This window comes from Amycolatopsis sp. NPDC028719 (genome assembly GCF_055565395.1).
This window is the reverse complement of record NZ_JBVHUL010000016.1, coordinates 110,543-155,142: the sequence shown is the minus strand read 5'-3', so window position 1 is coordinate 155,142 and position 44,600 is coordinate 110,543. Positions and strand designations below refer to the sequence as shown.

Sequence of the window (44,600 nt, the reverse complement as noted above, 5' to 3'; positions counted from 1 at the left end):
CCTTAAAGACAAAACCACCAACGCTGCGTCCCCACCGCTGCACAAAAACGCGGAGGCGAAGGGCCGCGAGCCGGCACCCCCCCCCCCCCCCCCCCCCCCCGCGAAGATGTCCGAAAGACTCACCCGGTCATGATGGACCGCAGCCGCCCGACCTCCGCCATCCGCCGCTCCGCGAGCCGGTCGGCCGCCGTCGCCGGGGGCACGCCGTCGGTGTCCGCCAGCGCGAACACGGCCTTGGTCGTGTCGTAGATCGCCGTCGTCTTGCGCTTGGCGCGCTCGAAGGTGAAGCCGTGGCGCTCGTCGTCGACCTGGATCACGCCGCCGGCGTTGACCAGGTAGTCCGGCGCGTACAGGACGCCGCGGTCGGCGAGCTGCTTGTCGATGCCGGCGTGCGCGAGCTGGTTGTTCGCCGCGCCGCACACGATCCGGGCGCCCAGCACCGGCACGGTGTCGTCGTTCAGGACGCCACCCAGCGCGCAGGGCGCGAAGACGTCCAGCTCGGCGCGCAGCAGGGTGTCCACATCGGACACGGCCTTGACGGCCGGGTACAGCGAAAGCGTGCGCGAGATCGCCGGCTCGTAGACGTCGGTGATGGTCACCTGCGCGCCGGCGTCCACGAGGTGCCCGACGAGGATGTGCCCGACCTTGCCGACGCCGGCCACGCCGACGCGCTTGCCGGCCAGGTCCGGGCTGCCCCAGACGTGCTCGGCCGAGGCGCGCATGCCCTGGAACACGCCGAACGCCGTCAGCACGGAGGAGTCGCCGGCGCCGCCGTCCTCGGGCGAACGGCCGGTCACGAAGTCGGATTCGCGGGCCACGACGTCCATGTCCCGCACGTACGTGCCCACGTCGCACGCCGTGATGTAGCGACCGCCCAGGGACTGCACGAAGCGCCCGTACGCGCGCAGCAGCGCTTCGGACTTGAGCGTCTTCGGGTCGCCGATGATGACGGCCTTGCCGCCGCCGAGGTCGAGCCCGGCCAGCGCGTTCTTGTACGCCATGCCCTTGGACAGCGCGAGCACGTCGTCGAGCGCGTCCGCTTCGGTGGCGTAAGGGTGGAAGCGCGTCCCGCCCAGGGCGGGCCCGAGCGCGGTGGAGTAGATGCCGATGATGGCCTTCAGGCCACTGGCTTCGTCGTGGCAGTACACGACCTGTTCGTGCCCGGAGTTCCGGGCGAACACTCCTTCGGTCACGGTGGTGACTCCTTTGTCTCCCGCGCCGGCTCGTGGCCGGGACGCGCTCCAAGGGTGGCTGGGGGGCCGGGCGGAGGTCGTCCGCCCGAGTGCCTTCCCGGCACCAACCTAGATCCCTTCCGATCACCGGACCAGTGCAGGTCCCGGGATACGGACGGGTAATCAGCCGTCGACCACCTTGCCGAGCGCGTTCATCGCCGTCTCGAGCTGGGTGTCGGAGAGGTACGGCGCCGGCCCGAAGCGCAGGTATGGCCCCCGGCTGTCGGTGCGGACACCCTGGGCGGCGAGAGCCGCCTGCAGCGCGCCGGCGTCGGCACAGCGCAGCGAGAGGAACCCGCCGAGCCGGTCCAGCGGCACCGAACGATCCCGCGTGACGACGTCCCCGGGCAGGTCGAGCGAGTCGAACACCGACGCGAGCAGCCCCACCTGGTGCTGCGAGACCGCGCGCAGGAACTCCGGCGTGAGGCCCTGCTCGGCGAAGAACCGCTGGACCCGGGCGCCGCGATAGTGACTGGCCGGGTCGTAGGTGGCGCCGGCGAACCGGTCGCCGCCGGTGGCGTAGGCGACCCGGCCCGGGTGACGCTCGTCGGCGAGCGCACCGAACTCGGCGTACCAGCCGGTGATCACCGGCCGCAGCTCCTGGGCGTGCGCGGGCAGCCGCAGGAAGCAGTTGCCCTCGCCGAGCTGCAGGTACTTGTAGCCGCCGCCGAGCACCCAGGCGTTGGTGAGCCCGAGGTCGTGCAGCGCGAACGGCACGACGCCGAGCGCGTGGTAAGCGTCGACGACGAGCTCGATCGACCGGTCGCGGCACGAGTCGGCCAGGTGCGCGAGCCCCGGGACCAGCCGCGACGTCTCGAACAGCACGGCCGAGACGAGCACCGCCGCGGTGTTGTCGTCGACTTCGGCGGCGACGCGCTCGGCGAGCGTCGTCACCGGCTCCAGGGGCACCCGCACGACCTCGACGCCCTCCTCCTCGAGGCGGGCGAGCTGGCGGCGCAGCGTGTGGAACTCGCCGTCGGTGGTGACCAGGCGCGGTCTCCGCGGCAGTTCCATCGCCGACAGGAAGCGCAGCACCAGGTCGTGCGTGCTCGCGCCGAGCGCGTACTCGCCGTGCGGGTCGCCCAGCAGCAGGCGGAACCCCGCGCGCAGCTCGTCGGCCTTCGCGAAGGCCCGCTCCCACTTCTCGTCGACGTCGCGGGCGGCGTCGGCGAAGGACTCCCGCAAGCCCTCCTCGGCGACGTCCGGCCACGCCTGGTGCGAATGCCCGGACAGCAGCAGGCGGTCGGCCACCCCGAACCGGGAGTAGTGCGGGGCGAGCGCGTTGTGGTCGTCGCGCAGGTCGTCCAAAGTGGTCACAGTCGGCTCCGTACGGCCCAGAGATCCGGGAACATCGGCTGGAAGAGCGTGGTACGCAGGTAGGTCGCGCCGGATGATCCTCCCGTCCCGGTCTTGTCGCCGATGGTGCGTTCGACCATCTTCACGTGCCGGTAGCGCCACTCCTGCATCCCTTCATCGAGATCCACCAGACATTCCGCGACGACCGACGGACCGCCGTCGTCGCTGTACACGTCCAGCAATATCGCCTGCAGGGCCGCGGAGGGCTCCACCGGTCGAGTGACGTCTCGGTCACACCCGACCGCGTAGCCAGAAACCTTGAGGTACGCGAGAAAAGAGTCGAACAACGACGGCCGCGCCATCGCTTCGGCAATGCGTTTCCGCTGCTCGCCGCCTTCGGGGTAGTGCGCGAACACGCGCTCGTCACGCCGCCCGAGCACGGCTTCCAGCTCGCGGAACTGGGCCGACTGGAAGCCGCTCGAAGCGTCCAACCGGGTGCGGAAACTCGTGAACTGGCTGGGGGTCATGGTTTCCAGCACGTCGATCTGCGCGACGGCGACCTTGAGGATCGTCAGGATCCGCCGCAGCACCCGGATCGAGTGCGCGGTGTTCCCCTTTTCGAGGTTGCGCTGGAGGAACTCGGCTTCGTGCAAGATCTGCTTGAACCACAGCTCGTACACCTGGTGGATCACGATGAACAGCAGCTCGTCGTGCTCGTCCGAACGCGTCCGTTGCGCGTTCAGCACCTCGTCCAGCGCGAGGTACGAGGTGTAGCTCAAAGCCTCTTGGGTCTTGGCGTCGATGTCGGTCATCCTTGGGTCACCTCGTCGAAATGGCGCTGAGCGGCCGGAGCCAGCGCGGTGTACAGATCGTGGAACAACTCGACGGCGGCCGCCCGGCGATCCGGTGCGGGCACCAGGTCGGCGGGCAGTTCCGGGTCGAGTGACGGGAACGCCCGGAACGTGTGCACCAGCCGGGTCCGCACCTCGAACGCTTCGGCGTCCGGAATCTCCTTTCCCGGGTACCCGCCGAACTGCTCGACGAACGCGGTGTAGCGCGCGGCGAGGTCGTCGAGGTCCCAGGCCCGGCCGGCGAAGCGGCGGACGTCGAGCGCGGCCGACGGCCGGCCGAGCAGCAGCCCGGCGTGCTCGGTGACGTCCAGCTCGCCGAGCAGGGCGACGACCTCGGCCTCGCGGTCGTGCGGAGCGATCCAGGTACCGTCCTGGTAGGGCCCGAACCCGAGGAACCGCAGCCGCCTGACCAGGCGTTCCCGCGCCTGGCGGCGGCTCTCCGGGATGCTCTGCCAGAGCACCGTCCACTCGCCGGCGGGGCGCTCGCGGCGGCCGAGGGAGAAGATCCGGTGGTCGCCGTCGGCGAGCAGCGCGATGGTGCGGCGGGTCAGCGAGTAGTGCACGGTGCGGCCTTCGCGGTGGCGCTGGAGGAGGCCGCGGCGCACCACGCGGGTGAGCGCGATCCGGGCCGCGCCGTCGGAGAAACCCAGCTCGGCGAGCGCCGCGACCAGGCCGCCCGACCACACCCGGCGGGTTTCCCGCGGGTGCACGTAGCTGCCCAGCAACGTCACGACCAGCTCCTGGGGGCTGGCGTCGAAAGCGTCTCCGGGCATGCCGCAACTCTATACACCCCAGGCCGCTGCGGTGTAGCTTGAGCCGCGTGACGTACTTCGCGGACCTCAGCTCGCCGCAGGTCGCGGACCTCGTGAACGGCCCGCGCGTGCCGGTGCTGCTGCTCCCGCTGGGCGCGATCGAGCCGCACGGCCCGCACGCGCCCCTGGGCACCGACCCGCTGATCTCGCGCGGGATGTGCGAGCGCGCGGCCGAGCGGCTGGCGGCCGACGAGGACGTCCACGTGCTGGTGCTGCCCGAGGTGCCCTACGGCGTGACGCGGTTCGCGGCCGGGTTCGCCGGAGGTGTCCACATCGGCGAGGAGACGCTGCACTCGCTGCTCGTCGACATCGGGGCGGCGCTGATCGCTCAACGACTCGGGCGGATCCTGCTGGTCAACAACCACTTCGAGCCGGCGCACCTGGTCACGCTGCGACGAGCGGTGGAGACGCTCAACTTCGCCTACGACGGCCGCGTCGCGCTGCTGGACCTGGTCCGGCGGCGGCACGCGCAGCGGCTGACCGAGGAGTTCCGCTCCGGCGAGTGCCACGCCGGGCGCTACGAGACGTCCCTCGTGCTGGCCGACCGGCCGGAACTGGTCGACCAGCCGCTGATGCGGACGTTGCCGCACGTGCCGGTGAGTCTTGCTTCGGCTCCCGAGGATGGCGGCTTCCGCGAGATGGGGATGACCGAGGCGTACTGCGGTTCGCCCGCCGAAGCGACCGCGGAAGAGGGCACCGAGACGTTCTCGACCCTGACCGACCTGCTGGTGGAAGCGATCCGGGAGCTGGCCCGTGAGTGAGCCGTTCAACCTCGCCACGTACTTCCTCGACCGGCACGTGGCTTCGGGCCGGGGCGATCGGACCGCCCTGTTCGCCGGGGATCGATCGGTGAGCTACGCCGAGCTGGCGCGGCTGGCCAACCGCGTCGGCAACGTGCTGCGCGACATTGGTGTCCGAAGAGGACAGCGCGTGCTGCTGGCGGTGAGCGACGGCGACGAGTTCGTCGCGACCTGGTACGGCACGCAGAAGATCGGCGCGGTCACCGCCGAGGTCTACCCGTTCCTGCAGCCCAAGGACTACGCGTACTACCTCGGCTACACCGAGGCCGTCGCGGTGATCGCCGACGCCGTCACGCTGCCCGCTCTCCGTGAAGCGGGTGCTACCGGGCTGCTGGTCACCGGCGTCCCCGAAAGCGAGCTGCTGCCGGGCGAACGCCCGTTCCGGTCCCTTGTGGACGCCGCGCCGGACACCCTCGAAGCCGCACCGACCACAGTGGACGACATCGGGATCTGGAAGTTCACCACCGGCAGCACCGGCGCGCCCAAGGCGTGCGTGCACACGCTGCGCAGCCCGATCGAGAGCTTCGAGCGGTACGCCGTCCAGGTGCTGGGGCTGCGGCAGGACGACCGGATTCTCGCCGTGCCCAAGCTGTTCTTCGGCTACGCGCGTGACCTGGTGGCGCTGTTCCCGTTCGGGGTCGGCGCGGCCGGGATCGCGTTCCCCGAGCGCAGCACGGCGGACCTGATGTTCGAGCTGATCGCCCGCTACCGGCCGACCGTGCTGGTCAACGTGCCGACGATGATGAGCGCGATGGTCGCGCACCCGGACGCGGCCGCGCAGGACCTGAGCTGCCTGCGGATGACGACGTCCGCCGGCGAGGCGCTGCCGCCGGAGCTGCACCGGAAGTGGGACGCGGCCTTCGGGGTGCCGGTGGTGGACGGGATCGGCTCGTCCGAGGCGTACCACATCTACCTGTCGAACCGGCCCGGTTCGGCGCGGATCGGGACGCTCGGGACGCCCGTTCCCGGCTACACCGCCGAGGTCGTCGACGAGCTGGGAAACCCGCTGCCGGACGGGGAAATCGGGCCGCTGCGGGTCACCGGACCGACGATCGCGCTGGAGTACTTCGGCGATCCCGAGAAGTCCGCGAAGACGTTCGACGGCGACACGCTGACGTCCGGCGACCTCTTCAGCCGGTCCGAAGGCTTCTTCCGCCACCACGGCCGCGCCGACGCGCTGCTCAAGGTCGGCGGGGTGTTCGTCGCACCCGGCGAGATCGAGGACTGCCTGCTCGGGCACCCCGCGGTGGTGGACTGCGCGGTCGTCGGCCACGAGATCGACGGCCTGGTCGTGCCGCGCGCGTACGTCGTGGTGCGCGCCCCGGTGACCGCGGACGAGTTGAAGGACCACGCGAAAGCCCTGCTGGCCAAGCACAAATACCCCCGCGAAGTGGTGTTCATGACGGAACTTCCCCGGACGGCCAACGGAAAGCTCGACCGGCGCGCACTGGCGGGCCGGTCGTGAGCCGCTTGGTCGTCGTCACCGGCGGCACCCGCGGCATCGGCGCGGCGATCGCGGCGCGGTTCCGCTCTGCCGGTGACACCGTGCTGGCGCCGGGTCGCGCCGAGTGCGACGTCACCGACGAGGAGGCCGTCGCGGCGTACTTCGCTTCCGCCGGGCCGGTGGACGTGCTGGTGAACAACGCCGGAATCTCTTCGAGCGCGCCACTTCCGAAGACTTCGCTCGACGACTGGCGATCGCAGATCGAGGTCAACGCGACCGGCGCGTTCCTGTGCACCCGCGCGGTGCTGCCGGGGATGCGCTCGCGGGACAGCGGCCGGATCGTCACGGTGGCGTCGACGGCGTCGCACGTCGGCTACCGCTACACGGCCGGGTACACGGCGTCGAAGCACGCGGCGGCCGGGCTGATGCGGGCCGTCGCGGCGGAGCTGGCCGGCACCGGCGTCACGGCGAACGCGGTGTGCCCGGCGTTCGTGCGCACGGACATGACGGCTTCCTCGGTGGCGCGGATCCAGGAGCGCACCGGTCGCGATCTTCCGGAGGCGGAAGCGGCGTTGGCGGCGGCGTCCCCGCTCGGCAGGCTGCTGGAACCCGCGGAGGTGGCGTTCGCCGTCGCCTTCCTGGCGGCGCCCGAAGCCGCCGCGATCAACGGCCAGACCCTCGTACTCGACGGCGGAGGAATCCAGACATGAGCCCGTTCCGCGCGACCGCACCGCTGACGAAGGAGTGGGAACACTTCGGCTTCACGGTGGCCGACGGCGTCGCGACCGTGACGTTCACCCGGCCGGAGAAGCTGAACGCGCTGACGTTCGACGTCTACGCCGACCTGCGGGACCTCGTCCTCGAGCTGCCGCAGCACGAAGACGTGCGGGTGCTGGTGATCACCGGGCAGGGCCGCGGGTTCTGCTCCGGCGGCGACGTCGAAGAGATCATCGGCGAGCTGCAGAAGTTCGAGACGGCGCGGCTGCTGGAGTTCACGCGCATGACGGGCGCGGTGGTGAAGGCGCTGCGCGAGTGCCCGTTGCCGGTGATCGCGGCGGTCAACGGCGTGGCGGCGGGCGCGGGTTCGGTGATCGCCCTGGCGAGCGACTTCCGGCTGCTGGCGGAGTCGGCGAAGTTCGCGTTCCTGTTCACGAAGGTCGGGCTGGCCGGGGCGGACATGGGTTCGGCTTATCTGTTGCCGCGGCTGGTGGGCCTGGGCCGGGCGACGGAGCTGCTGATCTTGGGAGACAAGGTTTCCGCGGCGCGCGCGTCGGAGATCGGGTTGGCCACCCAGGTGGTGCCGGACGCGGATCTCCCGGCCACCGCATCGGCGTTGGCCCGGCGGTTGGCGGACGGCCCGGCGCTGGCGTACGCGACGACGAAGGTGCTGCTGACCCGCGAGCTGGACATGGACCTGGGCAGCGCGATCGAGCTGGAGGCGATGACCCAGGCGCTGCTGATGACGGCGAAGGACCACAAGGAGTTCTACGCGGCCTGGTCCGCCGGGCGCGAACCCCGGTGGACCGGCCGCTAGCGCACCACTTCGCCGAGGCCGATGAGGTTGCCTTCGCTGTCCCGGAACCAGGTGGCCCGCTCGCCGCGGCCCTTGCTGGGGTAGTTGCCGCGGATCTCGACGATGCCGGCGTCGTCGAAGACCACGCCCCGCTCCTTCAAGGTGGCCACGGTCGAGTCGAGGTCGTCGACGTAGAAGGCGACCTGCGTGAACGAACCGTCGGCCGCGCCGGCCGAGGCGTACAGGCAGAAGACTCCCGACGCGCCTTCGTACCGCAGGCCGCCTTCGCGCTCTTCGACCGGCTCGAGGCCCAGCTTCTCGCTGTACCAGCGACGGGCGCGGTCGAGATCCTGTGTGGGGAGGCGGGCTTCGAAGCGAAGGTTGGTCAGCACTGCGTCACCGCGATCGCGTCTTCCTCCAGCGAGCCGAAGTACAGCTTCCCCTGCCACTCCCGCACGCCCACCAGCATGTGGAAGCCGTCTATCTCCCCGCGCAGCTCGTGCCGCACCTTGCCGTCCGGCGACACGCCCAGGACGCCCACCTCACGTCCGGGCCGGGGCTGCAGCGACGTCGGGAGCGCCCGGACGCCGGCCCGCAGGAACGCCGGCAGGCGGCGCACCACGTCCAGCGCCGGCACGCGCGGGGACGCCTGCGTGATCCAGATCAGCCCGTCCGAGCCCGTCGAGATGTTGTCCGGAAAGCCCTGCAGATCGTCGATCAGCACGTCGCGGTGACCGTCGGAAAGCCGGACGCGGGACACGCTGAACGCGCCCGTCTCCGCCACCGCCACGAACGACTCGTCCGGTGCCAGCGCCACGCCGTTCGCGAACTGGAGGCCGTCGAGCAGCAGGTCGATCGAGCCGTCCGGGGAACGCCGGAGCAGCCGGCCGCCGGCGGTCTGCTCGATCAGGTCGTCGCGCCAGTTGTCGATGCCGAAGCGGCGCGAGGAGTCCGTGAAGTAGATCGTGCCGTCGGCGGCCACCGCCGCGTTGTTGCAGAACACGAAGTCCAGGCCCAGCGCCGACGTCGCCAGCACCGAAGGCGAGCCACCCGACAGCGGCACCACCAGCAGCCCGGCCCGCGCGTCGCAGATCAGCAGCTCGTCTTCGCCGTACAGCTCCAGCCCCAGCGGCCGGCCGCCCGTGTCGGCGATGACGTCGATGCGCCGGCCGTCCGGCGAAAGACGCAGGATGCGCCCGTCGTCGACGCCCGCGTAGATCCGGCCTTCGCCGTCGACCACCACGTCCTCCGGGGCGTGCCCGTTCACCGGGATGACCGTGACTTCGCCGAACCGCATCGGACGTCTCCTACCGGTAGGTGAGCAACGAAGCCGCGTCCGCTTCGAAGTGCGGGTGCTCGTTGAAGGACAGCATAGTGACGCCGCCGCGGCCGGACACCAGCTTCGTGATGCCGCCGTTGACCGTCACGCGGTTGAGCTTGAGCAGCCCGGCTTCGGGCGTTCCCAGCAGCGAGCCGCAGATCGTGGCGATGACCCCGCCGGAGGTGAACACGACCGCGTGCTCGCCCTTGCCCAGCGACGCCACCAGATCCGCCAAGGCGGAACGGCAGCGCCCGAGGAACGCGGGCCACGTCTCGGCGCACGGCCCGCCGGCGCCGGCCGTGGTCCACGCGGTCAGTGCGGCGTCCAGAACTCCCTGGTACGCGCGGGAATCCTCCTGCGGCGCACCTCCGGCGTGGTGCCGCGCGATGTCGACGTGGTCGTACTCGTTCCAGCGCGGGTCCTCGACGACCGGGACGTCGGTGCCGAGGACCTTCAGCGCCGTCGCCGCCGTGTCGCGCTGCCGTGCGAGCGTTCCCGACCGGATCTGGGTGAAGGAGACGGCGCGCCGCAGCAGTTCCGCACCGACCACAGTGGACTGCTCGAAGCCGCGCGGCGACAGCGCGTCGTAGTCGGACGCGCCGAAGGACGCCTGACCGTGCCGGACCAGGTAGATGGCGCCCACTCAGACCCTCCCCTTCGCGATGATCTCCCGGCAGCGCCAGTCCAGGTACCCGACGAACTGCCAGAAGTCCTCGAACGCCGGATTGCGGGTGGCGCCGTCGTGGTAGCGCCGGTACAGCTGCTGCAGCACCGCGGCGAGCCGGAACAGGCCGTAGACCTCGTAGAACCGCCAGTCTCCCACCGCAAGGCCGGTCTTCTCCGCGTACCGCGCGACGAACTCCTCGCGCGTGGACATCCCGGGCAGGTGCGTCGGCTGGCGGCGGCTCGCCTTCATGACGTCGTCGTCATCGGCCTGCACCCAGTAGGCGAGCATGCTGCCCAGCTCCATCAGCGGGTCGCCGAGCGTGGCCATCTCCCAGTCGAGGACGCCGGCGATGTTCAGGGTGCCCGGGCCGTCGAGGACCAGGTTGTCGAGGCGGTAGTCGTTGTGGATCAGGCAGATCTTGACCTCTTCGGGCCGGTTCGACGCCAGCCACGAGCGGACCTCGGCGAAGTCGCCGACGTTGTCCGTGCGCGCCGCGGCGTACCGGTCCGACCAGCCGCGGATCTGCCGTTCGACGTAGCCCGCGCCCTTGCCGAGGTCGGCCAGGCCGGCCTTCTCGACGTCGACGGCGTGCAGGTCCACCAGCCGGTCGACGACCTTGCCGGACAGCGCTCGCGCCTGCTCCGGCGTCAGCGTCATGCCCTCGGGGAGGTCGCCGCGCAGGATCAGGCCGTCCAGCTTCTCCATGACGTAGAAGTCGCCGCCGAGCACGGCCGGGTCGTCCCCGAACGCGAGCATCTTCGGCACGTACGGGAACACCGGCCGCAGCGCGTGCTGCACCCGGTACTCGCGCCGCATGTCGTGCGCGGACGCCGCCTTGTGCCCGGCCGGCGGACGGCGCAGGATCAGCTCGCGGTCCGGGTAGGTCAGCAGGTACGTCAGGTTCGACGCGCCGCCGGGGAACTGCCGGACGCGCGGCGGCTCGGCGCCGAGGCCCTCGACCCGCGCGGCCAGCCAGGCGTGCATCGCGGGCGCGTCGAACGCGTCTTCCTCGCGCACCTCGACGGTGGTCACGCGAACCTCCGCAGCACCGACGCCGGCACCACGCGCATCGCGAGGCTCAGCGGCACCCACGGCCACGCCGGGACGTAGGCCCGCGCCCGCTCGGCCTCGACCGCCTTGGCCAGCGCCCGCGCGCCGCTCTCGGCCTTGGCCAGCAACGGGTTCCGGCCGATCCGGTCGTTCATCTCCGACTCGATGTAGCCCGGCCGGATGTCGGTGACGGTGATGCCCTTGCGCTTGAGCTCCAGCCGGGTGCCGTCGACGAACGCCGAGATCCCGGCCTTCGACGCGGCGTACGCGGTGAGGTTGCCCGGCAGGCCGCGGATGGCGCTGAACGACGAGACGACGGCGAGGTGCCCGGCACCCTGCGCGCGGAAGATCCCGGCGGCGGCCTCGATCTGGGCGGCGGCCGCGACGAAGTTGACCTCGAGGGTCTGCCGGTTGGCGTCGAACCGGCCCTTCCCGACCGGCTGGCCCTTCCCGAGCCCGGCGTTCACGATCACCCGGTCGAGGGACCCCAGCTCGGCGCGGAACTCCTCGAAGACGGCGAAGACGCGGTCGTGGTCGGTGACGTCGAGCCGGCGCGTGACGACCTTGATCCCGGGGTGCTTTCCTTCGAGGTCCTCGGCGAGCTTTTCGAGCCGGTCGGTGCGCCGCGCACACAGCGCCAGGTTGCGCCCTCTCGCCGCGAACTGGCGGGCCATGCCTTCGCCCAACCCGCTGCTCGCGCCGGTGATCAGGATGTTCTTGCGGACGGCCATGACCAGAACTTACAGCGGCGCGAAGCGCCTCCGTTGAGGGTGGTGGTGGGGAGGAAGGCGGAGGCTACCCGGAAGTAATAAGACCGGTGGCCCGGCGCTGGGGGCGTCGCCGGGCCACCGGTCATCGCGCGGCCGCCCGGCCGGTCGCACAACGCGGCCGGGTGAGCCGGAGCCGTTGTCCACGGCTGTCGCCCGCATCCGGATGGGCCGTGAGGGGGGAGGCGGAGCCACCGGCGCGGGCAAGTCATACAAGCGCGTCCGCCCAGGCCGGGGCAATGGTTCACAGTTGCCAGTACTAGCCCGTTCGCCCGAGTGGACGCGTGCTACCGGCCATCGGCTGCCCTGGCGAGGAGAGCGGAAGATCCTGCTGCTGTGTCCATTGGTTACCAATCCAGCAGCAGCCACGGCGGAAACCGGCGCCTTGGGCAGATCGGTCGCGGACCGTATCCGCCTACTCGCCGCCGGATTGGTAACGTGCACCGTGTCGGGGATCGTCGGGGGACGTTACGGGGCGGGTCGGCCATGGCGGGCAGCACGGCGGGCGGTCAGCAGGGTGAGCGCACCGCGTTCGCCACCCACCTGCGCGCGGCCATCGCGACCAGCGGGCTCTCCCTCGACCGGATCCAGGCGCGGCTGCGCGCCCGCGGTGTCGTCGTCAGCGTCACCGCCCTCAGTTATTGGCAGTCCGGCAAGCGCCAGCCGGAACGGCAGAGCTCACTCTCGGCGGTCCACACGCTCGAAGAAATCCTCGACGTCCCCGCCGGCTCCCTGCTCGGGCTGCTGCCGCCGCCCCGGCCCCGCGGCGGTGCCGGGAAGCGCCACGCCGGCGGCGAACCCCTGACGTTCCCCCGCGAGACGCTCCAGCCGCTGCTGGACAAGGTCGGCGCGCCGGACGCGCTCGAGCGCCAGCACCCGCTGAAGCTGGTCGGGCTGCACGACCTGTGCGAGATCGCCGCGGACGGCGGGCAGCGCGCGGTCACCGCGCGGGCGGTGTTCCAGGCGGGCGCGGACGGCCAGGACCGCTGGCTGCTCGTCTACACCCAGGACGACCCGGCGGCCGGCGCGCCGGAGCTGCACGCGGTGCGCAACTGCCGGGTCGGCCGCGCCGAGACCGACGAAGCCCACGGCCTGGTCGTCGCCGAACTGATCTTCGACCAGCCGATCGACCGCGGCGAGACGCACCTGATCGAGTACACGCTGACCAACGGCGGACCGCCGTACCCGGAGTGCCGCAACACGTACTACCGCGAGTTCCGGCGCCCGGTGCGGGAGTACCTGCTGGAGGTCCGGTTCGCGCCGGGAACGGCGCCCGAGTGCTGCTGGCAGTACGCCCGCGGCGGCACCGGCTCCCCCACCCGGCGCCCCCTCAAGCTCGACGGCGGCGACGGCGTCCACGCGGTGGCCCTGGACTTCGGCCCCGGCGTCTTCGGCATCGACTGGGACTGACGTACCCGGCGTCAGGGCAGGTGCGCGGCCGCCGCGGTGGCCAGCTCGGTGCGGTTCGCGATGCCCAGCTTGGCGTAGACGTGCGCGAGGTGCGTCTTCACCGTGCCGCGGCTCATGAACAGGCGGGTGCCGATCTCCGGGTTCGTGCAGCCCTCGGCCGCGAGCTTCACGACCTCCAGCTCGGTCGGCGTCAGGCTGCCCCAGCCACTCGACGGGCGGCCGCGCGCACCCCGCGTCCGGCGGACGAACGCGACGACGTCGTCGAGGCTCATCGGCGCCTCGTCCGTCGCGAGCCCGAGCGCGTCCAGCTCCCGCTGCTCTCCCGGGCGACGGGGAAAACCCAGGTCTGCACGGGCACGGGAGGCGGAAACGAGCACCCGGGCGGCGTCGGCTTGGCGGCCGGTGCGGGCGAAGAGCGTGGTCAGCGCGTCCAGGCTGTCCAGGACGCCCAGGCGCAGGCCGTGGTCGACGCGCAGCGTCAGCGCCTCGTGGTGCAGCTCGGCGGCCTGCTCCGGCCCGGCCAGGTACCCCTGCTGGTCCAGGGCGTCGGCCAGGGCCGAGCGCAGGCCCCAGCGCCGGGTCAGGTCGACGGCGGTGGCGAGCACCTCCGCGGCCTCGCCGGTCCGGCCCAGCGCACGCAGCACGGCGCCGCGTTCGGCCAGCCCCTGCGACGCCAGGTACGTCCCGGGAACGGCTTCGCGCTCGAACCAGCGCGCGGCCTCCTCGAACTCGCCGCGACGCCGGTGCAGCTCGCCCATCACGCCGGCCATGCCGGGCACGAAGACGTCCCCCGCGGTTTCGAGGAGCCGCAGGAACGGCTCCATCACGCGGAACCCGGCGTCGACGTCACCCGCCAGGCTGTGCACCATCGCCAGCCGGCACAACGTCGTGTTGACCCGGTGGAAGTCCCCGAGCGGCGCGGCGACCTCGACGGCGTGCTCGGCGAGTGCGCGCGCCCGCGGCAGGTCCGCCGACGCGAGCGCGCTCGCCGACCGGGCACTGAGGACCGTGGACGCCAGCCCGCGGTCGCCCCGCCGAAGCAGCCCTTCGGCCGCTTCGGCGAGCAGAGGCTCGGCTTCGTCGTGCCGGTCGCGGGCGTGGAGGACGATTCCGCGCAGCATCAACGCACTGTCGCGGGCGAAGCCGTCGGTTTCCGCGGCCTTCTCCGCTTCGAGCGCGAGGTCCCAGGCAGCGTCGAAGTCCGTGTAGAGGTGCCCGAGCGCGGTCAGCGTCAGGCATCGCGCGCGCAGGCTCGCTTCGCCGAGTTCGGTGGCGAGCTCCAGGCCCAGTCGCGCGGCCTCGACGTCGAACGGCGCCGTCGTGTCCGCGACCAACCCCATCCCGGTCAGTAGGCGGGCCTGCAACGAAGAACGCTCGTCCGGGCAGCGGGCGACCGCGCGCTTCAGGTACGCCAGGCCTTCGTGGCCGCGGCCGCGCAGGTTCCACAGCCACGCGACGGCGGCGGCGAGCCGGCGGCCCCGCGTCGGATCTTCCTGGGCCAGCCCCCATTCCAGGGCCGCGCGGAAGTTGTCGCGCTCGGGTTCCACCCGGGCGCGCCAGGCGTCCTTGTCCCGGTCGAGGTCGGGTTCGGCGGCTTCGGCGAGGGCGAGGAAGTGGTCGAGGTGGCGATCGCGGACGGCGTCGGCCTCCCCAGCCTCGGCCAGCCGGGCCGCCGCGTATTCGCGCAGGGTCTCCAGGAGCCGGTAGCGGCCGTTTTCGGCCAGCACCAAGGACTTGTCGACCAGCCGGCCCAGCGCCGGCAGCACGGCCGGGCCGCCCGCCGCGTCGAGGGTGAACCCGCCGGCGAAGACCGAAAGCCGGCGGAACACCGCGCGGTCTTCGCCGTCGAGCTGGTCGTGGCTCCACGCGATCGACGCGGCCAGCGTCTGCTGCCGCGCCGGCACCCCGCGCGGGCCGCGGGTCAGCAGCGCGAACCGGTCGTCGAGACCGGCGTCGATCTGGTGCGGGGTAAGGGTTCCGAGCCACGCGGCGGCGAGCTCGACGGCCAGGGGGATGCCGTCGAGCCGGGTGCAGACCGACCGGACGGCGGCCGCGCTCGACGTGTCCAAGGTGAACAGCGGCCGGACCGCGCCGGCCCGTTCGACGAACAGCGCGACGGCCTCTTCGACGGCCAGCGGCGGCACGCGCCACACCGTCTCCCCCGGCACGCCGAGGGGTTCCCGGCTGGTCGTCAGCACCGCGACCTCGGGGCAGGACCGGAGCAGCTCGACGGCGAGGTCCGCCACGCCGTCGAGGACCTGTTCGCAGTTGTCGAGGCAGAGCAGGACGCGGCGGTCGCGCAGGTGGGTCACCACCGATCGAACGGCGCCGACGTGCGGCTCGACGGGCACCTCGAGTGTCGCGGCGACCAGCTCGGCGACTTCGGCGGGGCCGGTGACGGCGTCGAGCTCGACCCACCACACGCCGTCGGGCCAGCGGCGGGCCGCCGCGGCCGCGACCTGGGCGGCCAGCCGCGTCTTGCCGCTGCCGCCCGGGCCGGCGAGCGTCACGAGCCGGCCGCCGGCCAGGCGGCCCCGGACCTCGCCGGCCTCGGTCTCGCGGCCGACGAACCCGGTCAGCTGCACCGGGAGGTTGTTCGGGACGGCGTCGAGCGAGCGCAGCGGCGCGGGGGTCCCGCCGAGCTGGAAGATCCGCTCGGGCGCGGTCAGGTCGGCCAGCCGGTGGACGCCGAGGTCGTGCAGCGTGACGCCGGTCAGGGCCGCGGCGGCGGGCGCCGAGACGAGCGTCCGGTCGTCGCCGGCCAGTTCTCGCAGCCGTTCGCACCGGCGGACGGCGGGTCCGGTGGGCGTGCCGTCGTCGCGGACCAGCGCTTCGCCGGTGTGGAGGGCGGCGGGCCCGTCTTTCACGATCGCAAGCGCTTCCGCGGGGGTCGCGAACACGGCCGGGGGCGCGTCACCGGCGCACAGGATCGTGACCGTGCCCGCGGGGAGGAGGTTCGTCTCGGTCATGGCCCGGCCAGTCTGCCAGCGAATCTCGGCCAGGTGGCAGATGTCCCGGCGCGACGCGGCTGCGACCTTCGACGACGTGGAGACGTTCGAAGAGCTGCTGGCCCGCTGGCGGGACGCCGAGGCAGGCGGTGACAGCACCGCGTCCTTCTTGGCCGCCGACTTCCGCGGCGACGGCCCCGATGGGCTGGTACTCGACCGCGACCATTGGCCCGGCCGGGCGCCGACAAGGGCGTTCCGGTGGACCCGGCTGGAGGTGACCGCCGCCGTCGGTGTCGCGACCGGGCGGCGCGACGGTGCCGCCTGCACCGTCGTCGCCGCGCGCCGCGGCGGACGCTGGCAGATCGTCAACGTCCAGCGCGGCTCATGACAACGCTTTTCGGGGGTCCGGGTGGCGAAGCCCCCGGCCCGAGGCGAAGCCTCGGATGTCACAGCAGCTTGGTCCGCAGCACCTTCCCGGTCGCGTTGCGGGGCAGCTCGTCCAGGAACTCCACGTCGCGTGGCACCTTGTACCGCGCCAGGTTCGCCTTGACGTAGTCGCGGACCGTGTCGACATCGAGGTCCGAGCCGTCGGCCCGCACGATGAACGCCTTGAGCCGCTGGCCGAACTCCGGGTCCTCGACGCCGATCACCGCCGCCTCCAGCACGTCTTCCCGCTCGACCAGGAGGTTCTCCACCTCGATCGGGAACACGTTCTCGCCGCCGGAGACGATCATCTCGTCGTCACGGCCGTCGATGAACAGGAGGCCGTCGTCGTCGAAGTGGCCGACGTCGCCGCTGGAGAGGAGGCCGTCGATGATCTCCTTGTGGCGGCCGTCGGTGTAGCCGCCGAAGCTCAGACCGCTGCCGACGAAGACCCGGCCGGTCACGTTCGGCTCGGTGATCTTCCGGCCCTTTTCGTCGTACAGCGCCACCTTGCAGCCGACCGGTGCGCGGCCGACCGTGCCCGGTGCCTTCGCCCAGTCCTCCGGCGTCGCGACCGTCGCCACGGCGACCTCGGTCGAGCCGTAGAGGTTGTGCACGACCGGGCCGAACGCCTCGTTCGCGCGGTTGCCGAGGTCCGGCGAGAGCGCCGAACCGGCGACGAAGATGATCCGCAGCGCCGACGTGTCGTACTTCTCCCGGACGTCCTTCGGCAGGTCGACGATGCGCTGCAGCATGGTCGGCACCAGCACGAGCGCGGTGCACCGGTGCTCGGCGACGCCGCGCAGCGCCTCCTCCGGCGTGAACTTGCGGCGCATCACGACCTTCGAGCCGAGCGCGAAGGAGAGGATGAACTGCGAAAGACCGGTGCCGTGGAACAGCGGCGCGCCCATGTAGGTGGCCTCGTTGGACCGCAGCGGGATGCGGTCGAGGAACTGCGCCGACGCCAGCGCGGAGGTGTGCGGCCGCGGCGCGCCCTTCGGCGTGCCGGTGGTGCCGCTGGTCAGCAGCACGAAACCGCCCGGCTTGGCCGGCGCGGGCCACGGCCGGTCGTCGGTGCTGGCGATGATCTCGGACAGCACCGGCACGTCCCGGTCGGTCAGGTCGCTGTCCGGGTCGACCCACGCCAGGTAGCGCTCGACACCGTCGGGGATCGCGTCGAGCAGGTTCGTGAACTCCTGGTCGTACACCAGCGCGGTGACGCCCTCGCGCTGGGCGACGTCGGCCAGCTGCGGCTTCGCGAAGCCGGTGTTCATGAGCAGCAGCCGGACGCCGAGCTTGCCCGACGCGGCCATCGTGAGCACCAGGCCGCGGTGGTCGCGGCAGAGCGCGGCGACGACCTGGCCCGGCTTGATCCCGCGCTCGGACCAGGCCCGGGCCAGCGCGTTCGACTGGTCGTCGAGCTGCTTGTAGGTCAGCGGGCCGAGCTCGTCGACGATGCCGACGGCGGTCGGGTCGCGGCGCGCCGAGATGTGGTTCGCGCCGGCGAACGGGCCGAACTTGCGGAGCGCGACGAGCGATCGGACCCCCTCGTCGAGCCGGGGAAAGGGAACGAGACCGGCCCGCCGCATCACGTCCACGCTGCGCGCCGTTTCCGCCACCTTGTCCGCCACCTGCGTGGCGAGCTCGACCAGGCTCATCCAGGCACCTCCGTTGCTGCGGGAACGAGCCCATGCCGACGGCGGGCGTACCGGCGGTATGGGGGCTACTGGAGAGTAAACCAACGACGGCGTGAGCGCACCAGCCGCGGGCGTGCTCCGTTTTTGTCGGTGGTGGCCGTCATGATGTCTTCGTGCAGGTGATCGCCGGGCGGGAGGAGGACGGGAGCTTCACCGTGCACGCACCGTCGTCGACGGCGAACGGCCTGGACGAAGCGGGTTTCGTGGAGCTGGCCCGCGAGCTGGAGGCGTCGCTGCGGCCGCGGTGGGTGTTCCCGTCGGTGGAGCTGGTGTACCCGGTGCTGGTGGCGGCCGGGCTGCGGGTCGACCGCTGCTACGACCTCGCGCTGGCCGAAGGGCTGCTGCTCGCGTACGAGGGTCTGGAGGGGCAGTCGCGGAGCCTGCGCGCGGCCTGGGCCAGGGCGAACGGCGAGGAACCGCCGCCCGATTCCGCGGCCGTCGAGCTGGCGCAGCCGACGCTGTTCGAAACGCGGGTGCCGACGCTGCCCGAGGGCGTGACGGTCGTCACGGCGGTCCGGCGCGTGCTCGCGGAGCAGGAGCGGCGGGTGGCGGCGGCCGAGCACCCGGACCGGCTGCGGCTGCTGCTCGCCGCGGAGTCGGCGAGCGCGCTGGCCGCGGTGGAGATGTCGGCCGACGGCCTGCCGTGGCGCGCCGACCTGCACGAGGAGCTGCTGGTCTCCCGGCTGGGCCCGCGGGTGCGCGCCGGAGAGCGGCCGAAGGTGCTGGTGGAGCTGGCGGCCAAGATCAGCGAGGCGTTCGGCGGGCGGCCGGTCAACCCGGACTCGCCGCCGAGCGTGGTCAAGGCGCTCGCCCGGGCCGGCATCGAGGTGCCGGCGGCGCGGAAGTACCTCCTGAAGGGGATCGATCACCCCGCGGTCGCGCCCCTGCTGGAGTACAAGGAGCTGTCCCGGCTTTACGCGGCGAACGGCTGGGCCTGGCTCGAGGAGTGGGTCACCGACGGCCGGTTCCGCCCGCACTACGTCGTCGGCGGCGTGGTGTCCGGGCGCTGGGCCAGCCGCGGCGGCGGGGCGCTGCAGATCCCGAAGGTGCTGCGCACGTGCGTGCGCGCGGACCCGGGCTGGAAGCTGGTGGTGGCCGACGCGGCCCAGCTCGAACCGCGGGTGCTGACGGCGTTGTCGGGTGACCGCCGGCTGGCCGACGTCGCGGCGGCGACCGACCTGTACGCGCGGCTCGGCGAGGCGTTGTTCTCGGGTGCCCGCTGGGTCGCGGTGTCCCCGGACGACGACCGCGACGACCGCGCGCGGGCGAAGATCGCGATGCTCTCGGCGATGTACGGCGGCACGTCCGGCGAAGCGGGGCCGCTGCTCGCGCTGCTGCGCCAGCGGTTCCCGGACGCGGTGTCCTATGTGGAGCGAGCCGCGCAGGCGGGCGAACGCGGCGAGCGCGTCCGCTCCCGGCTGGGCCGCACGTCACCGGCGCCCTCGGCCGCCTGGCGCGCGTTGACCGGCGGCCTGGCTTCGGACGAGGCCGGCGAGGTGAAGGCCCGCCGGGCGTCGAAGGGCTGGGGCCGGTTCACGCGCAACTTCGTCGTCCAGGCGAGCGCGGCCGACATGACGGCGGTGATGCTGGCAACGCTGCGCCGGCGCCTCCCGTCCCCGGCGCACCTGGTGTTCTTCCAGCACGACGAGGTCATCGTCCACACCCCGGCCGCGTTGGCCGAGGAGGTGTCCTCCGCGATCGTGGACTCGATCGCGGAGGCGGCCCGCATGTTGTTCGGCCCGGCGTGCCCGGTCCGCTTCCCCCTGCACATCGCCCCGGTCGACACCTACGCCGACGCGAAGTGAGCCGTGCCGGCCGCTCCGCCGTGCCCGGAGCGGCCGGCCGGTCACCTACGGGAACATCGAGAGCGCCTGCGTCCCGACGTCCTGGTTCGGCAGCGTCTTGCCCGGGTTGCCGCGGAAGTCGGTCCAGCACGGGTGCAGCCGGAAGTCGGCGCCGACGGCCGCAGCCGTGTAGTCGCCGATGAACACTCCCTGCAGTTCCTTGCCGCTCACCGCACCCGTCGACACGAACTGCACCTGCGGGTTCGCCGTCTGCGTGGTGATCCGGTGGATCGGGGACAGGCGGTCGCCCCAGCCCGTCGCGTAGGCGTAGTCGAGGCCGATGCCGTGCGGGTCGTAGGCGCGCGTGTAGAACGTGACCGCGACGCGGCCGGCCAGCGCCGCGACGGCCGGGAACACCTCGTCGGCACCCGTGCCGATCTTCACCGGCTTCGACCAGCCGTGCCGCCCGTCGGACCCGCTCAGGAACGCGTCGCCGTTCGTCTTGACCGACTCGCCGTCGCGGTACGTGCCGTTGCGGTCGTCGGCCCAGGTGACCCAGAGGTGGTCCGTCACCCGGTCGTACGTCAGCTGCGGGAAGCTGTTGACCCGGAAGTTCTCGCCGGTCAGCGCGTTGTTGGCGACGTCTTCATCGACCGGGAAGTCGAAGTCGAGCCCGACCTCGGCGTGCCGGAAGGTGCGGCCGCCGTCGCGCGAGGTCGCCACGACGACCGCGTCGTGGTCGGCCGGCTGGTCGCACGCGGCCGTCGCGCACACCGACGTCTCGTAGGCGACCTGGAGCGTCCCGTCGCGGGTGACCACCGGGTTCGAGCCGCTGCCGTAGGGTGTGATCCCGCCGTGGAACCCGGTCAGCGACGGCGAAATCCGGCGCATCGGCGACCACGTCCGCCCGAAGTCGCCCGACTTCGACAGGACGATCGGCGACTCGGCGAACTCTCCGTCGGCGTCGTAGGTGAACTGCGTCCACGTCACGTAGACGTCGCCGGTGACCGGGTCGGCGGCGATCCACTCCTTGTCGTTGAAGATGTTCGTCGGCGTGGGCGTGCCGGCCGGCGTGACGCCGTCGAGGTGCAGGATCGCCGGGTCGCCGAAGCTGCGCCCGCCGTCGTGCGACACCGACACCGCGATGCCGCTCGCGAGCTGCTGGTCTTCGGGCACCTCCGCACGGCTGAACAGCAGCGTGGCGTAGTAGACGGTGTTGTGCGGCCCGAAGGCGACGGCCGGGTCACCCGCGGCGTCCATGTAGGACAGTGGAGCGGACGCGCCGGTCGGGAAGTCGAGGTGCGGCAGCTGGACGTTCGCCCAGGTCCGGCCACCGTCGAACGATGTGTAGGCGAAGCCGCCGGAGTCGTTGCGGGCCTCGCGGGTGTTGTAGAGCCGGTAGTCGTTCGACCCGGCGACGATGTTGCGCGGGTTCTCCGGGTTGACGGCGATGGTCGTCTCGTTCTGCGCGGTGCTGCACCCGGTCTGGCTGCCGGTGGGCACGATGGTGTCCCCGGCGATGACGTCGGTGTTCGGCGCGAGCGGCCGGTAGGGGTTCGGTTTGCCGATGTAGGTCTGGCAGAGCGCGGACAGCGCGGGATCGTCGCCGTCCTCTTCTTCCTCCTCGGCGAAGCGTTCCTTGAGCAGCGGGTTCGGCACGTCGTGCCGCGGCTCCGCGGCGGCCGCGGCGATCTTGTGCTTGCCGTGCACGGGATCCACGGGCAGCGGCGCGCCCCCGGCGGCCGCGTGGGCGGCCGGCGCCAGGAGGACGGCGAGCGGCAGGACGAGCGCGGTGAGCGTGGCGAAGATTCTTCGTTTGGTGGACGAAACACCCAAGGACATCGGAAGGTCCCTTCCCGGAGGCTGACGAGTTCCTCAGCCGTACCAGGCTTGACGCGTGGCCGGGCCTGGTCAACCGACGGAAGTTCGGAACCACCCGAGCCGGACATACCCGGCGGGCGTCAGGCGAGGGCGTCGTCGATGGCTTTCGTGATCCGTTTCAGCGATACGGGGTGCGCGGTCCCCAACGTCTGCGCGAAGAACGAAACCCGCAGCTCCTCGATCATCCACCGCACTTCGTCCAACGCGGGTGACGACGTGCCCGGCGGCAGCGAAGCCAGCGCCTCCCGATACTCGCCGGTGATCCACGCGATGTCCGCCGTGCGCTGCAGGTCGCGGGTCGGCTCCGAGGCCAGCTTCTCCAGCCGGCGCAAGATCCCCTGCAGGTAGCGGACCACATTCCGCAGCCGCGAGGCACCCGTCGCCGTCACGAAACCCGGGTACACCAAGCCGGTCAGCTGCGCTCGGATGTCGGACAGCGATTCCGCCGGCCCGCGGACGGACGGCAATGCCACCTCGACATCGTTCGCCGCGCGGAGGATCTTCTCGACGTCCGTCAGGACGTCCAGGACCACCGGGTGCAGGCCCGCGCGGACCTTCTCCAGCAGCACCTTGAAGCCCGTTTCGTCGAACACCGGGCCGCCGCCGGCCGTCATCAGCGCGTCCACCGCGCAGTCGACGCAGTCCTCGAGCAGCGCCGCCACGCTGCCGTGCGGGTTCCGGTTCAGCACCAGCTTCGACGAGTTCGACAGTGATCGCGTGATGAACTTCATCGGCGAGTTCAGGTTCAGCCGCAGCATCCGGCGCGTGCCCGCCCACATCGCGTGCCGCTGCTGGGCCGGCGTGTCCAGCATGCGCACCGCCACCGAGGCACCCTCGTCCACCAAAGCCGGGTACGCCTTGACGTCGTGGCCGCGCTGGGTCGACTCGAACACCCGCGGCAGCGAGCCGAACGACGGTTTCGTCAGCCCGGCCTTCTCGAGGGTGTTGGCCGCCTTGGAGATCGTCTCCCGGACCTTCGGCGCCAGCTGCCGCTGCAACTCCGAGACGTCCTTGCCTTCGGCGACCCGGCGGCCCCGCTCGTCGACCACCCGGAACGTCATCTTCAAGTGGTCCGGCACGGACGAAACGTCCCAGGATTCATAAGGGATCGTGATCCCGCGCAGCGCACGCAGCTCGCGCCCGACCACCTCCAGCAGCGGACCGTCCGAAGGGGACACTCGCGAAAGGACGTCCCGCGCGGTGTCCGGCGCCGGGACGAAGTTGCGCCGCAACGCCTTCGGCAGCGACTTGATCAGCTGCGTCACCAGTTCCGCGCGCAGCCCCGGCACCTGCCAGTCGAAGCCGTCCGGCGTCACCTGGTTCAGCACCGGCAGCGGGATGTGCACGGTGACGCCGTCCGCGTCCGCGCCCGGCTCGAACTGGTAGGTCAGCTTGAAGACCTGCGTGCCCTGCGTCCACGAGTCGGGGTAGTCGCCCTCGCGGACGCCGCCCGCGGACTCGTTGATGAGCATGGACTTCTCGAACGACAGCAGATCGGGATCCGAGTGGCGCGTCTTCTTCCACCACGTGTCGAAGTGGCGCACCGAGACGACGTCGGCCGGGACGCGGGCGTCGTAGAACTCGTACAGCGTCTGGTCGTCGACCAGGATGTCACGCCGGCGGGCGCGGTTCTCGAGGTCCTCGACCTCCTCCAGCAGCGCCCGGTTCTCGGCGAAGAAGTGGTGGCGCGTCTGCCAGTCGCCCTCGACCAGCGCGTGCCGGATGAACAGCGCCCGCGCCAGCTCCGGGTCGATCCGGCCGTAGTTGACGCGGCGGTCGGCGATCAGCGGGACGCCGTAGAGCGTCACCTTCTCGGTCGCCATCACCGCGCCCTGCTTGCGTTCCCAGTGCGGCTCGGAGTAGTTCCGCTTCACGACGTGCCCCGCCAGCGGCTCGACCCACTCGGGCTCGATCCGGGCGTTCACCCGCGCCCACAGCCGCGACGTCTCGACCAGCTCGGCCGACATCACGAACCGCGGCTGCTTCTTGAACAGCGCCGACCCGGGGAAGATGCCGAACCGGGCGCCGCGCGCGCCCAGGTAGTCGCCCTTGGCCGGGTCCTTGAGCCCGATGTGCGAGAGCAGCCCGGCGATCAGCGACGTGTGCACGCGCTGCGGGTCGACCGGGGCCGTGTTCGTGTTCAGCGAGATGCCCAGCGGCTTCGCCAGCTGCCGCAGCTGGCTGAAGATGTCCTGCCACTCGCGCAGGCGCAGGTAGTTCAGGTACTCCGCGCGGCACATGCGGCGGAACTGGTTGCCGGACAACGCCTTCTGCTGCTCGGCGACGTACTCCCAGAGGTTGAGGTAGGCGAGGAAGTCCGACGTCGGGTCGGCGAACCGCGCGTGCTGCTGGTCGGCCGCCTGCTGCTTCTCCGCCGGCCGCTCCCGCGGGTCCTGGATGGACAGGGCCGCCGCGATGATCATGACCTCGCGAACGCAGCCGTTCTTCGCGGCCTCCAGCACCATCCGGCCCATCCGCGGGTCGACGGGCAGCTGCGCGAGCTTCCGGCCGATGTCGGTGAGCCGCCGGTCCGGCGAACTGGCCGCCGCGCTGTCGAACGCGCCCAGCTCCTGCAGCAGCCCGACACCGTCGCTGATCTGACGGCGGTCCGGCGGCTCGACGAACGGGAACGCCGCGATGTCGCCCAGCCCCAGCGACGTCATCTGCAGGATGACCGACGCGAGGTTGGTCCGCAGGATCTCCGGGTCGGTGAACTCGGGCCGCGCCTCGAAGTCGTCTTCGGAGTAGAGCCGGATGCAGATGCCGTCCGACGTCCGGCCGCAGCGGCCCTTGCGCTGGTTCGCCGACGCCTGCGACACCGGTTCGATCGGCAGCCGCTGGACCTTCGTGCGGTGGCTGTAGCGCGAGATGCGCGCGGTGCCCGGGTCGACGACGTACTTGATGCCCGGCACGGTCAGCGACGTCTCGGCGACGTTGGTCGCGAGCACGACGCGGCGCCCGGTGTGGGACTGGAAGATACGCTGCTGCTCCGCCGCCGACAGCCGCGCGTACAGCGGGAGCACCTCGGTGTTGCGCAGGTTCGCCCGGTTGAGCACGTCCGCGGTGTCGCGGATCTCCCGCTCGCCGGAGAGGAACACCAGGATGTCGCCGGGGCCCTCGGCGCACAGCTCCTCGACGGCGTCGAGGATGCCCTGCGTCTGGTCGCGCTCCGGGTCGCCTTCCGGGTCCTCGGGGTCGACGAGCGGCCGGTAGCGCGTCTCGACCGGGTAGGTCCGGCCGGAGACCTCGACGATCGGCGCGTCGTCGAAGTGCTTCGAGAACCGCTCGGGGTCGATCGTCGCCGAGGTGATGATCACCTTGAGGTCGGGGCGGCGCGGCAGCAGCTGCTTGAGGTAGCCGAGGATGAAGTCGATGTTGAGGCTGCGCTCGTGGGCCTCGTCGATGATCAGCGTGTCGTACTGGCGCAGCGAGCGGTCGGTCTGGATCTCGGCCAGCAGGATGCCGTCGGTCATCAGCTTGACCAGCGTGTCCTGCCCGGACTGGTCGGTGAACCGCACCTTGTAGCCGACGGTCTGGCCCAGCTCGGTCTTCAGCTCGCTCGCGATCCGGTCGGCGACCGTGCGGGCGGCCAGGCGCCGCGGCTGCGTGTGCCCGATCTGGCCGCGGATGCCGCGGCCGAGTTCGAGGCAGATCTTCGGCAGCTGGGTGGTCTTGCCCGAGCCGGTCTCCCCGGCCACGATCACGACCTGGTGCTTGTCGATCGCCGCGCCGATCTCGTCCTTGAGCCTGCTGACCGGCAGCTCTTCGGGGTATTCGATCTTGGGCACGCTTTCGCGGCGCGACGCGATGCGCAGCTCGGCCTTGTCGATGTCGGCGGAGATCTGCGCGAGGGCGGCGTCGCGATCACGAGCCTTGCGGGCACCGTCGAGTCGCCGGCGCAGCCGGTGCTCGTCGCGCGGCATCAGCTCGGGCAGGCGCGCACGCAGCGCTTCGAAGGGGGATGACGTGGACATGCTCAGGCCAAGGATAGCCGTGCGTGACGAGGCGGGCCTCTCAATATCCCCGCCGCGTGACCGGGCGCACCCCAGGAGCGCCCCAATGTGGCGTTGGGTGCGTGGGACGCAACCAACGCCACATTGGGTGCGTGGGACGCACCGAACGCCACATTGGGGCGCTGGGGGCCTGCGTCAGCCGGGCTGGCCGGGCTGCTGCGGGTACTGCTGCTGCGGCGCCTGCTGCCCGGGGAATTGCTGCGGCTGGCCCTGGTACGGCTGCTGCTGACCCGGGGCCGGCGGCTGCTGGGCGAACTGCTGCTGCGGCTGCGGCGCGGACTTGGCGCGGTTCATCGCCACCGAGCCGCCGATCAGGGCGACGCCGACCAGGCCGAGCACGATGCCGAAGCCCGGCTGCATGTCGGTGGCCCAGGACAGCAGCCGGAACTCGTAGTCGAACTGCTCCAGCACGAGCGAGCCGAAGCCGAGGACGGCGAACAGGATGCCGATGCGCATCATGATCGAAGACATGGAAAACCCCCAACGGGAAACGGGAAACAGGAGCCGGCCGCCCCGACGGCCCGCAATGGGACTCGAACAGTAGCGGCCGGTTCCCGGGCTGTCCCCGGATTTCCCGTTTCGTTATCTCACGTCCGCCGGAGCGAGTCCGGGCCCAGGTCGGCGAGGGTGCGGTGGCCGGAAAGTCCCATGGTCAGGTCGAAGTCGGCCAGCAGGCTGCGCAGCACGTGGCGGACGCCGTCCTCGCCCGCATGCGCCAGCCCGTACACCCACGGGCGGCCCACCAGCACCGCCCGCGCGCCCAGCGCGATCGCCTTCAGCACGTCCGCGCCGGTGCGGACGCCGGAGTCGAACAGCACCTCGATGCGGTCGCCCACCGCCGCGACGATCCCGGGCAGCGCTTCCAGGGCGCCGATCGCGCCGTCGACCTGGCGGCCGCCGTGGTTCGAGACGACGATGCCGTCCATCCCGGCCTCGGCCGCGCGGCGCGCGTCGGCGACGTGCTGGATGCCCTTGAGGACGATCGGGCCGTCCCAGTGTTCACGCAGGAACGGCAGCTGGTCCCACGTCCGGTCGGTGCCGGTGATCATGCCGATCCAGGTCAGGATCGCCGTGCCGCGGTCCTCCTCCGGCGTCTTCTCCAGCCGGGACAGGAACACCGGGTCGGTGAACGGGACGGCGAGCCCCTCGCCCTGCAGGAACGGCAGGTACGACTGGTCCAGGTCGGACGGTCGCCAGGCGAGCGTCCACGTGTCGAGCGTGACGACCAGCGCCGTGTAGCCGGCCGCCTTCGCGCGGGAAAGGAGGCTGGCGCAGACGTCCGCGTCGCCGGGCCAGTACAGCTGGAACCAGCGCGGGCCGTCGCCGTTGGCCTCGGCGACGTCCTCGATGCCGGTGGACGAGGCCGTGGACAGGATGAACGGCAGCCCCACCGAGGCGGCCGCGCGAGCGGTCGCCGACTCGGCGTCGGGGTGGACGATCGACTGGACGCCGACGGGCGCGACGGCCACCGGCGCGGCCAGCCGGGTGCCGAGCACCGTGGTCGAGAGGTCGCGGTCGGTGGCGCCGGTCAGCATCCGCGGCACGACGCGCCAGCGGTCGAACGCCTCGCGGTTGGCGCGGGCGGTGGCGCCGGAGCCGGCCGAGCCCGCGACGTAGGAGAACGGGCCGGGCGCCATGAGCTCACGGGCCGACGCTTCGAGCTTCGTCGCGTCGGTCGAGCACGGCGGCAGCACCCCACCGAGTCCCTGCAGGTAGAGCTCGTTCTGGTAGCTGCCGAAGCGTTCGGTCACGGCTTCCTCCTCGCGTTCGCACGCGCACTGTACCCGCCGGTAACGGCTCAGGCCGGAGCACTCCGGGCCACGGTGTCCACTCCGGACGGATCCGTGGGCGTCGCTCAGCGCGTCTCCACGAGCTCGCCGTCGCGCAGCGGGCCGCCGATCCCCGTGTAGACGTCCGGCCGCCGGGTGCGCAGCGCCTCGGCCCGCAGGAAGCCGGCGAACCCGGCGAGCACGAGCAGCCCCGGCAGGCCCCAGCGCAGCAGCGGGATCGAGCCCGCCGGGCCGAGCAGGACGTCGAAGTCGGCGATGATCAGCACCAGGACGGCGGTCAGCGTCACCGCCGCGAGCGCGGGTGCGCCGGCGCGCCGCCACCACGTCTCCCGGCCGGGGCGGCGACGGAAGAACCCGATGACCGACAGCGACACCGCGATCATGATGATCGTGACTCCCGTCGAGGCGGTGACGCCGGTCCAGGTGAACAGGTCGGTGAACGGGTCGCGCCCGGCCAGCGCGAAGAGCCCGACGACGACGATGCCGATCGCGGTCTGGACCAGCGAGCCGCCGATCGGCGCGCCGGTGCGCTTGCTGGTGCGGCTGAAGCCCTCCGGCAGCAGCTCTTCCCGGCCCAGCGCGAAGAAGTACCGCGCGACGGCGTTGTGGAGGCTCAGCAGCGCGGCGCACTGGCTGGTCAGGAAGAGCACGTAGGCCGTGCCGGCGAACGCCGTGCCGACGTACTGCCCGCCGAGCCCGAACAGCAGGCCGGGGCCCTCGGCGAGGGCTCGTCCGGCGATGTGGTCCGGACCGGTCGCGACGGCCATCCCGAGCGAGGAGACGACGTAGAGCACCGCGGTCAGCCCGATCGCGACGAAGGTCGCGCGGCCGACCGTCCGGCGCGGGTCGCGGCTCTCCTCGCCGTAGGTCGCGGCGCCCTCGAAGCCGAGGAGAACCGCGAGGGAGAAGGCGAACACGGCGCCGGCCCCCATCGTGAAGAGGCTCGACGGCGAGAGCGGGGCCAGCGAAACCGAGCCACCGGCCGGGTGGCCGAACAGCGCGACGTCCAGCACGACGAGCACCGCGACCTCGAGGCCCAGCGCCACGCCGAGCACCTTCGCGCCGAGGTCGATCCGCAGCACGCCGCCCGCGCCGACGACCAGCACCATCGCCGGCGCGATCGCCCACCACGGCACGTCCCACCCGAACGTGGTGGTCAGCCAGGTGGACGCGGACAGGCCGAACAGGCCGAAGACGCCGGTCTGGACGGCGCTGTAGGCGAGCACCGTCACGTAGGCGACGGCGGTGCCCGCGGAGCGCCCGATCCCGTGCGCCACATAGGGGTAGAGAGCGCCGGCGTTCGTGACGTACCGGCTCATCGCGGTGTACCCGACGGCGAACAGCGCGAGCACGGGGGCCAGCAGGAGGAACGCCAACGGCACGCCGGCGTTGCCGGTCACCGCGTAGGTCGCCGAAACGCCACCGCCGACCGCGTAGAGCGGACCGGCCGCCGCGACGATGAAGAAGACGATCCGGGCGGCGCCGAGCCGCCGCTTCCCGAGGCCGAGCCCCGGTGACTGGGTACCCATGAACCTTCCCCCGCGCCGTAGGTGATCTTGGCGCGGCGCCCCAGAGTAGGGGGTGCGCGCCGGACGGCGGTACGTCCGTTCGGGGTAACCGTGACCGCACCGAAAGCGGTGCGAGGCCGGGCCGCTATCTTCGGCATCCTCACCGCGACCGCCCAGGGGGCCCCTTTCCGTCATGCGCCGGCTCACCTTGGTCGATTCCTTCTTCTTCCTCGGGCACGACGAGTTCACCGGGCGCCCGTCGCTCAGCCGGACGTCGCTGGGCATCGGCCTGGCCGGCTCGGCGTTGTGCGACCTGCTCTTCACCGACCGGATCACGGTCGAAAACCGGAAGGTCCGCGCGATCGCGAAACGGCCCGCGGGCATTCCGACCGCCGATCACGTGTTCTCCGAAATCGTTTCGGAAACGGGGACGCACAGCGTGCGCGACTGGGTCGACCACCTGCGCGGAGAACTGCCGTCGGTCGCGGCCGAAAACCTCGTCGCGCTCGGGCTCGTCCGACGGACGCCCATGCTCTTGCGGCGCCGGCACCGCTACCCACCGGAGGACCTGCTCGTGTCGACGGCGGCCCGGAGCAAGGCGCGCGCGGCGGTGTTCGGCGTCGACCGGCCCGACCCGCACGCGGCGTGCCTGGCGCTGCTGGCCTGGACCGCGGGCGTCGACGACCTCTGTGCCCCGGAGCTCGGCCGGGCGCAGGTGCGGGGGTGGATGGAGGACACGCACCACGGCCTGCCGCGCCGCATCGCGGACGTGGTCGCCGGAGTGGCCGCGGTCGCGGCGGCGGTCGTCTACACCGGCGACCGGAAGTGACCCGCGAGCGATGACCGCCGCCGTGGTCCCCAGCGCGCCTGAGATGACGGCCCGCGGCGGCAGATCTCTTGCGAGGCGCAGGTCGGTGGCCTCGCCGGGACGGGTCGCCGTTCGACCGACGTGGTCGAAGGGTCCCTTCAGCTCAGGAGCTGCTGCGAGGTGAGCGAGGGCGGCGGGCCGCGGCAGCCGGCACCCCCGGCGGCGGGTGACGTCTGCACCGGCGACCGAAGTGACTCGCGGGTAACCTGGGCGCGTCCGCCGTCGACGTCCCCAGGAGGAGACATGCGCCCGCACGACGTGGTCCTGTTCGGCGCCACCGGGTTCACCGGCGGCCTGACGGCCGAGTACCTGGCCCGCCACGCGCCCGCGGACCTGCGCTGGGCCCTGGCCGGCCGTAACCGCGGCAAGCTCGAAGCCGTCCGGGCCCGGCTCGCGGAGATCGACGACCGGTTCGGCGAGCTGGACCTGCTCGTCGCCGACGCCGGTGATCCCGCGTCGCTGCGGGCCGTCGCCGAATCGGCGAAAGTGGTGGTCACGACCGTCGGGCCGTACCTGACGCAGGGCGAACCGCTGGTGGCGGCGTGCGCCGCGGCGGGCACCGACTACGTCGACCTCACCGGCGAGCCCGAGTTCGTCGACCGGATGTACCTGGCGCACGACCGGCGGGCCCGCGAGACGGGTGCGCGGCTGGTGCACGCGTGCGGGTTCGACTCGATCCCGCACGACCTCGGCGCGTACTTCACGGTGAAGCAGCTGCCCGAAGGCGTGCCGCTGCGCGTCGACGGCTACGTGCGGGCGAGCGGGATGCCGTCGGGCGGGACGTTCCTCAGCGCGCTGACCGTCATGTCCCGGCTGCCGGCCGGGGCGCGGGTCGCCCGGGAGCGGGCGGCCACCGAGCCGCGCCCGGCCGGGCGGTTCACCCGCGCGCCGCTGGGACGGCCGCACCGGGTCGCCGGCGCGGGCTGGTGGGCGGTGCCGCTGCCGACCATCGACCCGGAGGTCGTGCGCCGGTCGGCGGCCGCGTCCGAGCGCTACGGGCCGGACTTCACCTACCGGCACTTCGCCGCGGTCAAGCACCTGCCGGTGCTGGCGGGCGGCGCACTCGGCGTCGGCGCGCTGTTCGCCGCCGCCCAGGTCCCGCCCGCGCGGCGCGGGCTTTCGCGCCTGCTGGCGCCCGGCAACGGCCCGAGCCCCGAGCGGCGCGCGCGGTCGTGGTTCTCGGTGCGGTTCGTCGGTGAGGGCGGCGGTTCGCGGGTCGTGACGGAGGTGTCCGGCGGCGATCCCGGCTACGACGAGACGGCGAAGATGCTCGCGGAATCGGCGTTGTGCCTCGCGATGGACGAGCTGCCGGAAACGTCGGGCCAGGTCACCACGGCGACCGCGATGGGCGACGCGCTGATCGACCGGCTCACGAAAGCGGGCCTGCGGTTCGCCACCCTCTGACCCGCGGCCCCGGAGGTCGCGAATGACTCATTCGCGACGCGCGATCTCGTAGTCCGCCTCGTCGAACGAGCCCACGCGCGACCGCAACCGTCCCGTCGAGAACGGCCAGCTGAAACTGTTGCGCCCGTTGACGTCCGTGTAGTAGCTCGAACACCCGCCCGACTGGTACACCGTCCCCGGCAGCGCGGCCTGGACCTCGGCGTTGAACGCGTCCTGGACCGAAGCCCGTACCGACACCGACGTCCAGGCCGAGCGCAAGGTCCGGGTCACCGCCGCGACCGTGTGACGCAGCTGGGCCTCCAGGATCATGAATGCCGACGAGTGCCCGGTCCCCAGGCTCGGGCCCAGCAGCAGGTACAGGTTCGGGAACCCGGCCACCGTCGTCCCCGCGTACGCCCGCGGGCTGCCCTTCCAGTGGTCGTCGAGACTGCGGCCGTCGCCGTCGAAGATCCGCGACGACACCGGCATGTCGAGGATGTGGAAGCCGGTGCCGAAGATGATCGCGTCCACTTCGGACACCGAACCGTCCGCACCGAGCACCCGGTTCCCGTCTACCGAACGCACGGCCGTCGGGTGAACGTCCACATGGGACCGGGTCAGCGACGGGTAGTAGGTGTTCGACATCAGGAGCCGCTTGCAGCCGAGCGTGTAGTCCGGCGTCAGCGCGCGGCGCAGCGCCGGGTCCCGGACGGCCAGCCGCAGGTGCGCGAGCCCGATCTTCTGCACCTGCCGCAGCAGCCACGGGTGCCGGAACCCGAAGCCGAGCGTCTCCATCGCCCCGTACTCGGCACCGCGCAACGCCCGCTGCAGTGCCGGAAACCTCCGCAGCAGGAACCGCTCGACGCCGGGAACGGCGTGGTCCGGCTTCGGCAGCACCCACTGCGCCGTGCGCTGGAACAGGTGCAGCCGCGCCACTTCCCCCGCGATGCGCGGGACGAACTGGACCGCCGACGCGCCGGTGCCGACCACCGCGACCCGTTTGCCCGCCAGGTCGTAGCCGTGGTTCCAGCGCGCGGAGTGGAAGACCTCGCCCGGGAAACCGGCGAGCCCCGGCAGGTCCGGGACCAGCGGCTCGTGCCACGGCCCGGTGCCGGCGACCAGGATCCGCGCGGTGTACGGACCCCGGGACGTCTCCAGTTCCCACACCGAACCGGTCCACCGTGCCCGCGTCACCTCGACGCCGTAGCGGATCTTCGAGGTGACCCCGAACCGTGACGCGGTGTCCGCCAGGTACGCGCGGATCTCGGCCTGCCCGGCGAACGCCCGGGTCCACCCCGGGTTCGGCGCGAAGGAGTACGAGTACAGCGCGGACGGCACGTCGCAGGCGCAGCCCGGATAGGTGTTGTCGCGCCAGGTCCCGCCGAGCGCGTCGGCCTTCTCCAGCACGGCGAGGTCGTCGACGCCCGCCTGACCGAGCCGGACGGCCGCACCCAGTCCGGACGCCCCGGCACCGACGACGATCACCGCGAAGTGGCGTTGGTCCATTTCCGGAGACTAGCAGTATCTCAATACCAGCGGTACTCCAATTCCGGACCTGGTTAGAGTGCTCCCATGGCCCGACTCACCCGCGCGGAAAGCCAGGCGCGCACCCGCGAACAGCTCATCGAGACCGCGAAGCAGCTCTTCCTGCGCGACGGCTACTCGGTGACGTCGCTGGAGAAGGTCGCGGACGAAGCCGGGTACTCGAAGGGCGCGGTGTACTCGAACTTCCGCAACAAGGACGAACTCTGCCTCGCGGTGCTCGACCGCATCCACGACGAGCAGGTCGCGCTGGTCGCCGGGGCGCTGGTCGGCGCCGAGGGGATGGACGGGCTGCTGGCGGCGCTCCAGACCTGGGCCGAGCACAGCATCGGCGACGAGGCGTGGACCGCGCTGGAAGTCGAGTTCGCCACGAACGCCCGGCGCAACCCGCACGTGCGCGCCGAACTCGCCGCGCGCGACAAGGCCATCCGCGACACCATCGCCGGCCTGCTCACCGGGTACGCCGAGCGATTCGGGATCACGCTCCCGATGCCGGCCGACGACGCCGCGACGGCGTTGCTCAGCCTCGGCATCGGCCTCGGCGTCCAGCGCGCGATCGACCCGACGATCCCGGTCAACGTCCTGCCCGACGTCATCCGGCTGTTCGCCGGCGGCCGCTGACCCCGCGCGAAATAGGCTGTTTTCCCTTCCCGGATTTACCTAATTGCCGAATCCGAGTCCATTGAGGACGGCAACGCGCTGTTCAGGAACGTGAACATCATCCGCCTCTTGTGAAGCCCGTGACCCTTCGCTACCGTGGCGCTACGCCGCAGCACCACCCGATGTCCGGAAGACGACGGCACGCAGACCGCCGAATTCCGGGCCTCGTCCGCCATGCCCACAGCGTCATTTCGGAAAAGGCCGTGCTCCCCCACGGCCGGCCCCGCGGAAAGGGTTTTCCCATGAGCAAGAAGTTGCGGCCGGTTCTCATCGGCGCGCTCGGCGCGGCCTCCGTCGCCGCCCTCGTGATCACCACCCCCGCACTCTCCACCGCGGCTCCCGCCCCCCTCGCCGCGAACAGCGCGACCGCCCTCGCGGCCGGCGACCTCTCCGCCCCGGCGAAGAAGGAGATCGCGATGAAGCTGGTCTCCAGCGCGGAAAACTCCTCGCTGGACTGGAAAGCGCAGTACAAGTACATCGAGGACATCGGTGACGGCCGCGGCTACACCGCGGGCATCATCGGGTTCTGCTCCGGCACCGGCGACATGCTCGAGCTCGTCGAGGCGTACACGGACTCGGTCCCGAACAACCCGCTGGCGAAGTACCTTCCCGCGCTGCGGAAGGTGAACGGCACCGACTCGCACAGCGGGCTCGGCTCGGCGTTCGAGAGCGCGTGGAAGCAGGCCGCGGCCACCACGGAGTTCCAGAACGCCCAGAACAGCGAGCGCGACCGCGTGTACTTCAACCCCGCGGTGAACCAGGGCAAGTCGGACGGGCTGAGCAACCTCGGTCAGTTCGCCTACTACGACGCCATCGTCATGCACGGCCCCGGCGACAGCTCCGACAGCTTCGGCGGTATCCGCAAGGCCGCGATGAAGAAGGCGAAGACGCCGGCCCAGGGCGGCAACGAGACGACCTACCTCAAGGCGTTCTTCGACGCCCGCAAGGTCATCATGAAGCAGGAGGAGGCGCACGCCGACACCTCCCGCGTCGACACCGAGCAGCTGGTGTTCCTCAACGCGGGCAACTTCGACCTGCACACCCCGCTGAAGTGGAAGGTGTACGGGGACTCCTACACCATCAACTGACGTCGCGCGCGGCCCGCGTGGCACCGTTACGCTCTTCCTCATGCGCAGGAGGACCCTCGGTGCCACGCTGGCCGCGGCCGCGTTGCTGACCGGCGCCGCCACTCCTGCCGGAGCCACCTCACCGGCGTTCCGCGGGGCGGCCGGCCAGGTGGTCACCGTCGTCGCGGACGCCGCGGGCGCGACCACCGCCGTCCTCACCGCGTGGGAACGGACCGGCGACGGCTGGGTCCGCGCGCACGGCCCGATCCCCGCGTACGTCGGGAAGAACGGCGTCGGCCAGGCCAGCGAAGCGACGTCCCGCACCCCGGCGGGCGTGTGGCCGCTGACCGAGGCGTTCGGCGGCGAACCCGCCGTCACCCGGCTGCCCTACCGGCGGATCACCACCTCCGACTGGTGGGTGTCCGACGCGAAGTCGCCGTACTACAACACGCACTTCTCCTGCACCCCCGGCGCCTGCCCGTTCGACGAGGCCGCCGGCGAGAACCTCGGCCGGGCGGGCGCCGTCTACGACCGGGCCGTCGTCATCGACTACAACCGCGATCCGGTGGTCCCCGGCGCCGGCTCGGCGTTCTTCCTGCACGTCACCGACGGCCGCCCGACCGCGGGGTGCGTCGCGATCCCGAAGCCCGACCTCGAGGCTCTCCTGCGCTGGCTCGACCCGGCGCGGCACCCCGTCCTCGAGATCAGCGGGTGAGCAGCGCGTCCGCCGTCCGCGTGTTGATGATCCGCTCCGGCCCGATGCCCGCCTCGATCGCGCGCTCGCAGCCGTAGCCCTGCCAGTCGAGCTGGCCGGGCGCGTGCGCGTCGCTGTCGATGGCGAACTCGCAGCCGATCTCCGCGGCCAGGCGGAGCAGTTTCATCGGCGGGTCGAGCCGTTCCGGACGCGAGTTGATCTCCACCGCGACGCCGTTCTCGCGGCACGCGGTGAACACCGCCTCGGCGTCGAACTCCGACTGCGGCCGGCCGCGCCCGACGACCAGCCGGCCGGTGCAGTGCCCCAGCACCCGGACGTGCGGGTTGCGGACGGCGGCGACCAGCCGCCGGGTCATGTCCCGCGCCGGCATCCGCAGCTTCGAGTGGACGCTCGCGACGACCAGGTCCAGCTGCCCCAGCAGGTCTTCTTCCTGGTCGAGCGAGCCGTCGTCGAGGATGTCGACCTCGATGCCCTGCAGCAGCCGGAACGGCGCCATCAGCTCGTTGGCCTTCGCCACGATCTGCATCTGCGTCCGCAGCCGGTCCGGCGAGAGCCCGTTCGCGACGGTCAGCCGCGGCGAGTGGTCGGTCAGCACCATCCACTCGTGGCCCAGCTCCCGGCCCGCGACGGCCATCTCGCCGATCGGGCTGCCGCCGTCCGACCAGTCGGAGTGGGTGTGGCAGTCGCCCTTGAGCGCGGACCGCAGCGGCTCCCCGCTCGGCAGCTTCTTCTCGACGATCTTCGACCGGTACGCCGGGTCGCGGCCGGCCAGCGCGTCCTCGATGACGCCCGCGGTGGCCTTCCCGATGCCGGGCAGCGAGCCGAGCGTGCCGTTCTCCGCCATCTGCGCCAGCTGCTCGGCGCCGGTCTTGTCGACGGTCGCGGCCGCGTTCCGGAACGCGCGGACGCGGTAGGTCGGTTCTCCCGCGCGTTCGAGCTGGAACGCGATCTCGCGCAAGGCCCATGCCGGATCCATGGACCCTGTCTACCCCCTCGGGGGCAGTTGATGCAGCTCGACGTCTTTCAGGGTGCCGCTCTCGATGCGGCAGGTCTGGTACGTGCAGAACGGCTGGCGGCGGCGGTCCGTCGGTGATCCCGGGTTGAGCAGCCGCAGCCCCGCCGGCGTCGTCGTGTCCCAGGGAATGTGGCTGTGCCCGAAGACCAGCACGTCGGTGTCGGGGAACTGCGTGTCGCACCGCTGCTCGCGGCCCTGTTTCGAGCCGGTCTCGTGGATGACGGCCAGGCGGACGCCGTCGAGGTCCGCCCGGGCGATCTCCGGCAGCCGCGCCCGCAGGTCGGCGCCGTCGTTGTTGCCGTAGACGCCGATCAGCCGCTTGCTGCGGGCTTCCAGCTCGTCCAGGAGGCCGGCCTCGACCCAGTCGCCCGCGTGCACGACGACGTCGGCCGCCGCCACCTCGTCCCACACCTGCTCCGGCAGCGCACGGGCGCGGGCCGGCAGGTGGGTGTCCGAGATGAGCAGCAGCTTCATCCGATGGCCTTCAGGACCCGCTCGAGGAACCCGCCGATGTGCTCCTTGAGCAGCGACGCGGCCCCTTCGGCGTCGCCCTTCTTGGCCGCCGCGAGCACCGCCTTGTGCTCGGTCCACTCCTTCTTCCAGCTGGGGTTGGCCTCCCAGCCGACGATGCTGATCAGGGCCGCACGGTCCTTGAGGTCGTCGAGGATGCTGATCAGCAGGGGGTTGCCGCAGCCGCGGTAGAGGGCGCGGTGGAAGCGGCGGTTGAGCAGGCTCAGCGCGGCCTGGTCCTTGTCCGCGATGGCCGCCGACGCTTCCTTCAGCGCCTCCGCCGCGTCGTCGAGCAGTGCGGTGTCGCGCTGTTCGACGGTCCGGCGGACGGCCTCCGGTTCCAGGACCATCCGCACGTCGTAGACGGACTTCGCGAGCTCGGCGTCGACCCTGACCACCGAGGCGCCCTTGTAGGGGCTGAACGTCACCAGGCCGGAGTTGGAGAGCACCTTGAGCGCCTCGCGCACGGGCGTCTTCGACACGCCGAGCCGCGCGGCCAGCTCCGCTTCGACGAGCGGCTGGCCGGGCACCAGTTCGCGGGTGAGGATGCCGCGGCGGATCTCCTCCAGGACCACTTCGGTCCGGGAGGCGGGCAGGCTGAACGTCCCGGTCATCGGTGCTCCCTCGGTCGTGTCGGAGCCCATTCAACCAGGCCCGCGAGATCATATATCAGATGCCATACTGGATCGCATGAAAGCACCCGAGGAGCTCCGCAGCCACCGGTGGTTCGGCGGCGAAGAACTGCGCAACTTCAGCCACCGCGCCCGAAGCCGTCAGCTCGGCTACAACCCGGAAGAGCACCTCGGCAAACCGGTCATCGGCATCCTCAACACCTGGTCGGACATCAACCCCTGCCACATGCACCTGCGCGAACGCGCCGAGCAGGTCAAACGCGGCGTCTGGCAGGCCGGTGGATTCCCGCTGGAGTTCCCGGTGGCCACGCTTTCGGAGACGTACCAGAAACCGACGCCGATGCTCTACCGCAACCTCCTGGCCATGGAGACCGAGGAGATCCTGCGGTCCTACCCGATCGACGGCGCCGTCCTGATGGGCGGCTGCGACAAGACCACGCCGGCGCTGCTGATGGGCGCGGCGAGCGCCGAGCTGCCCGCGATCTTCGTCCCGGCCGGGCCGATGCTGCGCGGGCACTGGCGCGACGAGGTCCTCGGCAGCGGCACCGACATGTGGAAGTACTGGGACGACAAGCGCGCCGGGCTGATCGGCGACGCCGAGCTGTCCGAACTGGAGCGCGGGCTCGCGCGGTCACCCGGGCACTGCATGACGATGGGGACGGCGTCGACGATGACGTCGGCCGCCGAGGTGCTCGGCATGACGCTGCCGGGTGCCGCGTCGATCCCCGCCGTCGACTCGGCCCACCACCGGATGGCCGCGGCGAGCGGCGCGCGGATCGTCGACATGGTCTGGGAGGACCTGACGATCACGCAGGTCCTGGACAAGCGCGCCTACGCCGACGCGATCACGACCGTGCTGGCGCTGGGCGGGTCGACCAACGCCGTGATCCACCTGATCGCGATGGCCGGGCGCAGCGGGATCCCGGTTTCGCTGGCCGACTTCGACGCGCTCGCCCGGCGGGTGCCGGTGCTGGCGAACATCCGTCCCGGCGGCGCCTGGCTGATGGAGGACTTCTACTACGCGGGCGGCCTGCCCGGGCTGCTGTCGCGGCTGACCGACCTGCTGCACCTCGACCGGCCCACCGTCACCGGCCGCACGCTCGGCGCCGATCTCGAGGCCGCGATGGTGCACGACGACGACGTCATCCGGCCGCGGGAGAACCCCCTGTCCGCCGAGGGCGGAGTGGCGGTGCTGCACGGGAACCTGGCGCCGTCCGGCGCGGTGATCAAGCACATCGCCGCCGAGCCGCACCTGCTCACGCACACCGGTCCCGCCGTGGTGTTCGAGGACTACACGGACCTCAAGAAGCGGATCGACGACCCGTCGATCACGGCGGACTCGGTGCTGGTGCTGCGCGGCTCCGGCCCGCTCGGCGGCCCGGGCATGCCGGAGTACGGGATGCTGCCGATCCCGTCGCACCTGCTGGAGCAGGGGGTCCGGGACATGGTCCGGATCTCCGACGCGCGGATGAGCGGCACCAGCTACGGGGCGTGCGTGCTGCACGTGGCGCCGGAGTCGCACGTCGGCGGGCCGCTGGCCCTGGTCCGCGACGGCGACCTGATCACCTTGGACGTCCCTTCGCGGACGTTGCGGCTGGAGGTGTCCGATGAGGAGCTGGCGCGGCGGCGTTCCGAGTGGACGGCGCCGGCTCCGCGGTTCGAGCGCGGTTACGGCGCGCTCTACAGCGAACACATCACGCAGGCGGACGAAGGCTGCGACTTCGGCTTCCTGGCCCGGGCGGGCAGCAACCCGGAACCCGACGCCCGCTGAGAACCCGCCGAGACCCCAGCGCCCCAATGTGGCGTTGGTTGCGTCCGACGCACCCAATGTGGCGTTCGGTGCGTCTGACGCACCGAACGCCACATTGGGGCGCTACGGCCGGGCCGGACACAACCCTTCCGTGACCGGTTCATCCCCCGTTAGGGCGAGTCGTACGGCATGTCCGGGTGCCCCGTACTCTGACGTCGTCACCGGCGTGTCCGGTGCCGCGTTGAAGGGGTGGAGAGTTGCCGTACGAACCGCGCTGGCCCGAGTCACACGGTGAGCAGACGGACGTCCTGCCGGTCGTCCGGCCCGAGCCGGAGCCGGAGCCGGCCCTCACGCCGGCGCAGAAGCTCGCCCGGCGGATCAACCCGCGCAAGGCCGGCCTGATCGCCGGCGGCGCCTTCGCCGTGCTCGTCGCGGTCTACGGCATCGACCTGCTGGTCAGCCAGGGCAGCGTCCCGCGCGGCGTGACCGTGGCGGGAATCGACGTCGGCGGGATGGACCGCCAGGCCGCCGAGCAGGAGCTGCGCGGGCAGATCGAACCGCGGCTGACGCGCCCCCTCGCCGTGACCGCGGGCGACGTCCGGGGCTCGCTGTCGCCGACCATCGCCGGGCTGAAGCTCGACTGGCCGCAGACCCTCGACCAGGCCGGCGAGCAGCCGCTGAACCCGTTCACCCGGCTCGCGTCGCTGTTCTCCAGCCGCGAGGTCGGCGTCGTCAGCCACGCCGACGACGCCAAGCTCGCCGCCGCCCTCGACGGCCTCCGCGGCCAGGTCGACCGCGAACCGGCCGAGGGCACCGTGAAGTTCGAGGGCACGAACCCGGTCGCCGTCGCGCCGAAGCCCGGGCAGAAGCTCGACGTCGGGGCCGCGAAGGCCGCCGTCGTCGAGAAGTGGGCGCGCGGGGAGACCCTGGCGCTGCCGGTCACCAGCACGCCGGTCCGCACCACCCCCGAAGGCGTCCAGGCCGCGCTGGAGCAGTTCGCGCGCCCCGCCGTCTCGGGCCCGCTGGTGGTCAAGGGCGACGGCAAGAACGCCACCGTCAAGCCGGACGCGATCGCCGCGGCGCTGAGCTTCGAGCCCGCCGACGGCGGCGGCCTCACGCCGAAGATCGACAACGCCAAGATCGCCGAAGCCGCCAAGCCGCAGCTGAAGTCCACCGAGAAGGAGGGCAAGGAGGCGACCATCGTCTTCGAGGGCGGCAAGCCCGCGGTCGATCCCTCCACCGACGGCCGGACCATCGACTGGGACCCGAGCCTCAAGCCGCTGCCCGACGTCCTCAAGAAGACCGACGGCCGCGAGGTGGCTGCGATCTACAAGGACAGCCCGGCCAAGGTGACCACCGAGCAGGCGAACCAGCTGGGCGTCAAGGAGGTCGTCGGCGAGTTCACCACCGGTGGCTTCGCGGCCGACTCCGGCACCAACATCCGCGTCGTGGCGCAGAAGGTCAACGGCGCGATCGTCAAGCCCGGGGAAACCTTCAGCCTCAACGGGTTCACCGGCCCGCGCGGCAAGCCGCAGGGCTACGTCGAGGCGGGCGTGATCAAGGACGGCGCGCCGGGGCGCGAGGTCGGCGGCGGCATCTCGCAGTTCGCGACGACGCTGTACAACGCGGCGTACTTCGCGGGCATGAAGGACGCCGGGCACAAGGAGCACAGCTACTACATCAGCCGCTACCCCGCCGCGCGCGAGGCGACGGTGTTCCAGAACCCCAACGGCTCCAGCGTGATCGACCTCAAGTTCACGAACGACTCGCCGACCGGCATCGCGATCCAGGCGATCTGGTCGCCGTCGTCGATCACCGTGAAGCTGTGGGGCACCAAGCGGTACACCGTCGAGTCGATCGCCGGCGGCCGCTCGAACCCGAGCGACCCGCAGCCCAAGCCGGGCCCGGCGGAGAACTGCCACGCGTCGAACGGCGCACCGGGGTTCACCACGAGCGACACCCGCGTGCTCAAGGACGCCGCCACCGGCCGCGAGGTCAGCCGGTCGACCCGGACCGTCCACTACAACCCGCAGCCGAAAATCACCTGCGGCGAAGGCCGGTGACCTCCTAACGGCCGTTCACGCAGCGCGTCCGCGGAGGTACCGTGGGTGCCCATGGCGGCGCGTGCGGTCGGGTTCCGGGACGTCCTGGCGGTGGCCGAGTTCCGGGCGCTGTTCTCCGCCCAGCTCGTCTCGGTCACCGGGGACCAGCTGGCGCGGGTCGCGCTGTCGATCCTGGTCTACGACCGGACGAACTCGCCGGGCTGGGCCGCGCTGACGTACGCGCTGACCTTCCTGCCCGACCTCGTGGGCGGGCCGCTGCTGTCCGGCCTGGCCGACCGCCACCCCCCGCGCGCGGTGATGGTCCTGTCCGACGTGCTGCGCGCGCTGGTGGTCGCCGTGATGGCCTGGCCGGGCCTCCCGCTGCCGGCGGTGGCGGCCCTGCTGATCGGCGTCCAGCTGGTCAACCCGGTGTGGAACTCCGCGCGCGCCGCGTTGCTGCCGCAGGTGCTGCCGGGCGAGACGTTCGTGCCCGGGATGGGCCTGCTGATGATGCTGGTGCAGGTGGGCCAGGTCGCCGGGTTCGCCCTCGGCGGGCTGCTCGTGGCGCTCATCGGCACCGGCGGCGCCCTGCTCGCCGACGCCGTGAGCTTCGCGGCGTCGGCGCTGTTCCTGGTCGCCGGGGTCCGGTCCCGGCCCCCGCGGGAGTCGTCCGGTGTCCGCTGGTGGCGGCACGTGCGGGCGGGCTGGACGGTGGTGGTCGGCGACCGGCGGCGGCTCGCGCTGGTCGCGCTGGGGTGCGTGTCGGGGATCTACATCGCGGGTGAGGCGATCGCGGCGCCGTACGCGGCCGAACTGGGCGGCGGCGCGGTGGTGGTCGGGCTGCTGCTCGGGGCGTACGCGCTGGGCAACGTCATCGGGATGGCGGCGTTGTCGCGGATCCCGCCCGATCGGCGCGGCCCGCTGCTCGGGCCGCTGGCCGTGCTGGCCTGTGCGGCGTTGCTGGGGTGCGCACTGCGGCCCGACCTGCCGGGCACGCTGGCGCTGCTGACCCTGTCGGGAGTGGCCAGCTCGTACAACCTCATCGCCAACACGACGTTCGTCCAGCTGACCCCGGACGCCCAGCGCGCGCAGGCGTTCGGCTTCGCGTTGACGGCGTTGCGGGTGTCGCAGGGGCTGGGCGTGGTGCTGGCCGGGCTCGCCGCCGAACGCGCGGCACCGCACGGGGTCGTCGCCGGGGCCGGGGCGATCGGCGTGGTGGCCGCCCTAGGCGCGGCGGCGTTGTGGCGGCGTGCGCAACCGGAACCCCGGTGACCGGCGGGGTCGCCGGTCACCGGGCCCCGGTCAGGACCGCGTCCAGTCGGTCGGGATCTGCCGCGGGGTCCAGTCGGTCGGGCACTGCGGCAGCGGTGACGAGACGCCGGGGCGGTTCCAGTCGGTCGGCAGCTCGCGCACGGACCAGTCGGTGGGCAGTTCGCGCGCGGTCCAGTCGGTCGGCAGCTGCCGCGGGGTCCAGTCCGTCGGGATCGCGCGGGTCCAGTCGGTGGGGAGCTGCCGCGTCCAGTCGGTCGGGCGCTGCGCGCGCCGGCGGGACGGGACGAGGTTGGCGTTGGGCAGGAAGTGCGACATGATTTTCTCCTGTTCGTGAGGATGGTGCACGGTGCGTGACCGGACGGTAGCCCGACCAGCCTAGTGACACACCGCGTTCATTCGATTACAGTGACGATTTCCGCGAAGGGGTTCCGTTCTGAGCAGAAGGGCGTTTCGTGGGATTGTCCGGGTCCCGAGGGCGAAAGCCCAGCTCAGAACGTCCACGATCGGGTATCCGTACGTGGGCGATGTGGAAGCTGCCCACTCCGGTGTTCGGCTACGTCCTCGTCGTCGATTCGCTGGCGCTGGTCGCGATCGCCGCGACGGCGGCCCTGGTGCCGATCACCACCCAGTCCCTCCTCTGGTGCGGCCTGATCCTGGCCGGTGAGGTCGTGCACCTCGAAGCGGCGCAACGCATCGAGCGCATCCGCGAGCTCGCCGCCGACGGCCGGCCGCACATGCACCTGCAGTCGATCTGGATCTTCGCGGGCCTGCTCCTGCTGCCGCCGCCGCTGGCCACGCTCGTCATCGTCGTCAGTTATGCCCATTCCTGGGTCCGCGTATACAAACGACGGGGCGTGATTCACCGGAAAGTATTCTCCGGGGCCACCGTCATTCTCGCTTGTTTCGCGGCCGGTGCCGTGCTGTCGGCCGGCACCGGGCACGTGGCGCCGTACGTGCCGTACCTGGACGGGTTCGGCGGGATGACCGCGCTGCTGCTGTCCGGGATCGTCTACTTCGGACTCAACTACGTGCTGGTGATCCTCGCGATCGTGATGAGCAACCCGGGCAAGCCGCCGCGGCAGGCGTTCGGGAACCCGTCCGACGTGCTGATCGTGCTGGCCGCGGTCGGCGTCGGCTGCGGGATCGCGCTGGTGATGACGGTCCGGCCGTGGCTGCTGCCGGTGCTCATGGTGACGCCGGTGGCGCTGCACATCGGCCTGCTGCTGCCGCAGTTCCAGGCGGCGGCGCGCACGGACTCCAAGACCGCGCTGCTCGCGCCGGAGTTCTGGGTCCAGCTGGCGCGCAACGAACTGGCCCGCGCCGCCGAGCTGTCGTCGACCGCGGGCGTGCTGATGATCGACCTGGACCACTTCAAGGCCATCGACGACGGCAACGGCCACCTGGCGGGCGACGAGGTCCTGCGCGCGATCGCGGCGGCGATCCAGAGTTCGGTGCGCAGCGGCGACTACGTCGGCCGCTTCGGCGGCGACGAGTTCGTGGTGCTGCTCCCGGGCGCGACGAGCACGGAGATCATCGCCATCGCGGACCGCATCCGCACGGCGATCGCCCGGACCGAGGTGCCGGTCCCGGTGGTCCGCCCGGGCAAGCCCGAGGTGATCGACGGCCTGACGGCGTCGATCGGCGCGGCGGTGTACCCGGAAACGGCGACGGAGTACACGATCCTGCTGCAGGCCGCGGACGACGCGGTCTTCGCGGCGAAGGCGGCGGGCCGGAACCAGGTGATCCTCGCGAGCCCCCACACCGCGCTCATCCGCCCCGAAGTCCCCGACGTCCTCTAGCCCCGCCCCCAGCGCCCCAATGTGGCGTTGGTTGCGTCCCACGCACCCAATGTGGCGTTTGGTGCGTCCCACGCACCGAACGCCACAGTGGGGCGGTTAGGGTCGAGGGGAAGAGGAGAGGGAGGCTGTCAAACTGGC

General features: G+C 71.8%; 37 protein-coding genes. 16 read left to right on the top strand and 21 right to left on the bottom strand.

Going from position 1 to position 44,600, the window contains the following annotated elements:
• Nucleotides 1-119: 119 nt before the first annotated feature.
• The 4 genes from ACZ4TR_RS46340 to ACZ4TR_RS46325 all read right to left on the bottom strand — a co-directional run bounded on the left by ACZ4TR_RS46340 (nt 120) and on the right by ACZ4TR_RS46325 (nt 4,152).
• Complete coding sequence (locus ACZ4TR_RS46340) at nt 120-1,193, bottom strand: Glu/Leu/Phe/Val dehydrogenase dimerization domain-containing protein (RefSeq protein ID WP_465295165.1); 1,074 nt, start codon at nt 1,191-1,193, stop codon at nt 120-122.
• 162 nt (nt 1,194-1,355) lie between these two features.
• Nucleotides 1,356-2,549 (bottom strand): kynureninase/PvdN C-terminal domain-containing protein, encoded by a 1,194-nt coding sequence (locus tag ACZ4TR_RS46335; protein ID WP_465295163.1) that lies wholly within the window; start codon nt 2,547-2,549, stop codon nt 1,356-1,358.
• Nucleotides 2,546-3,340 carry a tryptophan 2,3-dioxygenase gene (locus ACZ4TR_RS46330; RefSeq protein ID WP_465295161.1) on the bottom strand — a complete coding sequence of 265 codons (795 nt, stop codon included), beginning with the start codon at nt 3,338-3,340 and terminating at the stop codon, nt 2,546-2,548. The genes ACZ4TR_RS46335 and ACZ4TR_RS46330 overlap by 4 nt, the downstream gene beginning before the upstream one ends.
• Nucleotides 3,337-4,152, bottom strand: a complete 816-nt coding sequence (locus ACZ4TR_RS46325) for a PaaX family transcriptional regulator (protein ID WP_465295159.1) — start codon at nt 4,150-4,152, stop codon at nt 3,337-3,339. The genes ACZ4TR_RS46330 and ACZ4TR_RS46325 overlap by 4 nt, the downstream gene beginning before the upstream one ends.
• 47 nt (nt 4,153-4,199) lie before the next feature.
• Between ACZ4TR_RS46325 and ACZ4TR_RS46320 the strand changes: the two genes are divergently transcribed.
• The 4 genes from ACZ4TR_RS46320 to ACZ4TR_RS46305 are packed head-to-tail and all read left to right on the top strand — an operon-like array spanning nt 4,200 to nt 7,969.
• Nucleotides 4,200-4,952: a creatininase family protein gene (locus tag ACZ4TR_RS46320; protein WP_465295157.1), complete on the top strand. Its 753-nt coding sequence runs from the start codon at nt 4,200-4,202 to the stop codon at nt 4,950-4,952.
• The gene (locus tag ACZ4TR_RS46315) at nt 4,945-6,456 is read left to right on the top strand and encodes a benzoate-CoA ligase family protein (RefSeq protein WP_465295155.1); all 1,512 of its coding nucleotides are present in this window, start codon (nt 4,945-4,947) and stop codon (nt 6,454-6,456) included. The genes ACZ4TR_RS46320 and ACZ4TR_RS46315 overlap by 8 nt, the downstream gene beginning before the upstream one ends.
• Complete coding sequence (locus ACZ4TR_RS46310; RefSeq protein ID WP_465295153.1) at nt 6,453-7,145, top strand: SDR family NAD(P)-dependent oxidoreductase; 693 nt, start codon at nt 6,453-6,455, stop codon at nt 7,143-7,145. The genes ACZ4TR_RS46315 and ACZ4TR_RS46310 overlap by 4 nt, the downstream gene beginning before the upstream one ends.
• Nucleotides 7,142-7,969: an enoyl-CoA hydratase family protein gene (locus tag ACZ4TR_RS46305; protein WP_364511896.1), complete on the top strand. Its 828-nt coding sequence runs from the start codon at nt 7,142-7,144 to the stop codon at nt 7,967-7,969. The genes ACZ4TR_RS46310 and ACZ4TR_RS46305 overlap by 4 nt, the downstream gene beginning before the upstream one ends.
• Here ACZ4TR_RS46305 and ACZ4TR_RS46300 read toward each other — a convergent pair.
• The 5 genes from ACZ4TR_RS46300 to ACZ4TR_RS46280 are packed head-to-tail and all read right to left on the bottom strand — an operon-like array spanning nt 7,966 to nt 11,717.
• The gene (locus ACZ4TR_RS46300; RefSeq protein WP_364511899.1) at nt 7,966-8,340 is read right to left on the bottom strand and encodes a VOC family protein; all 375 of its coding nucleotides are present in this window, start codon (nt 8,338-8,340) and stop codon (nt 7,966-7,968) included. The genes ACZ4TR_RS46305 and ACZ4TR_RS46300 overlap by 4 nt on opposite strands.
• The gene (locus ACZ4TR_RS46295) at nt 8,334-9,245 is read right to left on the bottom strand and encodes an SMP-30/gluconolactonase/LRE family protein (RefSeq protein WP_465295151.1); all 912 of its coding nucleotides are present in this window, start codon (nt 9,243-9,245) and stop codon (nt 8,334-8,336) included. Before ACZ4TR_RS46295 ends, ACZ4TR_RS46300 begins: the two co-directional genes overlap by 7 nt.
• Before the next feature lie 10 nt (nt 9,246-9,255).
• Nucleotides 9,256-9,912 (bottom strand): histidine phosphatase family protein, encoded by a 657-nt coding sequence (locus tag ACZ4TR_RS46290; protein ID WP_465295149.1) that lies wholly within the window; start codon nt 9,910-9,912, stop codon nt 9,256-9,258.
• Nucleotides 9,913-10,920, bottom strand: a complete 1,008-nt coding sequence (locus ACZ4TR_RS46285; RefSeq protein ID WP_465295269.1) for a phosphotransferase family protein — start codon at nt 10,918-10,920, stop codon at nt 9,913-9,915.
• Nucleotides 10,921-10,964: 44 nt separating this feature from the next.
• Nucleotides 10,965-11,717 carry an SDR family oxidoreductase gene (locus ACZ4TR_RS46280; RefSeq protein ID WP_465295147.1) on the bottom strand — a complete coding sequence of 251 codons (753 nt, stop codon included), beginning with the start codon at nt 11,715-11,717 and terminating at the stop codon, nt 10,965-10,967.
• A gap of 522 nt (nt 11,718-12,239) precedes the next feature.
• Here ACZ4TR_RS46280 and ACZ4TR_RS46275 point away from each other — a divergent pair.
• A complete protein-coding gene (locus ACZ4TR_RS46275; protein ID WP_465295145.1) occupies nt 12,240-13,163 on the top strand; it encodes a hypothetical protein in 924 nt (307 codons plus the stop codon).
• An 11-nt stretch (nt 13,164-13,174) separates the two neighbouring features.
• On the opposite strand, the gene ACZ4TR_RS46270 is transcribed toward ACZ4TR_RS46275, so the two are convergent.
• Nucleotides 13,175-16,132: a helix-turn-helix transcriptional regulator gene (locus ACZ4TR_RS46270; protein ID WP_465295143.1), complete on the bottom strand. Its 2,958-nt coding sequence runs from the start codon at nt 16,130-16,132 to the stop codon at nt 13,175-13,177.
• A gap of 40 nt (nt 16,133-16,172) precedes the next feature.
• Here ACZ4TR_RS46270 and ACZ4TR_RS46265 point away from each other — a divergent pair, with 40 nt between their 5' ends.
• On the top strand, nt 16,173-16,499 hold the full coding sequence (locus ACZ4TR_RS46265) for a nuclear transport factor 2 family protein (RefSeq protein WP_465295141.1): 327 nt from the start codon (nt 16,173-16,175) through the stop codon (nt 16,497-16,499).
• Nucleotides 16,500-16,557: 58 nt separating this feature from the next.
• On the opposite strand, the gene ACZ4TR_RS46260 is transcribed toward ACZ4TR_RS46265, so the two are convergent.
• Nucleotides 16,558-18,192 carry an acyl-CoA synthetase gene (locus tag ACZ4TR_RS46260; protein WP_465295139.1) on the bottom strand — a complete coding sequence of 545 codons (1,635 nt, stop codon included), beginning with the start codon at nt 18,190-18,192 and terminating at the stop codon, nt 16,558-16,560.
• 152 nt (nt 18,193-18,344) lie between these two features.
• On the opposite strand from ACZ4TR_RS46260, the gene ACZ4TR_RS46255 reads away from it, so the two are divergent.
• Entirely contained in the window at nt 18,345-20,036 is a 1,692-nt protein-coding gene (locus ACZ4TR_RS46255; protein WP_465295137.1) for a bifunctional 3'-5' exonuclease/DNA polymerase, read from the top strand.
• Nucleotides 20,037-20,081: 45 nt separating this feature from the next.
• On the opposite strand, the gene ACZ4TR_RS46250 is transcribed toward ACZ4TR_RS46255, so the two are convergent.
• From ACZ4TR_RS46250 to ACZ4TR_RS46230, 5 genes are all read right to left on the bottom strand, one after another.
• On the bottom strand, nt 20,082-21,857 hold the full coding sequence (locus tag ACZ4TR_RS46250; RefSeq protein WP_465295135.1) for a sialidase family protein: 1,776 nt from the start codon (nt 21,855-21,857) through the stop codon (nt 20,082-20,084).
• Nucleotides 21,858-21,976: 119 nt separating this feature from the next.
• Nucleotides 21,977-25,870 (bottom strand): ATP-dependent RNA helicase HrpA, encoded by a 3,894-nt coding sequence (hrpA, locus tag ACZ4TR_RS46245; RefSeq protein WP_465295133.1) that lies wholly within the window; start codon nt 25,868-25,870, stop codon nt 21,977-21,979.
• Nucleotides 25,871-26,044: 174 nt separating this feature from the next.
• The gene (locus tag ACZ4TR_RS46240; protein ID WP_465295131.1) at nt 26,045-26,380 is read right to left on the bottom strand and encodes a hypothetical protein; all 336 of its coding nucleotides are present in this window, start codon (nt 26,378-26,380) and stop codon (nt 26,045-26,047) included.
• 116 nt (nt 26,381-26,496) lie between these two features.
• The gene (locus tag ACZ4TR_RS46235; protein WP_465295129.1) at nt 26,497-27,660 is read right to left on the bottom strand and encodes a lactate 2-monooxygenase; all 1,164 of its coding nucleotides are present in this window, start codon (nt 27,658-27,660) and stop codon (nt 26,497-26,499) included.
• A gap of 104 nt (nt 27,661-27,764) precedes the next feature.
• Nucleotides 27,765-29,228, bottom strand: coding sequence for an APC family permease (locus ACZ4TR_RS46230; RefSeq protein WP_465295127.1), 1,464 nt, complete (start codon nt 29,226-29,228; stop codon nt 27,765-27,767).
• A gap of 172 nt (nt 29,229-29,400) precedes the next feature.
• On the opposite strand from ACZ4TR_RS46230, the gene ACZ4TR_RS46225 reads away from it, so the two are divergent.
• On the top strand, nt 29,401-30,036 hold the full coding sequence (locus tag ACZ4TR_RS46225; protein WP_465295125.1) for a GOLPH3/VPS74 family protein: 636 nt from the start codon (nt 29,401-29,403) through the stop codon (nt 30,034-30,036).
• A gap of 282 nt (nt 30,037-30,318) precedes the next feature.
• A complete protein-coding gene (locus ACZ4TR_RS46220; protein ID WP_465295123.1) occupies nt 30,319-31,479 on the top strand; it encodes a saccharopine dehydrogenase family protein in 1,161 nt (386 codons plus the stop codon).
• A gap of 27 nt (nt 31,480-31,506) precedes the next feature.
• On the opposite strand, the gene ACZ4TR_RS46215 is transcribed toward ACZ4TR_RS46220, so the two are convergent.
• Complete coding sequence (locus tag ACZ4TR_RS46215) at nt 31,507-32,964, bottom strand: flavin-containing monooxygenase (protein ID WP_465295121.1); 1,458 nt, start codon at nt 32,962-32,964, stop codon at nt 31,507-31,509.
• 66 nt (nt 32,965-33,030) lie between these two features.
• Here ACZ4TR_RS46215 and ACZ4TR_RS46210 point away from each other — a divergent pair, with 66 nt between their 5' ends.
• The 3 genes from ACZ4TR_RS46210 (at nt 33,031) to ACZ4TR_RS46200 (ending at nt 35,442) form a co-directional block, all read left to right on the top strand.
• Nucleotides 33,031-33,621 (top strand): TetR/AcrR family transcriptional regulator, encoded by a 591-nt coding sequence (locus tag ACZ4TR_RS46210; RefSeq protein WP_465295119.1) that lies wholly within the window; start codon nt 33,031-33,033, stop codon nt 33,619-33,621.
• 281 nt (nt 33,622-33,902) lie between these two features.
• Nucleotides 33,903-34,748, top strand: coding sequence for a chitosanase (locus ACZ4TR_RS46205; protein ID WP_364511945.1), 846 nt, complete (start codon nt 33,903-33,905; stop codon nt 34,746-34,748).
• 40 nt (nt 34,749-34,788) lie between these two features.
• On the top strand, nt 34,789-35,442 hold the full coding sequence (locus ACZ4TR_RS46200; protein WP_465295117.1) for a L,D-transpeptidase family protein: 654 nt from the start codon (nt 34,789-34,791) through the stop codon (nt 35,440-35,442).
• Here the strand turns inward: ACZ4TR_RS46200 and ACZ4TR_RS46195 are convergent.
• Genes ACZ4TR_RS46195 through ACZ4TR_RS46185 form a run of 3 tightly spaced genes read right to left on the bottom strand, consistent with a single transcriptional unit; the run spans nt 35,432 to nt 37,581 of the window.
• Nucleotides 35,432-36,418 (bottom strand): PHP domain-containing protein, encoded by a 987-nt coding sequence (locus tag ACZ4TR_RS46195; RefSeq protein WP_465295115.1) that lies wholly within the window; start codon nt 36,416-36,418, stop codon nt 35,432-35,434. The two genes, ACZ4TR_RS46200 and ACZ4TR_RS46195, sit on opposite strands and share 11 nt — an antisense overlap.
• Before the next feature lie 9 nt (nt 36,419-36,427).
• Nucleotides 36,428-36,931, bottom strand: a complete 504-nt coding sequence (locus ACZ4TR_RS46190; protein ID WP_465295113.1) for a metallophosphoesterase family protein — start codon at nt 36,929-36,931, stop codon at nt 36,428-36,430.
• Complete coding sequence (locus ACZ4TR_RS46185; RefSeq protein WP_465295111.1) at nt 36,928-37,581, bottom strand: GntR family transcriptional regulator; 654 nt, start codon at nt 37,579-37,581, stop codon at nt 36,928-36,930. The genes ACZ4TR_RS46190 and ACZ4TR_RS46185 overlap by 4 nt, the downstream gene beginning before the upstream one ends.
• A 76-nt stretch (nt 37,582-37,657) precedes the next feature.
• On the opposite strand from ACZ4TR_RS46185, the gene araD reads away from it, so the two are divergent.
• The 3 genes from araD to ACZ4TR_RS46170 all read left to right on the top strand — a co-directional run bounded on the left by araD (nt 37,658) and on the right by ACZ4TR_RS46170 (nt 42,663).
• Nucleotides 37,658-39,370, top strand: coding sequence for an L-arabinonate dehydratase (gene araD, locus ACZ4TR_RS46180; protein ID WP_465295109.1), 1,713 nt, complete (start codon nt 37,658-37,660; stop codon nt 39,368-39,370).
• Nucleotides 39,371-39,606: 236 nt separating this feature from the next.
• Nucleotides 39,607-41,412 carry a VanW family protein gene (locus ACZ4TR_RS46175; protein WP_465295107.1) on the top strand — a complete coding sequence of 602 codons (1,806 nt, stop codon included), beginning with the start codon at nt 39,607-39,609 and terminating at the stop codon, nt 41,410-41,412.
• 51 nt (nt 41,413-41,463) lie between these two features.
• Nucleotides 41,464-42,663 carry an MFS transporter gene (locus ACZ4TR_RS46170; RefSeq protein WP_465295105.1) on the top strand — a complete coding sequence of 400 codons (1,200 nt, stop codon included), beginning with the start codon at nt 41,464-41,466 and terminating at the stop codon, nt 42,661-42,663.
• Nucleotides 42,664-42,693: 30 nt separating this feature from the next.
• Here ACZ4TR_RS46170 and ACZ4TR_RS46165 read toward each other — a convergent pair whose 3' ends face one another.
• On the bottom strand, nt 42,694-42,978 hold the full coding sequence (locus tag ACZ4TR_RS46165; protein ID WP_465295103.1) for a hypothetical protein: 285 nt from the start codon (nt 42,976-42,978) through the stop codon (nt 42,694-42,696).
• A 209-nt stretch (nt 42,979-43,187) separates the two neighbouring features.
• Between ACZ4TR_RS46165 and ACZ4TR_RS46160 the strand changes: the two genes are divergently transcribed.
• Complete coding sequence (locus ACZ4TR_RS46160; protein ID WP_465295102.1) at nt 43,188-44,462, top strand: diguanylate cyclase; 1,275 nt, start codon at nt 43,188-43,190, stop codon at nt 44,460-44,462.
• Nucleotides 44,463-44,600 lie beyond the last annotated feature (138 nt).

What these genes read in the sequence shown, in the direction of transcription:
- ACZ4TR_RS46275 (WP_465295145.1), top strand. Translation starts at nt 12,240, where the DNA reads ATGGCGGGCAGCACGGCGGGCGGTCAGCAGGGTGAGCGCACCGCGTTC.
- ACZ4TR_RS46195 (WP_465295115.1), bottom strand. Translation starts at nt 36,418, where the DNA reads ATGGATCCGGCATGGGCCTTGCGCGAGATCGCGTTCCAGCTCGAACGC.
- ACZ4TR_RS46185 (WP_465295111.1), bottom strand. Translation starts at nt 37,581, where the DNA reads ATGACCGGGACGTTCAGCCTGCCCGCCTCCCGGACCGAAGTGGTCCTG.
- ACZ4TR_RS46325 (WP_465295159.1), bottom strand. Translation starts at nt 4,152, where the DNA reads ATGCCCGGAGACGCTTTCGACGCCAGCCCCCAGGAGCTGGTCGTGACG.
- hrpA (WP_465295133.1), bottom strand. Translation starts at nt 25,870, where the DNA reads ATGTCCACGTCATCCCCCTTCGAAGCGCTGCGTGCGCGCCTGCCCGAG.
- ACZ4TR_RS46210 (WP_465295119.1), top strand. Translation starts at nt 33,031, where the DNA reads ATGGCCCGACTCACCCGCGCGGAAAGCCAGGCGCGCACCCGCGAACAG.
- ACZ4TR_RS46270 (WP_465295143.1), bottom strand. Translation starts at nt 16,132, where the DNA reads ATGACCGAGACGAACCTCCTCCCCGCGGGCACGGTCACGATCCTGTGC.
- ACZ4TR_RS46240 (WP_465295131.1), bottom strand. Translation starts at nt 26,380, where the DNA reads ATGTCTTCGATCATGATGCGCATCGGCATCCTGTTCGCCGTCCTCGGC.
- ACZ4TR_RS46170 (WP_465295105.1), top strand. Translation starts at nt 41,464, where the DNA reads ATGGCGGCGCGTGCGGTCGGGTTCCGGGACGTCCTGGCGGTGGCCGAG.
- ACZ4TR_RS46285 (WP_465295269.1), bottom strand. Translation starts at nt 10,920, where the DNA reads ATGCACGCCTGGCTGGCCGCGCGGGTCGAGGGCCTCGGCGCCGAGCCG.
- ACZ4TR_RS46330 (WP_465295161.1), bottom strand. Translation starts at nt 3,340, where the DNA reads ATGACCGACATCGACGCCAAGACCCAAGAGGCTTTGAGCTACACCTCG.
- ACZ4TR_RS46225 (WP_465295125.1), top strand. Translation starts at nt 29,401, where the DNA reads ATGCGCCGGCTCACCTTGGTCGATTCCTTCTTCTTCCTCGGGCACGAC.
- ACZ4TR_RS46305 (WP_364511896.1), top strand. Translation starts at nt 7,142, where the DNA reads ATGAGCCCGTTCCGCGCGACCGCACCGCTGACGAAGGAGTGGGAACAC.
- ACZ4TR_RS46265 (WP_465295141.1), top strand. Translation starts at nt 16,173, where the DNA reads ATGTCCCGGCGCGACGCGGCTGCGACCTTCGACGACGTGGAGACGTTC.
- ACZ4TR_RS46160 (WP_465295102.1), top strand. Translation starts at nt 43,188, where the DNA reads ATGTGGAAGCTGCCCACTCCGGTGTTCGGCTACGTCCTCGTCGTCGAT.
- ACZ4TR_RS46280 (WP_465295147.1), bottom strand. Translation starts at nt 11,717, where the DNA reads ATGGCCGTCCGCAAGAACATCCTGATCACCGGCGCGAGCAGCGGGTTG.
- ACZ4TR_RS46165 (WP_465295103.1), bottom strand. Translation starts at nt 42,978, where the DNA reads ATGTCGCACTTCCTGCCCAACGCCAACCTCGTCCCGTCCCGCCGGCGC.
- araD (WP_465295109.1), top strand. Translation starts at nt 37,658, where the DNA reads ATGAAAGCACCCGAGGAGCTCCGCAGCCACCGGTGGTTCGGCGGCGAA.
- ACZ4TR_RS46295 (WP_465295151.1), bottom strand. Translation starts at nt 9,245, where the DNA reads ATGCGGTTCGGCGAAGTCACGGTCATCCCGGTGAACGGGCACGCCCCG.
- ACZ4TR_RS46215 (WP_465295121.1), bottom strand. Translation starts at nt 32,964, where the DNA reads ATGGACCAACGCCACTTCGCGGTGATCGTCGTCGGTGCCGGGGCGTCC.
- ACZ4TR_RS46250 (WP_465295135.1), bottom strand. Translation starts at nt 21,857, where the DNA reads ATGTCCTTGGGTGTTTCGTCCACCAAACGAAGAATCTTCGCCACGCTC.
- ACZ4TR_RS46260 (WP_465295139.1), bottom strand. Translation starts at nt 18,192, where the DNA reads ATGAGCCTGGTCGAGCTCGCCACGCAGGTGGCGGACAAGGTGGCGGAA.
- ACZ4TR_RS46200 (WP_465295117.1), top strand. Translation starts at nt 34,789, where the DNA reads ATGCGCAGGAGGACCCTCGGTGCCACGCTGGCCGCGGCCGCGTTGCTG.
- ACZ4TR_RS46190 (WP_465295113.1), bottom strand. Translation starts at nt 36,931, where the DNA reads ATGAAGCTGCTGCTCATCTCGGACACCCACCTGCCGGCCCGCGCCCGT.
- ACZ4TR_RS46205 (WP_364511945.1), top strand. Translation starts at nt 33,903, where the DNA reads ATGAGCAAGAAGTTGCGGCCGGTTCTCATCGGCGCGCTCGGCGCGGCC.
- ACZ4TR_RS46230 (WP_465295127.1), bottom strand. Translation starts at nt 29,228, where the DNA reads ATGGGTACCCAGTCACCGGGGCTCGGCCTCGGGAAGCGGCGGCTCGGC.
- ACZ4TR_RS46220 (WP_465295123.1), top strand. Translation starts at nt 30,319, where the DNA reads ATGCGCCCGCACGACGTGGTCCTGTTCGGCGCCACCGGGTTCACCGGC.